Annotated in this window: 60 protein-coding genes, 2 pseudogenes and 1 other annotated feature (2 of these 63 running past the window's edge); of the genes and pseudogenes, 19 read left to right on the forward strand and 43 right to left on the reverse strand. The window is 36.6% G+C overall.

Going from position 1 to position 57671, the window contains the following annotated elements; genetic code table 11:
- The 18 genes from CN326_RS13360 to ilvE all read right to left on the reverse strand — a co-directional run.
- Nucleotides 1–55, reverse strand: the start of a protein-coding gene (locus tag CN326_RS13360) for a phosphoribosyl-ATP diphosphatase (protein ID WP_098309503.1). It extends 269 nt beyond the left edge of the window; 55 of the gene's 324 nt are visible here — the first part of the coding sequence; the start codon lies at nucleotides 53–55; the stop codon falls past the left edge of the window.
- A 12-nt stretch (nucleotides 56–67) separates the two neighbouring features.
- Complete coding sequence (gene hisI / locus CN326_RS13365) at nucleotides 68–373, reverse strand: phosphoribosyl-AMP cyclohydrolase (protein ID WP_098309504.1); 306 nt, start codon at nucleotides 371–373, stop codon at nucleotides 68–70.
- Entirely contained in the window at nucleotides 370–1128 is a 759-nt protein-coding gene (gene hisF, locus CN326_RS13370; protein ID WP_098309505.1) for an imidazole glycerol phosphate synthase subunit HisF, read from the reverse strand. The genes hisI and hisF overlap by 4 nt, the downstream gene beginning before the upstream one ends.
- Nucleotides 1122–1841, reverse strand: a complete 720-nt coding sequence (hisA, locus tag CN326_RS13375) for a 1-(5-phosphoribosyl)-5-[(5-phosphoribosylamino)methylideneamino]imidazole-4-carboxamide isomerase (protein WP_098309506.1) — start codon at nucleotides 1839–1841, stop codon at nucleotides 1122–1124. Before hisA ends, hisF begins: the two co-directional genes overlap by 7 nt.
- Complete coding sequence (gene hisH, locus CN326_RS13380; RefSeq protein WP_098309507.1) at nucleotides 1814–2443, reverse strand: imidazole glycerol phosphate synthase subunit HisH; 630 nt, start codon at nucleotides 2441–2443, stop codon at nucleotides 1814–1816. Before hisH ends, hisA begins: the two co-directional genes overlap by 28 nt.
- Nucleotide 2444: 1 nt before the next feature.
- Nucleotides 2445–3029 (reverse strand): imidazoleglycerol-phosphate dehydratase HisB, encoded by a 585-nt coding sequence (hisB, locus tag CN326_RS13385; RefSeq protein WP_098309508.1) that lies wholly within the window; start codon nucleotides 3027–3029, stop codon nucleotides 2445–2447.
- Nucleotides 3029–4321, reverse strand: coding sequence for a histidinol dehydrogenase (gene hisD, locus CN326_RS13390; RefSeq protein ID WP_098309509.1), 1293 nt, complete (start codon nucleotides 4319–4321; stop codon nucleotides 3029–3031). Before hisD ends, hisB begins: the two co-directional genes overlap by 1 nt.
- 12 nt (nucleotides 4322–4333) lie before the next feature.
- Nucleotides 4334–4969, reverse strand: coding sequence for an ATP phosphoribosyltransferase (hisG, locus tag CN326_RS13395; protein WP_098309510.1), 636 nt, complete (start codon nucleotides 4967–4969; stop codon nucleotides 4334–4336).
- On the reverse strand, nucleotides 4945–6207 hold the full coding sequence (gene hisZ, locus CN326_RS13400; RefSeq protein WP_098309511.1) for an ATP phosphoribosyltransferase regulatory subunit: 1263 nt from the start codon (nucleotides 6205–6207) through the stop codon (nucleotides 4945–4947). Before hisZ ends, hisG begins: the two co-directional genes overlap by 25 nt.
- 697 nt (nucleotides 6208–6904) lie before the next feature.
- Nucleotides 6905–7483 carry a 3-isopropylmalate dehydratase small subunit gene (gene leuD, locus CN326_RS13410; protein ID WP_098309512.1) on the reverse strand — a complete coding sequence of 193 codons (579 nt, stop codon included), beginning with the start codon at nucleotides 7481–7483 and terminating at the stop codon, nucleotides 6905–6907.
- Nucleotides 7461–8855: a 3-isopropylmalate dehydratase large subunit gene (gene leuC / locus CN326_RS13415; protein WP_098309513.1), complete on the reverse strand. Its 1395-nt coding sequence runs from the start codon at nucleotides 8853–8855 to the stop codon at nucleotides 7461–7463. The genes leuD and leuC overlap by 23 nt, the downstream gene beginning before the upstream one ends.
- The gene (leuB, locus tag CN326_RS13420; protein WP_098309514.1) at nucleotides 8855–9919 is read right to left on the reverse strand and encodes a 3-isopropylmalate dehydrogenase; all 1065 of its coding nucleotides are present in this window, start codon (nucleotides 9917–9919) and stop codon (nucleotides 8855–8857) included. The genes leuC and leuB overlap by 1 nt, the downstream gene beginning before the upstream one ends.
- A 14-nt stretch (nucleotides 9920–9933) precedes the next feature.
- Nucleotides 9934–11457, reverse strand: coding sequence for a 2-isopropylmalate synthase (locus CN326_RS13425; protein ID WP_098309515.1), 1524 nt, complete (start codon nucleotides 11455–11457; stop codon nucleotides 9934–9936).
- Between the two features lies 1 nt (nucleotide 11458).
- Complete coding sequence (gene ilvC, locus CN326_RS13430) at nucleotides 11459–12469, reverse strand: ketol-acid reductoisomerase (protein WP_098309516.1); 1011 nt, start codon at nucleotides 12467–12469, stop codon at nucleotides 11459–11461.
- Nucleotides 12470–12496: 27 nt separating this feature from the next.
- On the reverse strand, nucleotides 12497–13012 hold the full coding sequence (gene ilvN / locus CN326_RS13435; protein ID WP_098309517.1) for an acetolactate synthase small subunit: 516 nt from the start codon (nucleotides 13010–13012) through the stop codon (nucleotides 12497–12499).
- Nucleotides 13009–14706, reverse strand: coding sequence for an acetolactate synthase large subunit (ilvB, locus tag CN326_RS13440; protein ID WP_098309518.1), 1698 nt, complete (start codon nucleotides 14704–14706; stop codon nucleotides 13009–13011). Before ilvB ends, ilvN begins: the two co-directional genes overlap by 4 nt.
- 73 nt (nucleotides 14707–14779) lie before the next feature.
- Nucleotides 14780–15007: a binding site (T-box leader), on the reverse strand.
- Nucleotides 15008–15030: 23 nt separating this feature from the next.
- Nucleotides 15031–16698: a dihydroxy-acid dehydratase gene (ilvD, locus tag CN326_RS13445; RefSeq protein ID WP_098309519.1), complete on the reverse strand. Its 1668-nt coding sequence runs from the start codon at nucleotides 16696–16698 to the stop codon at nucleotides 15031–15033.
- Between the two features lie 14 nt (nucleotides 16699–16712).
- A complete protein-coding gene (gene ilvE, locus CN326_RS13450; protein ID WP_098309520.1) occupies nucleotides 16713–17609 on the reverse strand; it encodes a branched-chain-amino-acid transaminase in 897 nt (298 codons plus the stop codon).
- A gap of 408 nt (nucleotides 17610–18017) precedes the next feature.
- On the opposite strand from ilvE, the gene CN326_RS13460 reads away from it, so the two are divergent.
- Nucleotides 18018–18272: a DUF3911 family protein gene (locus CN326_RS13460; RefSeq protein ID WP_098309521.1), complete on the forward strand. Its 255-nt coding sequence runs from the start codon at nucleotides 18018–18020 to the stop codon at nucleotides 18270–18272.
- A gap of 99 nt (nucleotides 18273–18371) precedes the next feature.
- Complete coding sequence (locus tag CN326_RS13465) at nucleotides 18372–18614, forward strand: YkuS family protein (protein WP_098309522.1); 243 nt, start codon at nucleotides 18372–18374, stop codon at nucleotides 18612–18614.
- 623 nt (nucleotides 18615–19237) lie between these two features.
- Here CN326_RS13465 and CN326_RS13470 read toward each other — a convergent pair.
- Both CN326_RS13470 and ytfJ read right to left on the reverse strand, forming a co-directional pair.
- Nucleotides 19238–19327 carry a phosphoribosyl-ATP pyrophosphatase gene (locus tag CN326_RS13470; RefSeq protein WP_098309523.1) on the reverse strand — a complete coding sequence of 30 codons (90 nt, stop codon included), beginning with the start codon at nucleotides 19325–19327 and terminating at the stop codon, nucleotides 19238–19240.
- Between the two features lie 124 nt (nucleotides 19328–19451).
- Nucleotides 19452–19826 (reverse strand): GerW family sporulation protein, encoded by a 375-nt coding sequence (ytfJ, locus tag CN326_RS13475; RefSeq protein ID WP_098309524.1) that lies wholly within the window; start codon nucleotides 19824–19826, stop codon nucleotides 19452–19454.
- 299 nt (nucleotides 19827–20125) lie between these two features.
- On the opposite strand from ytfJ, the gene CN326_RS13480 reads away from it, so the two are divergent.
- A complete protein-coding gene (locus CN326_RS13480) occupies nucleotides 20126–20473 on the forward strand; it encodes an imidazole glycerol phosphate synthase (protein ID WP_098309525.1) in 348 nt (115 codons plus the stop codon).
- A gap of 231 nt (nucleotides 20474–20704) precedes the next feature.
- Here the strand turns inward: CN326_RS13480 and CN326_RS13485 are convergent, their stop codons facing one another.
- The 3 genes from CN326_RS13485 to CN326_RS13495 form a co-directional block, all read right to left on the reverse strand.
- Nucleotides 20705–22048, reverse strand: coding sequence for a TrkH family potassium uptake protein (locus tag CN326_RS13485; protein WP_098309526.1), 1344 nt, complete (start codon nucleotides 22046–22048; stop codon nucleotides 20705–20707).
- 429 nt (nucleotides 22049–22477) lie between these two features.
- Nucleotides 22478–22633 (reverse strand): imidazoleglycerol-phosphate dehydratase, encoded by a 156-nt coding sequence (locus CN326_RS13490; RefSeq protein WP_098309527.1) that lies wholly within the window; start codon nucleotides 22631–22633, stop codon nucleotides 22478–22480.
- A 311-nt stretch (nucleotides 22634–22944) separates the two neighbouring features.
- Nucleotides 22945–23364 carry a MarR family winged helix-turn-helix transcriptional regulator gene (locus CN326_RS13495; RefSeq protein WP_141525048.1) on the reverse strand — a complete coding sequence of 140 codons (420 nt, stop codon included), beginning with the start codon at nucleotides 23362–23364 and terminating at the stop codon, nucleotides 22945–22947.
- A gap of 482 nt (nucleotides 23365–23846) precedes the next feature.
- Between CN326_RS13495 and CN326_RS13500 the strand changes: the two genes are divergently transcribed.
- Nucleotides 23847–24401 carry a thioredoxin family protein gene (locus CN326_RS13500; protein WP_098309528.1) on the forward strand — a complete coding sequence of 185 codons (555 nt, stop codon included), beginning with the start codon at nucleotides 23847–23849 and terminating at the stop codon, nucleotides 24399–24401.
- A gap of 26 nt (nucleotides 24402–24427) precedes the next feature.
- On the opposite strand, the gene bacA is transcribed toward CN326_RS13500, so the two are convergent.
- Entirely contained in the window at nucleotides 24428–25219 is a 792-nt protein-coding gene (bacA, locus tag CN326_RS13505; protein WP_098309529.1) for an undecaprenyl-diphosphate phosphatase, read from the reverse strand.
- 194 nt (nucleotides 25220–25413) lie between these two features.
- Between bacA and CN326_RS13510 the strand changes: the two genes are divergently transcribed.
- The 6 genes from CN326_RS13510 to CN326_RS13535 all read left to right on the forward strand — a co-directional run bounded on the left by CN326_RS13510 (nucleotide 25414) and on the right by CN326_RS13535 (nucleotide 29658).
- Nucleotides 25414–26772: an MATE family efflux transporter gene (locus CN326_RS13510; RefSeq protein ID WP_098309530.1), complete on the forward strand. Its 1359-nt coding sequence runs from the start codon at nucleotides 25414–25416 to the stop codon at nucleotides 26770–26772.
- A 116-nt stretch (nucleotides 26773–26888) separates the two neighbouring features.
- Entirely contained in the window at nucleotides 26889–27407 is a 519-nt protein-coding gene (locus CN326_RS13515) for a L,D-transpeptidase (RefSeq protein ID WP_098309531.1), read from the forward strand.
- 216 nt (nucleotides 27408–27623) lie between these two features.
- Nucleotides 27624–28019 carry a DUF350 domain-containing protein gene (locus CN326_RS13520; RefSeq protein WP_098309532.1) on the forward strand — a complete coding sequence of 132 codons (396 nt, stop codon included), beginning with the start codon at nucleotides 27624–27626 and terminating at the stop codon, nucleotides 28017–28019.
- A 179-nt stretch (nucleotides 28020–28198) separates the two neighbouring features.
- On the forward strand, nucleotides 28199–28375 hold the full coding sequence (locus CN326_RS13525) for a 2-isopropylmalate synthase (RefSeq protein ID WP_098309585.1): 177 nt from the start codon (nucleotides 28199–28201) through the stop codon (nucleotides 28373–28375).
- Between the two features lie 18 nt (nucleotides 28376–28393).
- Nucleotides 28394–28543 (forward strand): hypothetical protein, encoded by a 150-nt coding sequence (locus tag CN326_RS24645; protein WP_098309533.1) that lies wholly within the window; start codon nucleotides 28394–28396, stop codon nucleotides 28541–28543.
- Between the two features lie 194 nt (nucleotides 28544–28737).
- Nucleotides 28738–29658, forward strand: coding sequence for an aminoglycoside phosphotransferase family protein (locus CN326_RS13535; protein WP_098309534.1), 921 nt, complete (start codon nucleotides 28738–28740; stop codon nucleotides 29656–29658).
- Between the two features lie 34 nt (nucleotides 29659–29692).
- Here the strand turns inward: CN326_RS13535 and CN326_RS13540 are convergent, their stop codons facing one another.
- On the reverse strand, nucleotides 29693–30139 hold the full coding sequence (locus tag CN326_RS13540; protein WP_098309535.1) for a flavodoxin: 447 nt from the start codon (nucleotides 30137–30139) through the stop codon (nucleotides 29693–29695).
- Nucleotides 30140–30460: 321 nt separating this feature from the next.
- Nucleotides 30461–31639 (reverse strand): M20 metallopeptidase family protein, encoded by a 1179-nt coding sequence (locus CN326_RS13545; protein WP_098309536.1) that lies wholly within the window; start codon nucleotides 31637–31639, stop codon nucleotides 30461–30463.
- A 319-nt stretch (nucleotides 31640–31958) separates the two neighbouring features.
- On the opposite strand from CN326_RS13545, the gene CN326_RS13550 reads away from it, so the two are divergent.
- The 5 genes from CN326_RS13550 to dltD are packed head-to-tail and all read left to right on the forward strand — an operon-like array spanning nucleotide 31959 to nucleotide 36289.
- Nucleotides 31959–32105 carry a teichoic acid D-Ala incorporation-associated protein DltX gene (locus CN326_RS13550; protein WP_098309537.1) on the forward strand — a complete coding sequence of 49 codons (147 nt, stop codon included), beginning with the start codon at nucleotides 31959–31961 and terminating at the stop codon, nucleotides 32103–32105.
- A gap of 12 nt (nucleotides 32106–32117) precedes the next feature.
- A complete protein-coding gene (gene dltA / locus CN326_RS13555) occupies nucleotides 32118–33632 on the forward strand; it encodes a D-alanine--poly(phosphoribitol) ligase subunit DltA (protein WP_098309538.1) in 1515 nt (504 codons plus the stop codon).
- Nucleotides 33629–34819, forward strand: coding sequence for a D-alanyl-lipoteichoic acid biosynthesis protein DltB (gene dltB, locus CN326_RS13560; RefSeq protein ID WP_098309539.1), 1191 nt, complete (start codon nucleotides 33629–33631; stop codon nucleotides 34817–34819). Before dltA ends, dltB begins: the two co-directional genes overlap by 4 nt.
- A gap of 58 nt (nucleotides 34820–34877) precedes the next feature.
- On the forward strand, nucleotides 34878–35117 hold the full coding sequence (dltC, locus tag CN326_RS13565; protein WP_098309540.1) for a D-alanine--poly(phosphoribitol) ligase subunit DltC: 240 nt from the start codon (nucleotides 34878–34880) through the stop codon (nucleotides 35115–35117).
- Nucleotides 35114–36289: a D-alanyl-lipoteichoic acid biosynthesis protein DltD gene (dltD, locus tag CN326_RS13570; protein ID WP_098309541.1), complete on the forward strand. Its 1176-nt coding sequence runs from the start codon at nucleotides 35114–35116 to the stop codon at nucleotides 36287–36289. The genes dltC and dltD overlap by 4 nt, the downstream gene beginning before the upstream one ends.
- Before the next feature lie 32 nt (nucleotides 36290–36321).
- On the opposite strand, the gene CN326_RS13575 is transcribed toward dltD, so the two are convergent.
- The gene (locus CN326_RS13575; RefSeq protein WP_098309542.1) at nucleotides 36322–37407 is read right to left on the reverse strand and encodes an NAD(P)H-dependent flavin oxidoreductase; all 1086 of its coding nucleotides are present in this window, start codon (nucleotides 37405–37407) and stop codon (nucleotides 36322–36324) included.
- Between the two features lie 118 nt (nucleotides 37408–37525).
- On the opposite strand from CN326_RS13575, the gene CN326_RS13580 reads away from it, so the two are divergent.
- Both CN326_RS13580 and CN326_RS24650 read left to right on the forward strand, forming a co-directional pair.
- Nucleotides 37526–38428, forward strand: coding sequence for a S66 peptidase family protein (locus tag CN326_RS13580; protein WP_098309586.1), 903 nt, complete (start codon nucleotides 37526–37528; stop codon nucleotides 38426–38428).
- Nucleotides 38429–38529: 101 nt separating this feature from the next.
- Entirely contained in the window at nucleotides 38530–38829 is a 300-nt protein-coding gene (locus tag CN326_RS24650; protein WP_176524619.1) for a hypothetical protein, read from the forward strand.
- Between the two features lie 26 nt (nucleotides 38830–38855).
- Here the strand turns inward: CN326_RS24650 and CN326_RS13590 are convergent, their stop codons facing one another.
- Nucleotides 38856–39254, reverse strand: coding sequence for an SseB family protein (locus tag CN326_RS13590; RefSeq protein WP_098309544.1), 399 nt, complete (start codon nucleotides 39252–39254; stop codon nucleotides 38856–38858).
- Between the two features lie 338 nt (nucleotides 39255–39592).
- Between CN326_RS13590 and CN326_RS13595 the strand changes: the two genes are divergently transcribed.
- Entirely contained in the window at nucleotides 39593–39775 is a 183-nt protein-coding gene (locus tag CN326_RS13595; protein ID WP_098309545.1) for a DUF3913 family protein, read from the forward strand.
- A 24-nt stretch (nucleotides 39776–39799) separates the two neighbouring features.
- On the opposite strand, the gene CN326_RS13600 is transcribed toward CN326_RS13595, so the two are convergent.
- The 3 genes and pseudogenes from CN326_RS13600 to pdxR form a co-directional block, all read right to left on the reverse strand.
- Entirely contained in the window at nucleotides 39800–40828 is a 1029-nt protein-coding gene (locus CN326_RS13600; protein WP_098309587.1) for a CPBP family intramembrane glutamic endopeptidase, read from the reverse strand.
- A gap of 158 nt (nucleotides 40829–40986) precedes the next feature.
- Nucleotides 40987–41115 (reverse strand): annotated as a pseudogene (locus CN326_RS25420) (ABC transporter permease); the annotation flags it as partial.
- 150 nt (nucleotides 41116–41265) lie between these two features.
- Nucleotides 41266–42711, reverse strand: coding sequence for a MocR-like pyridoxine biosynthesis transcription factor PdxR (gene pdxR / locus CN326_RS13605; protein WP_098309546.1), 1446 nt, complete (start codon nucleotides 42709–42711; stop codon nucleotides 41266–41268).
- A gap of 252 nt (nucleotides 42712–42963) precedes the next feature.
- Between pdxR and CN326_RS13610 the strand changes: the two genes are divergently transcribed.
- Nucleotides 42964–43875: a DMT family transporter gene (locus CN326_RS13610; RefSeq protein WP_098309547.1), complete on the forward strand. Its 912-nt coding sequence runs from the start codon at nucleotides 42964–42966 to the stop codon at nucleotides 43873–43875.
- A gap of 77 nt (nucleotides 43876–43952) precedes the next feature.
- Here CN326_RS13610 and CN326_RS13615 read toward each other — a convergent pair.
- The 12 genes and pseudogenes from CN326_RS13615 to CN326_RS13670 form a co-directional block, all read right to left on the reverse strand.
- Nucleotides 43953–44072, reverse strand: a pseudogene (locus CN326_RS13615) (class 1b ribonucleoside-diphosphate reductase subunit beta); the annotation flags it as partial.
- 280 nt (nucleotides 44073–44352) lie between these two features.
- Nucleotides 44353–45570: an acyl-CoA dehydrogenase family protein gene (locus tag CN326_RS13620; RefSeq protein ID WP_098309548.1), complete on the reverse strand. Its 1218-nt coding sequence runs from the start codon at nucleotides 45568–45570 to the stop codon at nucleotides 44353–44355.
- 12 nt (nucleotides 45571–45582) lie between these two features.
- Nucleotides 45583–46770: a CaiB/BaiF CoA transferase family protein gene (locus CN326_RS13625; RefSeq protein ID WP_098309549.1), complete on the reverse strand. Its 1188-nt coding sequence runs from the start codon at nucleotides 46768–46770 to the stop codon at nucleotides 45583–45585.
- Nucleotides 46771–46870: 100 nt separating this feature from the next.
- Complete coding sequence (locus CN326_RS13630; RefSeq protein ID WP_098309550.1) at nucleotides 46871–48253, reverse strand: putrescine aminotransferase; 1383 nt, start codon at nucleotides 48251–48253, stop codon at nucleotides 46871–46873.
- Nucleotides 48254–49747: an aldehyde dehydrogenase family protein gene (locus tag CN326_RS13635; RefSeq protein ID WP_098309551.1), complete on the reverse strand. Its 1494-nt coding sequence runs from the start codon at nucleotides 49745–49747 to the stop codon at nucleotides 48254–48256.
- A gap of 213 nt (nucleotides 49748–49960) precedes the next feature.
- Nucleotides 49961–52090 carry a sigma 54-interacting transcriptional regulator gene (locus tag CN326_RS13640; protein ID WP_098309552.1) on the reverse strand — a complete coding sequence of 710 codons (2130 nt, stop codon included), beginning with the start codon at nucleotides 52088–52090 and terminating at the stop codon, nucleotides 49961–49963.
- A 144-nt stretch (nucleotides 52091–52234) separates the two neighbouring features.
- Nucleotides 52235–52483 carry a biotin/lipoyl attachment domain-containing protein gene (locus CN326_RS13645; protein WP_098309553.1) on the reverse strand — a complete coding sequence of 83 codons (249 nt, stop codon included), beginning with the start codon at nucleotides 52481–52483 and terminating at the stop codon, nucleotides 52235–52237.
- A gap of 108 nt (nucleotides 52484–52591) precedes the next feature.
- Nucleotides 52592–52882 carry an SAV0927 family protein gene (locus CN326_RS13650; RefSeq protein ID WP_098309554.1) on the reverse strand — a complete coding sequence of 97 codons (291 nt, stop codon included), beginning with the start codon at nucleotides 52880–52882 and terminating at the stop codon, nucleotides 52592–52594.
- A 24-nt stretch (nucleotides 52883–52906) separates the two neighbouring features.
- The gene (locus tag CN326_RS13655; RefSeq protein WP_483295646.1) at nucleotides 52907–54202 is read right to left on the reverse strand and encodes a Glu/Leu/Phe/Val family dehydrogenase; all 1296 of its coding nucleotides are present in this window, start codon (nucleotides 54200–54202) and stop codon (nucleotides 52907–52909) included.
- Between the two features lie 219 nt (nucleotides 54203–54421).
- Entirely contained in the window at nucleotides 54422–55771 is a 1350-nt protein-coding gene (locus CN326_RS13660) for an APC family permease (protein WP_098309555.1), read from the reverse strand.
- A 510-nt stretch (nucleotides 55772–56281) separates the two neighbouring features.
- Nucleotides 56282–57250, reverse strand: a complete 969-nt coding sequence (nrdF, locus tag CN326_RS13665) for a class 1b ribonucleoside-diphosphate reductase subunit beta (protein ID WP_098309556.1) — start codon at nucleotides 57248–57250, stop codon at nucleotides 56282–56284.
- 198 nt (nucleotides 57251–57448) lie between these two features.
- A protein-coding gene (locus CN326_RS13670; RefSeq protein WP_369680116.1) for a ribonucleotide reductase large subunit crosses the window boundary here: on the reverse strand, nucleotides 57449–57671 show its 3' portion. The gene runs 728 nt beyond the window's last position; only the last 223 of its 951 coding nucleotides appear in the window; the start codon falls outside the window, past its right edge; the stop codon is at nucleotides 57449–57451.

Consider the following 57671-nt stretch of genomic DNA (forward strand, 5'->3'; position numbering starts at 1 on the left):
GATTCTCTTTTCGCTGTTGAATTGTTTCATATAACTGTCGCAACACATCGCTCATTTCCTTATCCCCCTATAACACCTTATTATGAAAACATGACTTTTCTCCTGTATGGCAAGCTACACCTACTTGCTGGACAACTACCATAATAGAGTCTTGATCGCAATCTAAATATAGTGACTTCACGTGTTGAACATGTCCTGATGTTTCTCCCTTATTCCACAAACCTCTTCGTGAACGAGAATAAAACCAGGTCGTTTTTGTGTCTAATGTTTTTTCATACGCTTCTTCATTCATATAAGCTAGCATTAAAACATCTTTTGTACCCTCTTCTATCACAACAGCTGGCAATAGCCCTTTTGAAAAATCCGGCTTCACAATCTCACCTCAATTTGCGCTTCTTGTAACTTTTGTTTCGTTTCTTGAATGGTTGCGGTGCCGTAATGAAAAATAGAAGCCGCTAACGCCGCATTTGCTGATGTTCGCTGAAAAACTTCTGCAATATGTTCAATTGACCCACATCCACCCGAAGCAATTACTGGGATACCAACTGCTTTTGAAACTGTTTCTGTTAAAAGTAAATCATAGCCATCTTTTGTCCCATCTGCATCCATGCTCGTTAAAAGTAATTCCCCAGCACCTAAACTTTCCACGCGTTTTGCCCATTCGATTACATCTATTCCTGTATCAATGCGGCCTCCATTTACATATACATTCCACTTATTTTCTCCGACCTTTCTTGCATCGATTGCAACGACTATACATTGAGAACCGAATTGCTCCGCTCCTTCTTGTATTAACTCTGGTCTTTGCACTGCCGCTGAATTTAATGAAACTTTATCTGCACCAGCTCGAAGTAATGCATACATATCTTGGACAGACGAGATTCCACCTCCAACTGTTAGGGGAATAAATACTTGAGATGCTGTACGTTCTACGACATCAATCATTGTTTTTCGTTCTTCGTACGTTGCCGTAATATCTAAAAACACAAGTTCATCGGCACCTGCCTCATTGTATGCAGCGGCAATTGCAACAGGATCGCCAACATCTTGTAACCCGACAAAATTTACGCCTTTTACAACACGACCATTTTTCACATCTAAACACGGAATAATTCGTTTTGTTAACATATGCCTGTCACCTGCAATGCTTCTTCTAAAATAACTTTTTTATCATATAATGCTTTCCCAATAATAACGCCGTATAAGTTCATATCTTGTAATTTCTCAACATCAGCAAGCGAGCTCACACCGCCGGAAGCAACAATTTGAAGCGAAACCTCATCTTGTAATTTTTGTAATTGTTCAAAATTTGGACCTGTAAGCGTTCCATCTCTAGAAATGTCAGTAAAAATAAGCGTCTGCACACCCACTTTCTCCATTTCCTTTGCCAGTTGTACATAAGACGTTTCAGACACATCTAGCCATCCTCTCGTTGCTACATAACCATTTTTAGCATCAATTCCAACAATAATTTTATCTCCATATAAACGAACTGCCTCTTCAACAAATGAACGATCATATAATGCTGCTGTCCCAAGAATTACTTTCATTACTCCAGCTGCTAAAAGTGTTTCAATTGCAGCAATTGAACGAATCCCGCCTCCCACTTGCACTGGAATTCGCACTGCCTTACAAATGTCTTCAATGACAGAAAGGTTTTCTGAACGTCCTGCAACAGCTCCATCTAAATCGACAATGTGCAGTACACGTGCACCAAGTTGTTCGAATAACAATGCCTGTGCAACTGGGTTTTCATTCATTACTGTTTCTTGTTGAAATTGCCCTTGATACAAACGAACGCAACGACCATTTTTTAAATCGATAGCTGGGAAGATTTCCATGTTTCTATAACCTCCTTAAAATTTCGTAATATTTGAATTCCTATTTCACCACTTTTTTCAGGATGGAACTGAGCCCCAAATACATTTCCTCTTGAAACAATTCCTGGTACGAAAACACCATACTCACTAGCGCCTACTACAACATCATTTGGACATTGCGCATAATAAGAATGAACATAATAGACGAAAGCACCATCCTCTATTTCATTCCATAAAGGATGCTCCTTTTTCTTTTGTAACTTATTCCATCCCATATGAGGAATTTTATATGGTACGTCTAATTTTCTTACCGTTCCTGGAAGCAATCCTAACCCTTTCGTTCTTTCAATCTCTTCACCTTCTTCAAATAAAAGCTGCATCCCCAAACAAATTCCAAACAGTGGTTTTCCTGCAATAGCAACTTGCTTCAAAACAGAAATTAGCCCTTTCTCTTCTAAACAACGCATCGCGCTTGGAAACGCACCAACTCCCGGCAAAATAACGCCGTCGCTATTCAGAAATACTTCTGCTTCATCCGTTACAATATACTCTGCTCCAATATGTCTTAACGCTTGCTCTACACTTCGAATGTTGCCCATTCCATAATCTACAATCGCAATCATATTACAACATTCCTTTCGTGGAATTTACTCCTATAATTTTTTCATTTGTCTCGACGGCATCACGCAGTGCACGTCCAAATGCTTTAAAAAGCGCTTCAATTTTGTGATGCGTGTTACTTCCATATAAAACTCGTGCATGTAAAGTTATATTTGCTGCATGAGCCACCGCACGAAAAAATTCTTCAGCTAGTTCCGTGTCAAAATCACCAAGTTTTGGATTTGTAAATTCACCATCAAACACGAGATAGGACCTTCCACTTATATCAACTGTAACAAATCCTAACGCTTCATCCATCGGTACATAAGCTGTGCCGTAACGATTAATTCCTGCTTTATCACCAAGTGCTTCTTTTAAACAGTTCCCAAGAACAATTCCAACATCTTCTACCGTATGATGAGCATCAATATGCACATCGCCATCAGCTTCAATTTGCAACCCGAAGCGGCCGTGCTTTGCAAATAATGTCAACATATGATCAAAAAAACCAACCCCCGTTTGAATTGAAACTTCTTGATTACCATCTAGTTGCAGTGCTACAGAAATCTTTGTTTCGGTTGTAATTCTCGTTTGTTTTGCAGCGCGCATTACTTTTCCCCTCCTTTAAAACGAATCTCAATTGCTCTTGCATGAGCTTGTAATCCTTCTTTTTCTGCTAGATTGACAATATGCTGTTGCACTTGTCCTAAAGCTTCTTTTGTATAAAATAAAAAGCTCGATTTTTTCATAAAATCATCAACAGACAATGGAGAAAAAAACCTTGCTGTTCCACTCGTTGGTAACACGTGATTCGGACCCGCCATATAATCACCCAGTGGTTCCGGCGCATACGGACCTAAAAAGATAGAACCTGCATGTTGAATATTCGAAAGAGCTGTCATCGGTTCTTTTATGTGCAATTCTAAATGCTCCGGCGCAATTTCATTTGAGAGCTGAAACGCTTGTTCTAATGAATCTACAACAAGAATCGCTCCGTTTCTGTTAATGGATTCACGAGCTATTTCACTTCTCGGAAGGCTCATCAATTGTTTTTCTATTTCTCTATTCACTTCCTGCGCTAATTCTAAACAAGTTGTGATACAAATAGCTGTTGCACGTATATCGTGCTCTGCTTGTGATAATAAATCGGCAGCAATATACGCTGCATTCCCCGTTTCATCAGAAATAACAACAATCTCAGACGGGCCAGCAATCATATCGATATGAACTGAACCAAATACTTCTCGCTTCGCTAATGCAACATATATATTTCCTGGTCCTACAATCTTATCAACACGCGGAATCGATTCTGTTCCATATGCTAGCGCAGCAATTGCTTGTGCTCCCCCTACTGTATATACCTCATCAACTCCAGCAACTTTTGCTGCTGCTAAAATATGTGGATCTACTCCTTCACAATTCGGCGGTGTTACCATGACAATCTTGTTGACGCCCGCAATTTTTGCTGGTAAGACATTCATGAGAACTGATGATGGATATGCTGCCGTTCCTCCTGGTACATATACACCAACAGTTTGCAATGGACGAACTAGCTGTCCGCGAATAATCCCCTCTTTCTCTGTATCAATAAAACCTTGTCTCTTTTGCTTTTCGTGATAGGAAATGATATTATCCTTTGCTTTTTCCAATGCTGCTAAAAATGCCGGTTCAACACTTTTATATGCTAATTCCAGTTCTTCTTCCGAAACTTGAAATTGATTCAACTCTACTTTGTCAAAAGCCTTCGTATACGAAAATAGCGCTTCATCTTTCTGTTCTTTTACACTTTCAACAATTTTCCTCACATCTTGTTGAATCGTTTCTTCTATTGTGTTTGCCTGTTCTCTTAGCTGTTTTACCTTCCATAAAATATTAGAATAATCCTCATATACAATTTCCATATTTACCCTCCTTCATTCCTTTTCTATTAAGACAGTTTCCACTTTATTTATAATATTGAATATTTCGTCTTTTTTCATTTTTAAAGATGCTTTGTTTACAATTAAACGTGCTGAAATGTCGCAAATTTCTTCAAATACTACTAATCCGTTTTCTTTTAATGTTTGTCCCGTTTCTACAATATCAACGATTGCATCTGTTAACCCTAACAAAGGAGCAATCTCAACAGAACCTTCTATTTTAATAATTTCTACATCTTCTCCCTTCTTGCGAAAATATGCAGAAGTAATATTCGGATACTTTGTTGCAATCCTCTTTTTGTTATAACCGTTTGGACTATACGACGAAACGGAAGCAACGCAAAATTTACAACGTCCTACCCCTAAATCAATCATTTCATATACATCGTTTTCATATTCAAGCAAAATATCTTTGCCGACAACACCAATATCAGCTATACCATGTTCTACATACGTTACAACATCAACTGCTTTTACAAGAATGAATGAAATTTGAGAATTATTACTTTGGAATACAAGCTTCCTTCCTTTATCTTTTAGTTCTGAACAATCAATACCGATTCGTTCAAATAACGGAATTACATGTCGTTCCAATCTCCCTTTCGTTAACGCAATTTGAATGTTACGCATGAGGATTCTCCTTTTTTCTGCATGATCCATTTCCCTTTCCAAACATATTCGACTAAAGCATCTCCCGATACATCAATCACAGTTTTCACATCGCGTGCTCTTGCAAATTGAAATGTATCTTGTAAATTTCCCAACATTGACAGTTCTATCTTTATACCATCTTTGCCAAGTAAAATACGTAATTTTTCTGCTTCGGAAATCATATCTAACGAATAATATATGAGAGCATCTATTTGTTTTGGGTATGAATTTTCGTTCCGTTCTTGTAAAGTACGTACAATTTGATTTACTTGTATTGCTAATCCTACTGCAGGGAAAGATTCACCAAAATTTCCAATCAATTCATCATATCTTCCACCGCTAACAATCTCTTCTCCAACATCGGATATATATCCGCGAAAGATTACACCAGTATAATAATTAAGATGTTGGATCATCCCCAAATCAATAGATATATATTGACCATAACCAAGGCGATTGATGTTTTCATATATGTTTTTTATCCTCGCAATTGCTCTTTTCATTTCCTTACTCACAGCAAGTTTTTCAGCTTCTTCAACTACTTCTAATCCACCAAATAAACGAGGTAATTTTTGTAATAATCGTACTGTTTCATCTTGCATATCTAACTGCTTTTCTTGTAAAAAACGGGACAAAGCGGCAAAATTTTTACTCTCAATATATTCTCGCAATGCGTATTCATCTTCTTCTCGCAAAGACAATTTCTTCACAATGGATTTATAGAGTTCCACTTGGCCAATTTCAATTTTAAATGATTGAATGCCAGCTGATTGCAAAGCTGCAATCGCGCTTACAATACACTCAATTTCAGCGCGTATATTATCAATACCAATAATTTCGATTCCAGTTTGTGTAATTTCATTATATTTCCCTGTTAAAGATTCATTTGCTCTGAAAACATTTCCACTATATGTTAATTTCAAAGGAGTTTTCATCTTTTTTGTTCCAATTACACGTGCTAGCGGAATTGTCATATCCGGTCTAAGAACAAGGATGCGTCCCTCAGAATCAAAAAACTTATACATTTTCTCCTCGTCAATAGGACGGTTTTGAAATGCAAACACATCATAAAATTCAATCATAGGTGTCCGTATTTCTTCGTATCCTCTCTCGATAAATGTACGTCTTAATCTTTGTTCAATCTCTTCCATTAATGTACATTCTTGAAACAAAAAATCCTTTGTTCCATTTGGATTGGCTCTTTTCCATTTTTTCATCGTTACACCTCTACTTTCTTGGCACATGTCTACAAAAAATCTACAAAGATAACATATTTAATATGCGTCTCTTATTTGTCCATTATGAATTTCTTGAACTACTCCTACTCACCACTCAGCTATCCCTTGTAACACACTAGAAGTGGGAATTTTCTGACGGAATTTTGATACATTATTTGTTACGAGTTTATCTTCGAAAATACTCATACATTCATAACATAGCGCTAAGAAAACGAAAAAAGAGCTATGTAGATAAAAATACCTACATAGCTCTTTAGAGAATGTAGGTACAATGGAAATAACCCTTGTACCTACACGTTTTTTCACGCTAGGTTCAAGGGTTTATGTATGATGATGTCGTGTAAATGAAATGACTGATTGTAAAGTGAACATTGTCATTACTCCCTTTCTCCTCTTTGTTTGAAGTCAGTATACTACCAATTAAATCAAAAGTAAATAATTTTCTTTCATTTTTTTGAAATAATATACGATTCACTCTCATATAAATACAAGTTTAAAAATTGAAATAATATCTTTCTTTTTAGATAGAAGAGAGCATCTAGCCATGCACAGAAGCGATCAGACCCTCTCCCTCTCCATAAAATGCTATAACAAAGAGAAAAAACAAGTGTAGGCCACTTTTTCTTCTGCATAGCAGCGACTTATATGTTAAAAAAACAAAATGAATATATATACATTAACGACCTATTTTCATCTCGTATTCTGTAATCACACCTTCATATTGAAGCGTAACTCCAATATCATCTAAACCACTGAGCAACTTTTCTTTCCACATCGGTTCAATGGAGAAAGAAAAGCTTTCCTCAGGAGTTATTACTACTTCATTCTCTAAATCTATTTCTATCATCGCCTGGGGCGCTATAGATGCAAGCTGCTTACGAATTTCCTTTCCCATCACAATCGGAAGAATCCCATTTTTTGTACAATTCATATAAAAAATATCGGCAAAACTTCCTGCGATAATAGCGCGAAACCCATAATCAGCAAGAGCCCACGGTGCATGTTCTCTAGAAGAACCGCAACCGAAGTTTTCTCCTGTAATTAGAATCGTAGCACCTTTTCGCTCGGGAGCGTTCAATGGAAACGCAGGATCTTCTTGACGATTATCTAAATAGCGCCATTCATCAAATAAAAACTCTCCAAATCCTGTTCTTTCAATCCGCTTTAAATACTGCTTCGGAATAATTTGATCCGTATCAATATTATCACGCATCAATACTGCAGTCGTACCTTTATGAATATGAAATGGCTCCATCGTAGTTCTCCTTTCTCACATCAACAAAATGACCGTAAATTGCAGCTGCAGCAGCCATAGCTGGACTAACGAGATGCGTTCTTGCTCCTTTTCCTTGTCTTCCTTCAAAATTACGATTTGAAGTAGAAGCACAATGTTCACTTTCTGGCACTTGATCTGGATTCATCCCAAGACACATCGAACACCCTGGTTCCCTCCACTCAAATCCCGCCTCTTCAAATATAAGATGTAATCCTTTTTTCATCGCTGCATCTCTCACTTGCTTTGACCCAGGGACAACAAGAGCCCTTAATCCTTCTTTTACCTTCTTTCCTTTCACAACCGCAGCGGCAATTTCTAAATCAGATAAGCGGGAATTTGTGCAAGAACCGATAAACACGTGGTGAATTGGAATATCCGCTGTACTTTGTCCTGGTTGAAGTCCCATATAAGCATACGCTCTTTCATCATTGATATCATTTGCCTGCGGAAGAACTTCATCAACGCGCAGCCCCATCCCTGGATTTGTTCCCCACGTAATATACGGTGCTAAACTTGCAACATCAACCGTAATAACCATGTCATACACCGCATCTGTATCCGTGTATAATTCACTCCACTTTGTAACTGCCTGTCCAAACTCTTTTGGTGCGTATTGTCGCCCTTTTACATAATCAAACGTCACTTCATCCGGTGCAATAATCCCAGCCTTTGCACCGCCCTCAATCGCCATATTACAAAGCGTCATCCGCTCTTCCATCGTCATTTCTTTTACGGTTTCACCATAAAACTCTATGACATGCCCCGTACCAACGGCTACTCCATATGTAGCAAGTACATGTAAAATAATGTCCTTTGCATATACTCCTTTTGGCAATAATCCTTTCAGTTCAATTCCCATCGCTTTTGGTTTGCGTTGCCATAATGTTTGCGTTGCTAAAACGTGTTCTACTTCACTTGTGCCAATTCCAAATGCTAATGCACCAAATGCTCCATGTGTTGATGTATGACTATCACCACATACAATTGTTTTTCCTGGCTGTGTAAGTCCAAGTTCTGGACCAATAACATGTACAATCCCTTGTTCCTCATCACCCATATCAGCTAACAGTACTCCAAATTCCTGACAATTTTTGCGAAGTGTATCCATTTGCTGTTTCGCAATTTTATCTGTAATATTCCAAACATCTTTTGTTGGAACATTATGGTCCATCGTCGCAAATGTTAAATCAGGCCGTCTAACTGTTCGATTCGCAAGCCGCAAGCCTTCAAACGCTTGCGGCGATGTCACCTCATGAACAAGATGCAGATCAATATATAGTAAATCCAGGCCGTTTTCATTCGTTGCTACAACATGTCGCTCCCAGAGTTTATCTAATAATGTTTTCCCCATTATCTCCCTCTCCCTACCAGTGCCTGTTCTTCCATCGTTTGTAATACATACTTTGTAAACGAAGTTGTCGTTTCATTCCCGCCTAAATCTGCTGTACATTTTCCAGAACGAAGGACTGTAGAAATTGCTTCTTCAATTGCTTCTCCTTCTTTTCTTAATCCAAATGATTGCCCAAGCATCATTGCAACGGAGCGAAGCATTGCGATTGGATTCACTTTGTTTTTCCCAGCAATATCCGGCGCTGATCCATGAATTGGTTCATAAAGAGATGGACCATTCTCCGCATGACTTGCAGACGGTAACATACCTAATGACCCCGCTAATACAGATGCTTCATCACTTAAAATATCGCCAAATAAATTTTCTGTAACGATAACATCAAATCGTCTTGGATTACGAATGAGTTCCATTGCTGCAACATCTACTAATAAATGCTCTAACTCTACTTCTGGATAGCGAATTGCTACTTCTTCTGTTACTTGTCGCCATAGTTTACTAGATTCTAAAACATTTGCTTTGTCGATAGACGTTACTTTTTTACGACGTTTTTTTGCTAATTGAAATGCATATGAAACAATTCGTTCTACCTCACGGCGATGATAAGTAAGTGTATCTGTTGCCACTTCTTCTGTCCGCTCTTTCGGAAATGAGAAATAGATACCGCCTGTTAACTCACGAACAACGACAAAATCAACTTGCTCTGCCGCCTTTAGTGGTGATAAATGCGCTGTTGCCTCTTCAACGGAAACCGGTCGAACATTTGCAAATACCCCTAAGCCTTTTCGAAGTGTAAGAAGTCCTTGTTCAGGACGCTCTTTTGCATGATCCCAATATGGTCCTCCAACCGCACCAAGCAATACTGCATCACTCGCTAAACAAGCTGTTAATGTGCGAGGTGGAAGGGGCTGACCGAATCCATCAATTGCTGCTCCCCCAAACAATTCATCCTGCAAATAAAAATGGTGACCGTATAACCTTTCTACCATCTCTAACACTTGTTTTGCGCTAGCCATAATTTCTGGCCCAACTCCATCACCAGCTAAACAAACGATTCGTTTTTCCATCTTCAAGCACTCCTTTACGATTTTGTAAGTGATCGTAATGTTTTTAATTTCCCTGCTGCATATACGTAAGCACGAGCTGAAGCTTCCAGTACATCTTGCGCTACACCAAAACCTGAAACTTGGTGTCCGTCTTCTTTCAACTCAACATGAACATGAGCTAACGCATCTTGTCCTTGTGTAATCGATTGAATACGATAGTCAGCAAGCTCACATTTTAAATGAAGAATTCTTTGAATCGCATTATAAATTGCTTCAATGCTACCGGCCCCAGTCGCGGCATCCTCCAGCACATTTCCATCAGTATCTTCTAAACAGACGGTTGCACTTTGAATGCTGCTTGATACAAAATGAACTTGCAATTGTTTAATATCGTACTGCTGTTTAGCAAATGCAGTTTCTCCCAATACAAGCGCCTGTAAATCTTCTTCTGTAATTTCTTTCTTTCGATCAGCTAACCGTTTAAAAGCATGGAACGCTAAGTCCCGCTCTTCTTCTGTAAATTCATAGCCTAACTCTTTCATTTTTTCTGTAAAGGCATGGCGGCCAGAATGTTTTCCAAGTACAAATTTATTTTGTTCTTCCCCTACAAGAGAAGGTGAAATAATTTCATAAGTAGATGCTTCTTTTAAAACCCCATCTTGATGAATACCAGATTCATGGGCAAACGCATTTGCACCAACGATTGCTTTATTTTTCGGAACAACCATGCCTGTTAAACGGCTTACAAGTGTACTTGTTGCTTTAATTTCTTTTAATTGCATGGAAGATGACGCCCCGTAATAATCGTTTCGAATATGGAGAGCAACTGCAACTTCTTCGAGAGCAGCATTACCAGCACGTTCTCCAATTCCATTAATCGTTCCTTCTACTTGAAGTGCACCGCCTTCAATCGCTGCTAATGAGTTGGCTACTGCCATGCCAAGATCATCGTGACAATGGCAGGAGAAAATAGCTTTCTCAAAAGATGAAACATGCTCTTTTAAATATCGGAAAAGAGAAAAATATTCCTCTGGATTGGTATATCCTACTGTATCGGGAATGTTAATTACATCCGCTCCAGCGCGAATTGCAACCTCTGCAGCTTCTGCTAAAAAAGAAGGCGTTGTTCGCGTTGCATCTTCTGCAGAAAACTGTACCGTTGAAAATAATGATTTTCCAAGCTTTACAGAACGATGAATTGTATCTAATACTTCATCCTTCGACATACGGAGCTTATATTTCATATGAATATCGCTCGTTGCCAGAAATACATGTAATCGAGGAGATACGCCTCCTTTTAACGCTTCATATGCAGTACGAATATCACTTTCCTTCGCACGGGCCAGACTCATAACAGAAGCATTTTGAATTGTTTCAGCTATACGTTTCACTGACCGAAAATCACCTTCAGAAGCGGACGCAAAGCCCGCCTCCATTACATTAATTCCAAGCCTCTCTAACTGCCGTGCAATTTGTAATTTTTCTTGTTCATTTAAATTTACTCCAGGCGATTGCTCCCCATCGCGAAGCGTCGTATCCATGAACAAAATTTGCTTCATATTACTTAACCTCCATTTTCACTCTCGGCTTTACAAATGGCATCATCTCACGTAATTTACGACCTACCACTTCAATTTGATGCGCATTCTCCTCTGCATTAATTGCATGGAATTTTTGTCTTCCTGCTTTATGTTCAGCAATCCATCCTCTAGCAAACGTTCCATCTTGAATATCTTTTAATACTTCTTGCATCGCTTGTTTCGTATGCTCTGTTACAACGCGCGGCCCTGATACGAAATCCCCCCACTGTGCTGTGTCCGAAACTGAGTAGCGCATATTTTCTAATCCACCTTCATACATAAGATCGACAATAAGCTTTAGTTCATGTAAACATTCAAAATATGCAAGTTCCGGTTGATAGCCAGCTTCTACTAATGTTTCAAAACCCGCTTTCACAAGAGCAGTTGCTCCTCCGCAAAGTACTGCTTGCTCTCCAAATAAATCTGTTTCTGTTTCTTCTTTAAATGTCGTTTGGAGTACACCGGCGCGAGTTGCTCCGATTCCATCTGCATACGATAGTGCCTTTTCATAAGCTGTTCCTGTTGCATCTTGATAAACCGCAAATAATGCTGGTACCGCTGCGCCTTCTACAAATGTTCGGCGTACAAGATGCCCCGGTCCTTTTGGCGCTACAAGAAATACATCCACATCTTCCGGCGGTGTAATTTGATCAAAATGAACGTTAAACCCATGAGCAAACACGAGTGCATTTCCTTCTTGTAAATTCGGTGCAATTTCTGTTTCATAAACTTCCGGCTGTTGTTCATCTGGAAGCAATACCATTACAACATCTGCTAGTTTTGTAGCTTCAGCAACCTTATATACAGAAAATCCATCTTCTTTTGCCTTTTCCCAAGACTTCCCTTGACGAAGACCTACAACAACGTCAAAACCGTTATCACGTAAATTTTGCGCATGAGCATGACCTTGAGACCCATATCCAACAATCGCTACTTTCTTTCCTTTTAATACATTTACTGTTACATCCTTTTCATAATAAACTTTTGCCATTTTCTTTCTCCTCCTATATTTTAAAAATTAATTAATTAACATTACTTGTTGTTTGTCTTGCTTTTTCATACTTCTTGTAAAGGCTGTTACTCCTGTTCTTGCAATTTCTTTTAAACCATATGGACGCAATAATTCAATAAGCGCTTCTACTTTTTCTTGTGCCCCTGTTACTTGAACGACGATGGAATCCTTTCCAACATCTATAACAGCTGCGCGAAACGGTTCAATTAAACTATATAATTCAGATCTAGAAGCAATTGTCGTAGACACTTTAATAAGTGCAAGTTCTCTTGCAATCATTGCTTCTTCTGTAATATCAGATACTTTTAATACATCAATTTGTTTATGAAGTTGCTTAATAAGCTGCTCCACTTGCTGGACATCTTCAACGTGAACAACAAATGTCATTCTTGAAATATGTGATGATTCTGTATGCCCCACTGAAATACTTTCAATATTAAAATGCCTCCTCGTCATCACACCTGTAATACGGTTTAAAACTCCACTTTGATTTCGAACCGTTGCTGTAACAATCCGTTTCACTCTTCCACCCCCTCCATTTGGTGAACACCTTTTCCAGGAGCAACCATAGGCATAACTTTTTCAGATTGTAAAACACGGCAATCAATAAGAACAGGTTCTTGTAAATTCATCGCTTCTCGCAATTGCTCTTTTGCCGTTAGCGGATTTTCAATACGGATCCCTTTAATTCCATAAGCGTGGGCTAACATAGCAAAGTCTGGTTGACAAGAAAGCACAGAATGAGAATAACGCTGATTATAAAACTCATCTTGCCATTGTCTTACCATGCCGAGTGCTTCATTATTTAAAATCAGCACTTTAACGGGAAGGTGATGTTCCTTTAAAACACTTAATTCTTGCAATGTCATTTGAAAACCGGCATCACCTACGATTGCTACAACGAGTTCATTAGGCTCGGCAATTTGTGCTCCAATCGCAGCTGGCAGACCAAACCCCATCGTTCCTAGTCCTCCTGATGTAACCCATTTATCAGGCTGTTTCAATGCATAGTATTGTGCTGTCCACATTTGATGCTGTCCAACATCTGTCGTTATAATTGCATTTCCATTTGTAACTTCATAAAGCATTTGAATTACAGCCTGCGGTTTTAACATTTGTGAATCGTCTTTATAGCAAAATGGGTAACGATTCTTTCTTCTTCGTAAAAGCTGTAGCCATTCTTTATGATTTTGTTTCTCTCCTTTACACTCTAATAACGCTTCTAGAGCATGTTTAGCACTGGCTACAATTGGAATTTCCGTCACAACGTTTTTTCCAATTTCTGCAGGATCAATATCAATATGCGCTACCGTTGCTCCCTTTGCAAAGTAAGCTAAATTTCCAGTCAGACGATCATCAAAACGTGCCCCTATATTTATTAACAAGTCACATTCATACAAAGCCATATTTGCTGCGTAAGAACCATGCATACCACCCATTCCTAAAAACAATGTATCATCGGATGGAAACCCTCCAAGACCAAGTAATGTATGAACGACCGGAAGATGATACATGCGAGCAAATGCGGTTAATTCATTTGCTGCTTTTGCATGCAATACGCCAGCACCCGCTAAAATAAGCGGTTTCTTTGCTACTTCAATTGCTTGTAGCAGTTTGTTAATTTGTAGTTGATTCGGATGATAATTCGGCTGGTACCCAGGTAAATCCATCTCTACATTGCTACATCGCTCTCCCATTTCTACAACCATATTTTTCGGAAGATCAATGACGACTGGACCTGGTCTACCTGTTGCTGCAATATGGAATGCTTCTTTTATAATCCTTGGTAAATCCGAAACATTTCGTACTTGATAGTTGTGCTTTGTGACAGGCATTGTAAGTCCGATGATATCCGCTTCTTGAAAGGCATCACTTCCTATAAGCGTTGTTGAAACTTGCCCAGTAAATACGACAAGCGGTAAGGAATCCATCATCGCATCCGCTAAACCAGTAATCACATTTGTCGCCCCTGGCCCACTTGTAGCAATAACAACACCTGGCTTTCCAGTAATTCTTGCATATCCTTCTGCTGCATGAATTGCTCCTTGTTCATGCCTTGTTAAGATATGAGGAATTTCACAATCGTAAAGCGCATCATATAGCGGCAAAACAGCTCCTCCTGGATAGCCAAAAATGACTTCTACCTTTTCCTTTCTAAGCGCATTTAACAATAACTGTGCACCGGTTGCCATTTTCTCTTCCGTTTTTGAAGACATCGTTTCTACAAACCTCCTTTATGAAATACGCGTATAAATAAAAAAGTCTTTCGCCCACACTCCAGCTATGTGCTGAAGGGACGAAAGACTTCGTGGTACCACCCTTCTTTGCAAGAAAAATTCTTGCCTCAGTGACTCTAATAGAGTCAAGCTAATAACGGAGCTACCGTCCAAACCTAAGCAAGTGCTTCAGCTTGACACTCAAGGGCGATGTTCGTCAACGTGAACCATCGGTTTCCACCAACCACCGACTCTCTGTGAGGCTTCACAATCAACTACTCCTCCCTATCAACGCTTTATCCCTCCGCGAACGGAAGTTTTACTTTATACTTTCATAATTCCTCCTGTATTTGCCGAAGTAACAAGCTTTGCATATCGTGCTAAATATCCAGTTTTTACTTTCGGCTCTGGAGAAATAAATTGTTTTTTCCGTTGTTCTAATGCTTCTTTAGAAATTTCCCAATGAATAATACCATCTTTTAAATTAATAATGATTGGATCACCGTCTGCCACATATGCAATTGGTCCTCCTTCAGCCGCTTCTGGTGATACATGACCAATCGCAATCCCCCTTGTTGCTCCGGAGAAGCGTCCATCGGTAATCAATGCAACCTTTGTTCCCAGTCCTCTTCCAACAATCGCTGATGTTGGAGCTAACATTTCCGGCATACCAGGTCCTCCTTTTGGACCTTCATATCGGATGACAACAACATGCCCTTCTTTCACAACACCACTATCAATCGCAGCAACCGCTTCATCATGAGAATCAAAACAAATCGCTTCACCAACAAATGATGTAACAGATTCATCGATAGCTCCAATTTTTAGGACAGAACCATCTGGTGCTAAATTTCCAAAGAGAATGGAAAGACCACCTGTTTTACGATATGGTCGTTCTTTCGGACGAATTACTTTTTCATCTAAGATTTTTCCTTCTTCTACTGTTTCATAAATGCTTTTCCCTGAAATTGTAATGCGCTCTGGATGAATTGCCCCTGGAATTTGTGAAAGCTCTTTAATAATAGCTGCTACTCCACCTGCTTCATGCACATCATGCATGGAATAATGAGAAGCTGGGCTAATTTTCGCTAAGTATGGAACACGCTTTGCAATATCATTAATACGCTGCAAGTCATATTCAATACCTGCTTCATTCGCGATGGCTAACATATGTAAAACTGTATTTGTCGATCCCCCCATCGCCATATCTAATGCAAAAGCATCATCAATTGCTTCTTTTGTAATAATGTCTCGCGGCTTTATATCACGCTCAATTAAATCCATTAAATGAAAAGCAGCCTGACGAATTAAGTTATGTCGTTCTTCACTTGTTGCAACAACCGTTCCATTTCCAGGAAGCGCAACACCAAGCATTTCCATGATGGTATTCATAGAATTTGCTGTAAACATCCCTGAGCAGGAACCGCACGTTGGGCATGCTGATTTTTCCATATCAATCAGCTGCTCTAAAGTTAATTTCCCCGACTTATGAGCGCCAACTCCTTCAAATACAGATGCTAATGAAAGCGGAGTGCCATCTTTTGATTTCCCTGCTTCCATTGGTCCTCCAGATACAAAAACAGAAGGAACATTCGTCCGAACAGATGCCATCAGCATTCCCGGTGTAATTTTGTCACAATTTGGCATAAACATAACTCCGTCAAACCAATGAGCTTGAATTACTGTTTCTGCTGCATCTGCAATGATTTCTCGACTTGGGAGTGAATATCGCATTCCGATATGTCCCATTGCAATTCCATCATCAACACCAATCGTATTAAATTCAAAAGGAACACCTCCTGCTTCACGAATGGCAGCTTTCGCTACATCAGCAAGATCTCTTAAATGAATATGCCCTGGAACAATATCGATATATGAATTACAAATTGCAATAAATGGTTTATGAAAATCTTCTTCTTTAACGCCTGCTGCATGAAGCAAACTTCGATGCGGCGCTCGGTCAATACCTTGTTTAATCATATTGCTTCGCATCGGTTACTCTCCTATCAACTTACTTTATTTTCTTCATAAATTTTTTCGCCATCTTCTACAACAAGCTTACGAAATTCTTCTAACAAACGATTTGTATGCGCTCCTGGTTTCCCAGCTCCAATTTCTCTGCCATCAACCATTGTTACCGCAATAACTTCAGCTGCTGTACCTGTTAAAAATACCTCATCTGCTACATATACATCATGACGTGTAAATAATTCTTCCCTTACGTCATAGCCAAGCTTCTCACCAATTTCCATAATCGCATTTCGCGTAATTCCTTCTAGTGCTCCAGCAGAACTTGGCGGTGTAATTAACTTATTACCTTTTACAATAAATACGTTATCACCAGAACCTTCTGCAACATACCCTTGTTCATTTAACATTAACGCTTCCTGCACACCGGCAAGTTTCGCTTCAATTCTCACTAAAATATTATTTAAGTAATTTAGTGATTTCACTTGTGGCGTTAATACATCTGGACGATTCCGTCTTGTTGCAACTGTTACAACCGGAATTCCTTTCTCGTAATATTCTGCCGGGAATAACGCTAATTGTTCAGCGATTACAACAACATTTGGCTTTAAACACGAATCAGGATCTAAGCCAAGATTTCCAACTCCGCGTGATACAACTAAACGAATATATCCATTAGATAATTGATTACGTCGAATTGTTTCAACAACAATATTGGTCACTTCTTCCAACGTATATGGAATTTCTAATAAAATGGATTTTGCAGATTCGTACAGACGAATGAGATGCTCTTTTAAGCGGAAAACATTTCCACTATAGACACGAATGCCTTCGAATACCCCATCACCATATAAATATCCATGATCATAGACAGAAACCTTTGCTTCATTTTTTGGAACAAATTCTCCATTTAAGAAAATCCATTGCTCGTTCACTTGAAAGCGCCCCCTATATCCTTGATTTTTTTTATTGGTTCCTAGTTTACGCCCCCTTTTCAAATAAATCAAAGAAATTTTTTGAAAATTTTAAATTTTAAAATTTATGAACAACCCTCTTTATATTGATATATCAACATTGTTAACGTTTACAAAATGTCAAAAAATTTTTTTCGACATTTTTCTTACAAAAAAATATTTGTTTAGGAGAAGGAATTTTGTCAAAAGATGCGAATCTATTGTATTCAATAAACGGACGTTCTATCACATATTTTTAGAAAAAGACTAGTAATAAAGCGAGGTGAAAAAATAAAAAATAAAATTTGAGGATAACACTCATATTTTTTTCTTATTACTCATAATCCTATTTTCAAAAATCATTTTGACAAATTTAAGGGGGCTAATAATATGGCATGTTTACAAATTAAAGGAACAAGACAAGAAGTAATGGAAATGCTTCAGTTATTTGATTTAATGAATACAAAAGGACTGTGTAAATTAGAAGATTATGTAGAATTACTTCCATATGCAGAGCAAAATAGAACAACGCAAAATCCTATGTACATTGCCTCAGTTGATGTACTATCAAATGATTATACGATGCACGATGTACAAAACGATCGTTTTGTAAGCGACATGTTGACTGGGGTTTATAACGACTAACTCTTTCCTACTCCTGCCAAACGTGTGAAACCTCTTTGTTAATTAGTGAATATTCTTCCGAAAAAGGAACATATTACTAGATGGCAGGAGGTGAATGACATGGCGAAAATTGGAGTAGAAGACTCTTTAACGAACGTAAAACAAGCATTAGAACAAAAAGGGCATGAAGTAGTCTCATTGCAATCTGAAAGTGACGTTCAAGGATGTAACTGCTGCGTTGTAACCGGGCTGGATTCTAACGTAGCGGGGATTAGCAACGCTGCGATAAAGGGATCTGTTATCGATGCAAGCGGGTTAACAGCTGAAGAAGTTTGTCAACAAGTTGAAAGTAGAATTCAATAAAGTGAAATTTTAATCAGCGGGGGTCTTCCTCATCCCTGCTGATTAAAAGCCCCACTAATCGGGCTCTTACGGGCTGTTTCATATTACAAGACTTCCTTAACATGTCCGTTTCGTTTAAGATAAAGTGAAACTTCCATCAGTGTTTTTTCATCCCCCACTGATGGTTAGTTGAACCAATCGGGCACATGCCAGCAGTTATCCCCTACCTTTCTTTCTGATTTCTCTCTGCATCTTGAGGTGGGGGTCTTACTGCCCGCAAATAGCGGATAAAATAAAAAGAAGGCTACCTTTTACAAAAAGGCGCCTTCTTTTTTATATTTAATTAACGGGAAAGTAACATATACTGGATGAAAGCCCTGCCTCTCTTTCATCATTGCGGTTCCAACGACCGCTCCTTATACACTAGTACGTGTACAGCTTACAAATACAATTCATCATATACACGATCACTAAAGTTGTTGGCATCATTGCCCGATCTTTAGCAAACTAGAGACTTGTATAAGTAAGGAATAACCAATATATACTAGCTGTAACCGAGACACGAATATAAATTTTACTTCTTTTCGATAAAAATGTCAATACTTTTGTCAAAATAAAAACAGACCACTTAGTAAGCCTGTTTGTTAAAATTGTGCTTTTTCCTTTAATACATATATAACAAATCCGCTCACTAACATACATAAACCGACAACAAAATTCTTGATGTTAATCATTTATACCTCTCCCTTGTTCTTCTTAAATCCTAATTCTTTATATAGTCATTTACTTTATATTCGTATAATTTTTAAACACACTTCATCCACTATATCATAATTTCCTTAAAATGCAAGCGTTCCGCTATCTCTTATTTACTAACCGCTGCACTGCATTAGGTACTGCTTCCAATGCTTTTTCTACAAGATGTGTACCGCTATGTAAGTGCATAACCTGAATTCCTTTTGCCCCAACTACTAAAAACGCAACAGGGTTAATCGAAACCCCTGCACCACTTCCACCACCAAATGGATGTAAGTTCTGCCCCTCTTGTGGTTGCCCACTTCCTTTAAAATCACTTCCACCTGCACCAAAACCAAAAGCAACTTTTGAAACGGTTAAAATAACATTCCCATCAGCTGTTGATACTGGCTTTCCAACAATCGTATTTACATCCACCATTTCTTTTAAGTTTGTCATTGCTGTTTTCATTAAGTTTTCAATTGGATGTTGTGTCATACAAAACCACCTCTTTTTCCTATCAATTCCTTTTTATCGTTTCCAAAAACGCGGAAGACATACCAACTTTTGTAATTTAACTATCTCATGAAATGAAACTTTCATCAGGGGGAGTTTTCTTCATCCCCCACTGCTGGAAAGCTCTTACCAATCGCACTCTTACGACAGTTATCTTCCATGTTTCTTCTTTATTTTCTCAAAATCTTGACGTGAGGATTTTATTGCCCGCGAAATGGAGGATAAAAAAATAAAAGCAGTTCATACTAAACATGAAGCTCTTTATGAAAGGAGATATTATAATGACTGATAAACATGAAGAACGTTATAGAGAAAACGAAGACCATTTTGAAGAAGAATACGCAGCTGAAATTGCACCTAATGGTGTGCCTTACGATGGAAGAGAAGAAGGAACAACAAAAACAGGGGGAGCAACAGCAGGATTTATCGCTCTTGCCCTTGCAGTCTTAGCTTTATTCGTTTTCCCAGTACTCTTTGGACTTCTTGCTGTCCTAATTGGCATATATGCCTATAACCGTGGTGCCACTGTTACAGGTGGAATTGCAGCAGTAATGGGCGGCATAACTGCGATTGTTGCACTAATATTTCGAGCAGCTATTATCAGCTTGCTGTACTCTCTTTTTACGTAATAAAGTGAAACTTCCATCAGTAGAGGAAGGTTTATCTCCTACTGATGGTTAGTTGAACCAATCGAGCTTTTATGGGCAGTTGTTCCCATCTCTCTGCTTTTTTTGAATATTGAGGTGGGATCTTACTGCCCGTTAGTGCGGTATAAAGTGAAACTTCCATCAATTAGGATCTTCCAGACAATTTTTCATCACGGAACATAATAAAAGGTATCTCGCTTTTCGCGAGATACCTTATCCTGTAAACACATCCTCAGATGGATAACGAATTTTTTGTTTTGCTGGCCGTGCAAGTGAAAACACAAGTGTTAATGGTCCAATTAACCCACAAAACATAACAAACATAATCACACATTTCCCAAAAGCTGATAAATCAGCTGTAATTCCCATTGATAATCCAACTGTTCCAAAGGCTGAAACCGTTTCAAACAACAATTCAATAAAGCTAAAGTTTTCAGTAAGCATAAGTACAAATACTGCTACAAAAATTAAAAATTGACTTGCAATTACAATCGACAAAGCTCTCATCACTGTTGACATTTTAATTGTACGACGAAATAAAATAACATCTTCTTTTTTCTTAAAAAATGAAATAACAGATGTAATTAAAATAACAAAAGTCGTAAGCTTAATACCGCCTCCAGTTGAAACACTTCCGGCTCCAATAAACATAAGTACCATCGTAAAAAACAACGTTGATTCATTCATACTTCCATAATCAATTGTATTAAACCCAGCTGTACGAGGGGTAATCCCTTGGAAGAATGATGCCCACAATTTTTCATTTAACGATAAAGAACCTAATGTTTTAACATTACTATACTCTAATATAAAGATGACAGTCATTGAAAAAATAATCAACGCAATTGTACCAACAATCATGATTTTCGAATGCAGTGTTAATTTTCGAAAACTTCGACTGTACCATATATCAATTAGTACTGTAAAACCTAAACCACCTATTACAATTAAAGAACAAATACCAATATTAATGATAGGATCTCCAACATATCTCGTTAAATTATCTGGCCATAAAGCAAATCCTGCATTATTATAAGCAGCTACGACGTGAAACAAGCTGTAATATAGCCCTTTTCCCAATCCGAATTCAGGAACAAAACGAATGGATAAAAATAATACTCCAACGAATTCAATACAAAGCGAGAAGAAAAACACTCGTTTTACTAATTTTACAAGTCCGCCAATATTCGTTTGATTTAATGCTTCTCCAATAAGAAGTCGATGACGTAATCCTATTTTCTTTCCGAGCACCCAAACTATTAAAATAGCAATTGTCATTAACCCTAAACCGCCTGTTTGTATAAGAAGCATGATGACAACTTGTCCAAATATGGTAAATGTACTATTTACATCTACTACACCTAAGCCCGTTACAGTCGCAGCTGATGTTGCTGTGAAAAAAGCATCAACCCAACTAATAGACGTTTTCGTCGCAATCGGTAATTTCAATAATATGCCGCCAACAATAATTAAAGCAAAAAATCCAATCGCTAAAATTTGTGGTGGACTTAATCGTATAAAACGATCATTCAAGTCACGTTTTTCTATCATTTCCATAATACTAACTCCCTTAATCCGTCCTCCATACTCCATACATAGTTGAGCATAATCTTTTTTCTTTTGAATTTCAACTTTTATTTTCGTATAAAAAATAGAAAATTCCTTATTCTTTCACGCCAAATTCACATTGAATTCACATCAATCTTTTATAGTATAACTATCGAAGCTGTTCCTCCCTAATAATGAGACATCCCCTAATGTCTCGAACAGCTTTCTATCCCTAGCTTAAATTGACAGAAATTGTCCCCCCTTCCTAAGCCATCTTGCAATGACAAGATGGCTTTTTTTTATCCCTCTACATGTGGAGCATTAAAATTACGTAGCAAAATCCTAAAAAAAGCAGTTAAGCGAGGAATATTTGCTAGCATACACCCGTTTAGTGAAAACTTTCACTTTATTTAATAATAAAGAAGAAGTGAATATGCTTCACTCCTTCCTTGATTTGCTCCCTTTTTTCGAGCGATATTCTTTCCCTTTATTATCATCACCAGTAACAAACTCTGTGCCGAACTCCTGTTGATATTGCCCTACTTTGGGTGCTCCTTGATTCCCGCTTCCTTTACTACCATTACGACTTGACATACTTCTTTCTTCCCTTCTGTATAATGATATTGTTAGTATGCTCCATTCCATTCTAAATACACATGAAAAGCCTTCGCATTGATTGCGAAGGCTTTTGCATAGTAAGACCGCTCCTTAGTATGGAATTTATCCCGCTATTCGCGGGTAGTAAGACCCCCATCTCAAGATGCAGAGAAAAGCGAAAAAGCTAGATGGGGGATGAAGACCCCCCCACTGATGGAAGTCTCATTTCACTATCTTCAACGCATCATATGATTCCCTAACTTTTCCACCATTTATTTAACAATATGAAATATGAATGCTATTTCTTACTAAATTAGCTTTTGTAAAATAGAAATCATGACTTGCATTTCATCTTCAGACAAAGTAGAAAATCGCTCTTTAAAATATTCCTTCTTTCGCATTTCCATCTCAGCCACTAATTCTTTCCCTTTATCAAGAATCTCCAAATACACAACACGACGGTCTGATGTACAGCGCGAACGCGTTACAAGTTCTTTTTTAATTAATTTTTCTGCAACAGCCGTAATGTGGCTATTCGATACGTTCAGCTCATTCGCAACATGGGAAACCATTTCTTTTTGGACCCGATTTAAAATACGCAACACGATAAATTCATTCCATGGAATATAATCACCGAAAATTTTGCCCATATCATTACGTAATGTACGAAACATAGCAAAAAAATTCGTAGACAGATCTTCCATTAGCAACTCGCGATTATTAGACATTTTGTACAGCACCTCTATTTATTTAATATGATTAAATAAAAACATTATGAACTATATTAACGTACTTTTTGGAATTTGTCATCCATTTTATTGGGAAAATCATGTATCTTTTTTTAGTTACTTGGTAATAGATGATAAAGGTTGCTTTCATAAAATGCTGTAAATTTTATCAGCAAGAAAACAGGGTGCACAGAAGCACCCTGTTTTCATTTTATCCCGCATTAACGGGCAGTAACCCCCCACCTCAAGATGCAGAGAGAAACGAGGAAGATAGGTGGGAGATAACTGCCCGTAAAAGCCCGATTGGTGAGAGCTTTCCATCAGTAGGGAGGATGAAGAAAATCTCCACTGATGGAAGTTTCACTTTATTGTTCTAGCTTTTTACACTCGACAAAATATGGATTACCAATAAAAGTAACTTTACCAGCTTTCCCGTAAAATATTTGGTACAATATGAACAAATAGAGAAAGAGGTGTAGTACATGACATTACTTCAATGGTTTAAAAAAGGCATGTCCTTTGAGGCATATGTAAATGATATGACGGTGAATCAACACGAATTACTACATATTTATAATAATTTCTTAATTCCGAATGAACTTCTTCCTGTTTTAGAGCAACATCAAAACGATCGTTTAAACGTTATCGTTTTAACAGCAGATTGGTGTGGTGATGCCCTTCTTTGCGTACCAATTATGAAACGCATTTGCGAAGTTGCCAATATCGAGATGAGCCTACTCATTCGTGATGATAACTTAGAATTGATGGATCAATATTTAACAAATGGTACCGCACGCGCGATTCCAATTTTCATTTTTATGGACGCAGCAGGAAATGAAAAATATATTTGGGGGCCACGCGCTCCAAAAGTTCAAGAGTTCGTTACTTCTATGCGCGCTACATTACCAGAAAAAGATGATCCACAGTTTGAAGAAAAGCAAAAAGAAATGTATGCTGCATTTCGTAAAACATTAACTTCTGATACTTCCATTTGGGAGCACGTAATGGAAAATATGATTGAAAAAATAGCAAAATAAAAAACTGCCAAATGGCAGTTTTTTTATTATAAAACAAAGAAATAAAACACCGCGGCAATAATAAAACGATAATATGCAAATGGTGTTAATTTCACACGAGATAATAATTTTAAGAATGAAACAATTGCTAACATAGCAACCACAAATGCAGTAATAAATCCAGTTGCAAATAATGGGATATCTGCTGCGCTTAATTCATTCCAACTCTTAATTAAATCAAGACCTGTTGCAGCTACCATCATTGGTACCGCAAGAATAAATGTATATTCAGCAGCTGCTGTATGAGATACACGCGCTAACAAACCGCCACTAATTGTAGACCCTGAACGAGAAAAACCAGGCCATAATGCTAAACATTGAAACATCCCAATCGTAAACGCTTGTTTATACGTAATGTCATCAAGTGTTTTCGCTGTGCTTGGCTTTGAGAATTTCTCAGCAATAATCATTAAGATACCACCAGCAATTAAACTAATAACAACTGGACCTGGTCCAAATAAAACCTCTTTAATTTTGTCATGTAATAAAACACCAAGTAATCCAGCTGGAATCATACCGATAATAATATGTAATAAGTTTAACGATGGCCCTTGCTTTACTCGTCCAATTCCAACTAACGACCATAATCGTTTCCAAAATACAACAACAACCGCTAAAATAGATCCTAATTGAACAACAATTTCAAACGTTTTTGCTTTATCGCCTTCAAATCCAATTAAATGCCCTGTTAAAATCATATGCCCTGTTGATGATACAGGTAAAAACTCCGTTAACCCTTCAACAGCACCCATGATTAATCCAATTAACCAATCAGCCACAACCGTGCCTCCTTAATACCTTATAATACTTTTTTCATACTTTATCATAATACCTCATCTTCACTAAACACGCATCGTTTTTTTCATATTCGTTCAAAATGCACCAATGTTGTTATAGATACATATTACTTTTCTAAATTCCTATTCAATAGTATGATTGAAACGGCCTATTCGTATTTTAGAAAGGAGTATATATGAAAGAAACTACATCGATTTCACAAAAAATTAAGCAATTTATCTTATTATTTTTCCCCATATTTGTTACACAAATGTCATTATTTTCAATGAGTTTTTTCGATACGACGATGTCAGGACATGCAAGTGCCACTGATTTAGCTGGAGTTGCAATTGGAACAAGTATATGGCTTCCAATTAGTACAGGATTAACAGGTATTTTAATGGCAACAACTCCTATTGTTGCTCACCTTATCGGCTCCAAACAAAAAGAAAATGTAGCTTACGTTGTGACACAAGCCGTATACTTAGCAATCTTGGTCAGTGTTATTGTTATAATCATTGGATTTTTTGTGGTTTCACCAATTTTACATGCCATGCATTTAGAGAAACAAGTAGCCCAAATTGCTGCTCAATTTTTAAGCATTATCACATTTGGTATCATTCCGCTATTTGTATATACAGTACTCCGCTGTTTTATTGATGCCTTAGGAAAAACCCGCACAACAATGATTATCACTTTACTATCTTTACCGATTAATATCATTTTGAACTATATATTCATTTTTGGTCATTTCGGTTTCCCAAAACTCGGTGGAGTTGGAGCTGCCATTGCTTCAACATCGACATATTGGTGTATTTTACTTATCACTATTGTCATTATCCGTACGAAAGAGCCTTTCTCTTCTTATGGTGTCTTTCAACGTTTGTATCGCCTCTCTATATCAAGCTGGAAAGAATTATTAAAACTTGGTGTACCAATTGGATTTGCAATCTTTTTTGAAACAAGTATTTTTGCTGCTGTTACATTATTTATGAGTAATTTTGACACAACAACCATTGCTGCTCACCAAGCTGCGATGAACTTCGCATCTCTTTTATATATGACACCACTCAGTTTATCCATGGCAATGACAATTTCTGTCGGGTTTGAAGTCGGTGCTTCCCGATATAAAGATGCCAAGCATTATAGCTTTATTGGTATAGGATTAGCACTAGCTTTCGCACTGTTATATTCTATCTTACTGTTTTTATTTGATGACAATATTGCCTCTATTTATACAAATGATTCTGCAGTACACGACTTAGCGAAACAATTTCTCGTGTTTGCAATTTTATTCCAATTTTCTGATGCCATTGCAACACCAGTACAAGGTGCACTTCGCGGTTATAAAGATGTGAATGTAGCACTTGTTATGACACTAGTTGCATATTGGATAATAGGTCTCCCGCTCGGTTATACACTTGCAACATATACAACTTTGGCTGCAAAAGGTTATTGGATTGGTCTCATTTTAGGACTAGCTTTTGGTGCAATCTTTTTACTCGCTCGTCTATTTCAAGTACAGCAAAAATATATTACATTAAAAAGCCGCTAAATAGCGGTTTTTTATATATCCTTAATATTTTGTATATAAATAAAAAAGTAATAGGATTCTTTATAAAAGAAAGCTATAATAAATTTTGATATTTACATAAAGGAGACTAATTTAATATGAGGAAGATTGCGATTGCACTATTATTATTCTTTTCTTCTATGCTTCCTGTTAAGGCAGCTGATGCAGAGACATATCAGCAAGAACATTTGTTAATTGTCAATGTAGCGACAAATAAGATGGCATATTATGAAAAAGGTAAATTTGTAAAAGAGTTTACAGTTGCTACTGGAAAAAGCAGCACACCAACACCCCTAGGAAAATATAATATTGTCAACAAAATTAAGAATCGTCCCTACTATGCCAAAAATATTCCTGGCGGTGATTCACGCAACCCATTAGGGGATCGATGGCTCGGTCTGAATCTCAAAGGAACAAAAGGAACAACATATGCCATTCACGGAACTAATAATGCAAGCGCCATTGGAAAATGGACAACACTCGGTTGCATTCGCATGTATAATAGTGACGTACATTGGTTATTTGATCGGGTTCCTGTCGAAACAACTGTAATCATCACAAATAAAAAAACAACATATAAAGCAATTGCTGCTACATATGGATTCAAACTCACATAATGTTTTTCGGGAGAAAAGGTTCTTTAAGTAAGAACACCTTTTTTCCTACAAATCATATATATAAATTATAATAATAGTATACAAACATATATAAACAACTATTTTTATAATATCTCCCAAAAATAATTTCCCCACTATTTTTATAGAAGCATTTTTTTCATTTCATGTATAATACGAGGTAAATATTGGATTTTTAACAAAAGAAAGGAGAAAAATGTGAATTTATTCCTAAATTTTTTTATATATGCTGGAACAGGGCTTGCTTTACTATGTATCGGTTTTCTTCTATTTGATTGGACGACAAAAGTAAAGGAATTTCAATTAATTGCAAAAGGAAATGTATCTGCAGCTATGTCAATTGGCGGAAAATTACTTGGCCTTACGTTTATAGTGGGGGCAACCATCGCTCAGTCTGTTTCACTCATCGATATGATCATTTGGAGTGCTATCGGTATCGTAACGCAAATTATTGCTTTTTACATTGCAGAACTTGTTACAATGAGCTTCAGTATTAAGCAAGCAATTGAAGAAGATAATCGTGCTGTCGGACTTATGATTCTCCTATTATCCATATCTATCGGCTGGGTTCTCGCTCAGTGCTTAACATACTAAGAGTATATTTCTTCCTTATAACGTGCAACATATCAATAAAGTGAAACTTCCATCAGTGGAGGTTTAGTTGAACCAATCGGGCACATGCCAGCAGTTATCCCTCATCTATCTTCCTCGCTTCCCTCTGAATCTTGAGGTGGCCGTTAATGCGGGATAAAAAACATAAAGGAGTTGCAACAGTGGACGAAAAGGAAGAACAACAGTCTTATCAAGAAGAGTTTGCACCGGAAATTTCACCCGGTTATCGTCAAGATGTACATAAATCACCTCGTTATTCTAACATGACGTTTTTAGTCGGCATTGTCATTTTTGGAGCTGTACTGCTATTACTTATTACTTTCGTATATTTTAAGTAAAAGAAAGGACGAATTCATATGAATAATAACTCAGCAAGTTCAAGTAAAAGGGTTATAAAAACACAAAAAGGATACGCTGGAGATTCTTTAGACAAACATAGAGCTATCGAAAATACAAATCTTGATTTGAGTAAAAAGGAGATACAGCAGCAAAACGAGAATTTATAAAGTTCAACTTCCATCAGTGCGGGTTCTTCATCCTCCACTGATAGTTATTTGAACCAATCTTTACGTAAAATTGTCTCACCTCTCAATCAACCCTACATCTTGAGGTGAGATTATCCGTTAAATACGGGATAAGAAAAGAAATCCCTAGCTAGGGATTTCTTTTCTATTTATAACTAAACGAAAGAGGCGAAAAAATGACAGACTTAGACTATATACAATATATTCAAAAAACACTCCCGAACTTGCCTATCCATTCCTTTCATCAAGATGAAAGCGGTTGGGATAATGTTGCTATTCTCATAAATGATGAATGGTTATTTCGATTCCCTAGAAAAGTTGAATACGCGAAAAAAATTCCTCGTGAAAAACAATTATATGAAGTACTGTCTCCTATGCTGCAAACACAACAAATAGAAGTACCGAACTATCATATTCTATATGAAAATAAAGCAGATACAATTCCTGTTTGCAGTTACTATAAAATAATTCATGGTAAACCATTTAAACCATCTTACTTACATAACCTCTCAATTAATGAAAAAACGAAAATTGTTACACAACTTGCATCATTTCTTGCTGCTTTTCATACAGTTCCTATTACACTTGCAAAAGAGTGGGGATTTCAGGTTGAGCAAACAACTGAATATTGGAAGAAGCTATATATGAAACTAAAACATTACCTGTTTACTACATTTACAATAGAAGAAACTAAACGATTGAATACACTATTTCAAACATTTTTTGAGCAATTATATACAAGCTCCTCTCCACAAACAGTTATTCATGCTGACTTAACACATAATCATATTTTATTTCATCCTCTCCTGAGGCACATTGCTGGTATCATTGATATAGGAGATGCACAAATTGGTGATCCCGCATTTGATTTTGCTGGATTATACGCTGATTACGGCCATGCCTTTACACTAGAAGTATACGAGGAATATACTGCTTTAACGAATAGAACGGATACAACATTTTTTGAACGGATTATCTCTTTTTATCAATATAGTCCTATACTGCACGACCTTGTATATGGTTTTGAAACAAATGATTCAAAAATGATTGAAAACAATACAAAACGACTGCTACATGTTTTAAGGGGAATACGCTAAACGTCTTCCCTTAATTTCTTTTCTTCAAACGCCATTAAGAAAGGTGGTTTGTATATTCTGTACCAAAACGAAGGCACGCTTCAACATCTTCGTCTTCTGGTGTTAATTCTACTTTTAATCCTTCAAGTACAACGTTAGCTCCGCGCTCCTGTAACTTTTCTATTAAAATATCAACAGCTGCCCCGTATTTCGGATATGCAGAATCACAAGAACCAAACACCGCTGCTTTTTTCCCCGTTAAATCCAACTTATCCATTTCATCATAAAAATCTAAGAAATCATCTGGTAAATCACCATCTCCCCATGTGTATGCACCTAATACAATCCCCTCATAATCTTCTAAAACAGACGCCTCTGGTGATGTCATAATATCGATTACTTCAATCTCTTTTCCAGCCTTGCGAATTGCCCCGGCAATATGATCTGCCATCTCTTCTGTATTTCCACTCATACTTGCAAAAATCATTACTAACTTACTCATTTTACTCTCTCCCCTTATTATGTATCTCATTCTCTTATTTTTTATATTTCCTTTAGTACGGAATGAACGAAAATGATAATTATTATCAATAAAAAAGATAACATTAGATTAATTGATAATAATTATCAAAGTCAATAAATTTTTTTTTTAAAATTAATGAAAAGATACAAGCTTGTCCGTAAGACATACATATATTATAAATGAGCATAGTTCTTTCTTAACCCTCTCTAACGGAAAGAAATAGAAGCAACTGCGATATTTGCAGTTGCCTTTTTTTATCTCGTAATATAATTTCAACTATCCACTGTTTGTTAATTTACTTTATCCTTTTAATAGCTTCATTGCCGCTTGCAAAAATAATTGTGCACCACGAATTAATGCCGTTTCATCCACATCAAATTTCGGATGATGATGTGGATAACAAGTATCTTTATTTACATTTCCCGTCCCTAACTTTACAAAACAACCTGGAGCCTTTTGTAAGTATGCAGAAAAGTCCTCGCCTCCCATAGAAGGGGAAAGTGAGATAATACTTTCTTTTCCAAACAGTTCAATGGCACTATCTTCTACTACCTTTGTTACATAGGAATCATTTATTACCGGATTGTATCCGTAACGATACGTATATGAGTACGTTGCATCATGCGCTGCTGTAATCCCCTTCACAATTTGTTCAATAATTTCTTTAGATTCTTGTCGTAATGTGTTCTCAAAGCAACGCACCGTTCCTACAATCATTGCTGTCTCAGGAATGATATTATCAGCTGTTCCTGCATGAAATTGCGTGACCGATACCACTCGTTGTTCAAACGCATCCGTCCGTCTTGACACAAGATGTTGCAAATTCGTAATAATTTGTGCCCCTATTGCAATCGGATCCACTGTTTGTTTCGGATGAGCAGCATGTCCTCCTCTTCCTTTAACTTCAATTGTAAATACATCCGGTGCTGCCATCATTGGTCCGTAGGAAATTCCTATTTGTCCACTTCCTAGCCCTGACATTACATGAAGACCGATGACATAATCTACTCCATCCATAACTCCCGCTTCCACCATCTCTTGTCCTCCACCAGGGTATTGTTCTTCAGCATGTTGAAACAAAAGACGAATTTCTCCACCCCACTCTTCATCATATTTCACTAAGGCCTCGGCTACACCTAACAAAATTGCCGTATGTGCATCATGACCGCAAGCATGCATAACTCCTGGTACACTAGATGCATACGGCTTCATCGTTTGTTCCTGAATCGGAAGTGCATCTATATCTGCTCGAATCGCAATAATATTGCCTGAACCTTTTCCTTTTCGTCTTGCCATTACACTACATGCTGTTGGTCTTGTTAAGTTAAAATAAGAAAATGAGTGTAATGTATCATATATAAACTGTGCTGTATGCTTCTCCTGAAATGACAATTCAGGGTGCTGATGTAAATAACGTCGCCACATTCGAATATTTTCTTCAGAAAGATATAATAACCAATCTACTTGAGATGATTTCATTCGTTTCAACCCCTTATTCTATTTTTAACAATCTTATTCCATCATAATGACCGTATCCCTTTGTATAACAAGAGTTTATGTGCGATTTTAGTTAAAGGGAATATAACCTTACCTCTTTCAATTGTAATGGAATTACAATTCTATCTAGAATGTAATATAATTGTTAAGTTAGGGATTTTCTTTTTTAACATTTAGTGCTACTATCAGAAAAGAGCCTTTTTGCCTTACACTTCCCTAAAGTGTGGGATTTCTGTGTTTTTCAAAGTGATGTAGGATATGATACTTACATACGGATACTATTTTATAGAGGGGGAAAGACATGAAAATATTAAAAGAAATATGGTCTCAACCACTCACGCAATGGGTTGCAAAAACTTGTTACTACCTTGCGATTTTACTTGCTTTACTATGGTTGTATGGGTTCCAAGATACAAACACAAGTACATTTATTTACAATGAATTTTAGGGTGGGAGCGTTATGAAGTTATTAGAACAAATCGAAAAGTGGGCGGTTGAAACGCCTGACCAAACCGCTTTCGTTTGGCGAGATGCGAAAATTACATACAGACAATTAAAAGAAGATTCTGATGCATTAGCATATTGGATTTCTTCCCAATATGGAGATGATCGTTCACCAATTATGGTATACGGGCATATGCAGCCAGAAATGATAGTCTGTTTCTTAGGATGTGTCAAAGCTGGACATGCGTATATTCCAGTAGACGTGTCAATTCCAACTGATCGTGTGCTGCGCATTGCAGAAAGTTCTGGTGCAAAGCTACTTTTATCTCCAACAGATGTTACAGTGGCTGATTTACCAGTTCAGATTGTTGATGGAAAGAAATTAGAAGATATTCTTCTTACTCATAAAGGAAACATTGCAAATCCTGAATATGCAGTACAGGGTGAAGACAACTTCTACATCATTTACACATCAGGGAGTACAGGAAACCCAAAAGGTGTACAAATTACGTATAATTGTCTTGTAAGTTTCACAAAATGGACAGTTGAAGATTTCAACTTACAAACTGGACAAGTCTTTTTAAACCAAGCGCCATTCTCATTTGACTTATCTGTTATGGACATTTATCCGTCATTAGTAACAGGTGGTACACTATGGGCAATTGATAAAGATATGATTGCACGTCCAAAAGATTTATTTGCTTCTTTAGAACAATCAGATGTACAAGTTTGGACGTCTACACCATCCTTTGCAGAAATGTGTTTAATGGAGCCATCTTTCTCAGAAGGTATGCTTCCAAACATGAAAACATTCTTATTCTGTGGTGAAGTACTGTCTAATGATGTTGCAAGAAAACTGTTAGAGCGCTTCCCAAAAGCTACTATTATGAATACGTATGGACCAACAGAAGCGACTGTTGCTGTAACTGGTATTCATGTAACAAATGAAGTAGTAGACAAATATCAATCTCTTCCAGTCGGTTACTGTAAATCAGATTGCCGTATCATCATTATGAAAGAAGATGGTACTGTTGCAGCTGATGGTGAGAAGGGTGAAATCGTAATCGTTGGTCCGAGTGTAAGTATTGGATACTTAGGAAGCCCTGAATTAACAGAAAAAGCATTCACAGTTATTGACGGCGAACGTGCTTATAAAACTGGTGACGCTGGTTATTTAGAAAATGGACTTCTTTTCTATAATGGTCGTCTTGATTTCCAAATTAAGCTACACGGTTATCGTATGGAATTAGAAGAAATTGAACATCACCTTCGTTCATGTTCGTATGTGGAAGCTGCTGTGGTACTTCCAATTAAAAAAGGTGAAAAATACGACTACTTATTAGCGGTTGTTGTTCCAGGTGAACATTCTTTTGAAAAAGAATTCAAATTAACATCTGCGATAAAAAAGGAACTCAATGAACGATTACCAAATTACATGATTCCACGAAAATTCATGTATCAATCTTCTATTCCAATGACACCCAATGGAAAAGTAGACCGTAAAAAATTATTGAGTGAGGTTACAGCATGATCCCATATGCATCATTTTATTTTTTCGTGATTGTGGGCATTTTGCTTATCCCTACCATCATTGCTGGGTTACAAGGGAAAATGCTGCGCAAATATAATGCAGTTGTAACACTTATTATGTTGGCAATTATCTTTTCTGATAAACCAACACAAGCTGTTGCATTGGCAATATTTGCAATTTGGCAATTTGTTTTAATTAAAGGATATTTAACGTTGCGACAGCGTGATAACAAAACAAGTATCTTTTGCACTGCTGTTATTTTATCGATCTTACCGCTTATCTTAGTAAAAATTACACCTGTTGTACCAGCTTTAAAATCAATCGTATTTTTTGATATACCAGCTATGAAATTAGTCGTATTTCTTGGTATATCATACGTAACATTTAGAGCAGTACAAATGATATTTGAAATTCGCGATGGACTTATTAAAGAAATATCACTATTTAAGTTCTGGGAGTTTCTTCTGTTCTTCCCTGCAATTTCAACAGGTCCAATTGATCGATATCGTCGCTTCCAAAAAGATGTAGAGAACCCACCATCAGCTGATGAGTATAAGGTAATGCTTTATACGGGAATCAATCGTATTTTCCAGGGTTTTCTTTACAAATTTATTATTGCGTACTTAATTAAAAATCATTTTTGGGATGCAGCAATTTCTAAACAAGCTACATTTATTTCATTTATGACTGATATGTACTCTTATAGTTTATATCTATTCTTTGACTTTGCAGGATATAGCGCATTCGTAATTGGTGTAAGTTATATGATGGGTATTAAAACGCCTGAAAACTTTAACAAGCCTTTTTTAAGTCGTAATATTAAGGACTTCTGGAACCGCTGGCACATGAGCTTATCATTTTGGTTCCGCGACTTTATTTATATGCGCTTTGTCTTTTTTGCGACAAAGAAAAAACTAATTAAAAACCGTTATACAATTTCTTATATCGGTGCATTTTTAAACTTTGGAATTATGGGAATTTGGCATGGACTAACGTGGTATTATATTACGTATGGCTTATATCATGCAATTTTGTTTATTGCATTTGATATTTTTGAACGAAAAAACAAAAAACATAAGTTTTGGCCAAATAATAAATTCACACATGCCCTTGGAATTATCATTACATTCCACTTCGTTTGTCTCGGTCTCCTACTCTTCTCAGGTAACCTAGGTAGACACTTTTAGTTAAAAACTTCTTAGGAAGTTACACATCATACATTATGGATATAAAGGAGAATACACAATGGCTGAATTTAAAGATCAAGTATTAGATATTTTAGAAGAAGTATGTGAAAATGATATTGTAAAAGAAAATACAGATGTACAATTATTTGAAGAAGGTATTCTTGATTCTTTCGGTACAGTATCTTTATTAGTAGAATTTCAAGAACGTTTAGGTATTGAAGTGCCTATTTCTGACTTTGATCGTGACGAATGGGCAACGCCAAACATGATTGTTAAGAAACTGGAAGATATGCGATGAAAAAACCAACGTTTGGCCCGATGCTTCTAGCATTTGCTCTTTTTTGCGTGGTGTTACTTATTCCATCACGCTTCCTCTTACCACTTATCGGGGAGCAAAAGGTCAACGATGCCTCAACATCTTTAAACAAAGAAATGTTCCAGGGCATTGCACTGCAACAAAAAGCGCTAGAAGATCCAAAATACCTTCCGATGTACGGTTCATCGGAATTTTCTCGGTTAGATGTATATCATCCATCTAACTACTTTAAAGTGAAAAATGAAGAATTTACTCCGTTTCTTATCGGTCGCGGTGGAACACAAAGTCTTACTCATGTGTTAAATCTAGCATCGTCAATGGATCAGTTAAAAGATCGCAAAATTGTCTTCGTCCTTTCACCGCAATGGTTTGTAAAACAAGGGCTAGACGAAGTTCATTTTGCGCCAAACTTTTCATCTCAGCAAGCGTACCATCTCATCTTTAATGATGAATTAAAGCCTGAGACGAAAAAAGAAATCGCAAACCGCTTATTAAGTTTTGAAATTGTTCGTAAAGATACACTCCTAAAAACTTCTTTAGAAGGAATCGTATATGACGATACAAAACATAAAGTGAAAGCAGCGGCGGCAAAACCATTTGCGTATGTATATCGTAACATTTTAGATCGTAAAGATTTAGTTACATCAATGTTTGATATTAAACCGCGAAAAACACATACAGATGCTGAATTAAAATCCCTTGCATGGAACGATATTCGTAACCATGCAGAAAAAACTGGCGAAGTAGAATCTCAAACGAATCCATTCGGCATTGAAGATCGCTACTATGACCAAAAGATTAAGGATAAATTAAAACGTCTAAAAGGATATCGAGCAAATGAATCATTCGATGAATCGCCAGAATATGACGATTTCCAATTAGTTTTAGACATTTTAAAACAACAGCATGCAAAACCATTATTCATTTCTGTTCCAGTTAATGGTCCATGGTATGATTATGCTGGATTCCCGAAAGAACGACGTGATGTATACTATAAAAAAATAAATGAACAAATTGAAAAAGCTGGATTCCCAGTTGCAGATTTTTCAAGCCATGAATATGATAAGTATTTCTTAAAAGATACTATGCATTTGGGTTGGAAAGGCTGGGTATATGTCGATGAGGCAATTCAGCAATTTTATGAGAGTAACTAAAAAAGAACGCTTGAATTTTCAAGCGTTCTTTTTTATATATAGATTGTACTTTGTAATCTTTCTAATGTCTCTTTCGCTTCTTTAATCACTCGCATTATAACTTGCTGCGCCTCTTCTGTTCTGGCTAAAGCAGAAGCTTGTCCTGCCCAAAGCGACATATATTGGCGGTTATTTTGTATCGCTGCTGCTTGACGAATTTCTGTTGTTAATACATTTTGAATTGGATATACAGGAAATTTTCCTTCTTTACTTTCCAATTGTTCAATAAAAGTATTTCGAATCCCTCTCGCATATTTACCCGAAAATGCACGAGTCATTGTCGTACTTTGGTCTGTACTCATTATAATTGCTTCTTTATGCGCCTCATGGGCTATACTTTCATAACATGTTAAAAATGCTGTACCCATTTGTACCCCTTCTGCACCAAGTGCATAGGCTGCCACTACTCCCCGTCCATCCATAATCCCACCTGCCGCCACAATTGGAATATGCGGAACAGCATCAACAAGCTGTGGAATAAGCGCAGTTGTTCCAATCATAGAATCTTGTTCTTTTCCTACAAATGTTCCACGATGTCCCCCTGCTTCACTTCCTTGCCCAACAATAATATCTACTCCTAAATGAGCCAATATCTTCCCTTCTGCTACATTCGTTGCCGTGCCAATTACTTTTATGCCATTTCTTTTTAATAATTCTATCTCCTCCTGTTCTGGTGTATCAAAAGTAAAACTAAAAACAGGAACATTCTCCTCAATAAGAACTTGTAGCTGCTCTTTGTAACTTTTCGGCAGCTGTAACGTTTGCTTTGCTATTCCCAATTGCAATTTTTCTCGAATGGGCTTTAACAGATTTTGTGCCTCTTCTACTTGTTTTTCGTCAACTTCCATTTCTTTTGTAATAAATAAGTTCACCGCAAACGGATTATCAGTTAACTGACGAATAGTACGTACAGCTAAACGGATTTGTTCAGGGCTCATATATCCTGCACCTAATGTACCTAACCCTCCACTATTAGATACAGCTGCTACTAGCTCTGGGGTTACAATTGTTCCTGCCATCCCAGCTTGAATAATAGGGTATGTAATTTCCAATTTCTCGCATACTCGACTATGGAACATTTTTTCTTCTCCCCTTTCTCTTATACTTTCTTGTCATGCCAAATGATTTCCTTCTTTTCACAAGGATTGAATATCCTATAAGCGAATATAGTGAAAGAAAGGGGGGTGGGGAAATTTGATGCAGTATCCCAAACCATTAAAATACGGAGATACCGTTATGATCATTGCTCCAGCAGGTCCACCATCTATAGAGCATATTCTTCAAGCAAAGCAGAAATTAGAGGAAATAGGATTGGTCGTTATAATTGGACAGAGCGTACAAGAAAAACGAGGCTATTTAGCCGGAGATGATGCGATTCGTGTTCATGACTTACACAAAGCCTTTGCAGATCCATATGTAAAAGCTATTTTTTGCGCAAGAGGTGGATATGGTACTGGTCGCCTTTTATCTTATATTAATTATGCACTAATTCGAGATAATCCAAAAATCTTTTGGGGGTATAGCGATATTACTGCCCTACATATTGCTTTTGGACAATTCTCACAACTCGTTACTTTCCATGGTCCCATGATGGAGGAAGTTGGAAAGGGTCTTGATTCTCTCTCTTTCTCCTTTTTCAAACAACTCTTCCATCCGTACTCTATTATTTTGGAAGGAGTAGAATTTATTCATTCTTTCTCTTGTTCTATCACAGCTCCTCTTGTAGGGGGCAATTTAGCTGTAATTACAAGCACACTCGGTACACCTTACGAAATCGATACAAAAAATAAACTACTTTTATTAGAAGAAATTGCAGAAGAACCGTATCGTATTGATCGCATGTTAAATCAATTACGCTTAGGAAAAAAATTTGAACAGTGTGCTGGCGTTATCTTTGCAAGTTGTCACAACTGTACATCTACAAAGCCATCTTTATCTATTTCTGACATTCTGCATGATCACATTACATCTTATAATATCCCTCTTTTAAGCGGCTTACCAATTGGGCATATAAAGTCAAACATAGGAGTGCCTCTTGGCGTTCCTGCTAAAATAAATGGACAACAAAAAATACTTTCCATATCATCTGGTATTAAGTGAAACTTCCATCAGTGTGGGCTTCTTCATCCTCCACCAATCTTCTTCGGTTTCTCTGAATCTTGAAGGGGGAATCTCATATTTCTCGTTAATGCGAGGGAAATTTGTATAGAAATAATAAAGGAGAAGCTTTTTGCTTCTCCTTTTTCCATTCAGTTATTGTTGTTGTTATTGTTGTTATTTCTGTAATTCCAGTAATTCCAGTGATTCCAGCAACAGTTGTATTTGTTTTTGTTATTATTATTATTGTTGTTATTATTGTTATTATTGTTATTATTATTGTTGTTATTACGGTTTTTCCAATTGTACAAGTTATCCCAGCAGCAGTTGTTGTTATTATTATTGTTATTATTGTCAGCCATCTATGTCCATCCCCCCTTGGTCAAGCTACTAATACTATATGACGCAAAGGAAAAATGGTAACGGTACTTTATAGATAATAATTAAAAATTCTTCTTGAAGCAATATCAGCAATTTCTGGAGGTGTAAATGTTTTATCAAGATCTGTACCAATGTTTAAGACTGCCGTTGCTTCAGCATCAATGTTCTCAAATAATTCTTTTCCACGAATCGTAATAACAGGCACATCTTCAGGCAGTACGGCTTGTAAAAATTCAAGCTGTGTAAAGAATGGTAAAATCCATCTTCCATCACCTTGGAAATAACGTAAATGCACTGTTCCTTGTGAATCTCCTTCTTCAATATCAACTGTCCCTGCAACATAAACGTATGTTGTTAACAATGTTTCGTAAAATTCTTTTTGTTTTTGTTTATCATGATCAGCTAATGCTAATAATGTTTCTAGTTTTTTTTCTGGAATATGTGCCATACGTTGCCACCCCTGTTTTCAAAATTATTGTAATGTAATTATACAAAATATTCTTATTTTTTTCTATAAAATTATTCTTTATTTTCTTACTATAATATTAAAGTGAAACTTTACTACAACCTTTATATAAGCAATTTAAAACTTCTTCAGCTGTAACAAGTGTTGCAGACTTATTGTGACGGTCCAGAAATGTCATTAACACCTAATATTAAACATGGCTTTCCCGAATGAAATTTTTTTTTGTTAAATTCATTCAAAAAATACGTAAAAACCCCTTACAAAAAGAATAAAAATGTATTATCATGTATTAAAATACAAAATAAGAAAGGGGCATCACGGTGAAAATTTGGTTTTACGAAAAAACAAAGACAATGGATGATTTGCTTGGTATCTGGGACAATGTTCCAACTATTCCGAGAATCGGTGAAAAAGTAGAAATTTTAAAGCAAGTACGTACTGTAACAGATATTAAATATATAAAAAACGGAAACAATTTCCACGTAGAAATACTTATTTACTAAAGAGAAAAGCTCTCCGTATTCCCTTTAGGAGAGCCTTCCTCTTTCATCTGCTTTTTTGATCACAATCATATCATCAACTAGTTCCACTTTTACGTAATCACGTTCTTCTAAACACAAATGATTGACAGCCTCATCAGGCAATTCGACAGCCATATAGCGCTCTGTTAATACAACTTGGCTATATGCGGCTTGCTGTGCAATCCAATTAGCTTGTTTTTCCTCTTGAATCACTCGTAGTGATGGCAATCCAACTTCTTTTACTGTGCGCCAATTGTTACGAATAAAGGGAACAAGCCATAATAAACTAATGATAATAATAGCTAAACCAATCCATAAATTACTTTGCGCTTGTAGATCAGCAATTTTCACTGTTTCTTGTGCACTACTACTATCACTAAATTGAATGATGCTAACAACACTATTGTTTAAAGCATGCACAATGATATTGGTCCATAAGCTTTTCGTCTTAATATATAACAGGCACATGATTACGCCAAATAAAAACGCACCAATCACATCTATATGCCCGAATCCAAAAATAAGTGAAGAAACGATAATAGCACGTTTCAGCCCCCATTTATACGCCATTCGATTTAAGAAAAAGCCTCGAAAAATCACTTCCTCCATAATTGGTGCAAATATACAAGCTGAAATTACACTAAAAATCTTTGTAAAAGTAGTGCTCATATTAATAACATTGCCATCATTCAATAAATCAACTAGAAAGTTAGGAATCAGCTGAGCTAATATGTAAAACTGAATAAAAGACATACCAAATGCAAAAATCATTCCCATAGCCGTAGCAATCAAAATTAACGCCCATGGAATTGATGCTGGTTTATCAAAAAAACTTGTAAATACTGCGTTATGTTTTCTCATCTTATAAAATAACCAAAGTAATGGAAAAACAAAGAAAACCAATGTTTCTGAAACAAACTCAAATGAACTACTTTCAGCACCTATTATGCCTAATGGAAGATATGTAGCCACCGCACCTAAAATCATCCATCCAAAAAAACTGCGAAGTCGAATACGCGAAAATGCAAGATTAATAGAAAACACCTCCAACATGATATGTTTATATTATAGTATCAATATGCTGTAATCTCTTCTTTTATTTATCAATTTGTTTTTATCTCATCCGATAACCGCAGAAAATAAATTCCCGTTCTTGAAACGATGCACTTGAAGCAATAAGTAAAACAGCTAGAAGACAATACTACTGTAAGCCGCTTCCTTGGATAAATTAATAATTGTTTAATTGCCCTTTTAGGAAATTCTTCTGTAATTGTGTGAGGTGCTAACCCACTTCCAAAGATTGTTGTAAATGTAACAATCATTTACATATTTTACTCCGCGAACATAATAAAGTCTTCCATTTTTATTTCACGTGGAGCGCATTTTTTATAATAACTACCCCTGTAATAGCCCCCAAATTCATCTTCTAACGATTTAATAAGGTTTTTCATATAAAAAAACAATATATAAAATTATATTAACCTCTTAACAATTTGAGAAATACGGTAAATTCCCTGTTTTATATCTGCCAAAGATGCATAAGAGTAGGAGAATCGCAAATATTGATTGCATACTGAGCTATATATATTTCCTGGATAAAATAATACGCCCTCGTCAAGCGCTGCTTCAAAAAGTTTTTGCATTGATATAGATGGAAGAATTTTTACCCAAATAAAAAAGCCCCCTTTAGGAATATTCCAGGTTGCAATTCCTCGTAAATATTTCTCTAATGCTTCTAACATTGTACGGAGACGAATAGTGAGGTTTACTCTAACCGTTTCAAGATGTTGAGTATATAAACCACTTGACAGCCATTCAGTAGCTGCCCATTGTGATAATGAACTGGACCCATAATCAATTTGCATTTTAATATCAGCTAAACGATCGATAACAGGCTCAGGACCAACAAGCCATCCTATTCTTAATCCAGGGCTCAATGTTTTAGAAAAACTACCAATATATAAAACTTGTCCATGTCTATCATTTGCTTTTAGTGGTAAAGGCGGAGCAGTATCGATCCATAATTCTCGATAAACATCATCTTCTATAATGGGAAGATTCTCTTTTTCACATACTTGCAAAAGCTCTTTTCGTCTCTTCTCTGACATGACAATACCTGTTGGATTATGAAAAGAAGGAATTGTATATATAATTGACTGATTTCGTTGTTTTTTTGCAGCAATATTAGTTGGTATTAATCCTTGATTATCTACTGAAAGACTAGAAAATTTCATTCCTGCTGATTGAAAAATATGTAGAGAATACAAATAGGATGGTTCTTCAAGAAGAATAGTTGATCCTTGTCGTAAAAGTCCAACTGAAATGAGTTGCAGTGCTTGTAAAGCACCTGAAACAATTAAAATGGAGTCAGGAGAACAAGTTATCCCGATTGTACTTAAATATTTGCTTAATTCTTGACGTAATGGTAAAAGCCCTTTCGGCACTTCATATCCTAAAGAGTCAATACGGTTTATACAACGGTGCATAACCGTATTTAAATTTTCTACAGAAAATAATTCAGAAGAAAGCTCCCCTTTCCCTAATTGAATTATATTTAAATCTGAATCTGCTTTATTAATTTCTTGTACGATCGATTGATTCGGCTTATAAAACCCTGTTTTTACAAACTTATTCCAATCAGGAGGAGCAGTATTTGCTAGTAATGTCCATGTATTATTGACTACTTTTGTACTAGCACCCATTTTCCCTTCAATTAAACCTTCCGCTTTTAATTCTTCTAAAGCTGTAACAACTGTACTTCGATTTACTCCAAACCATTTAGCTAGCTCACGTTGTGTCGGAAGTTTGCTTCCTATTGGCCATTCCCCGCTCATAATTTTATTTTTTATATAAACAACAACTTGTTGATATAACGGGAGGTGTGATGATTTACTTAACTTCCTATTTTCCTTCTCCATCAAAATCACCTACAATTGGTTGGTTTTTAAAACAATACAATTGGTTGAAGACATTTTACTAAATCCTTATTAACATAAAGTGAAACTTCCATCAGTGGTGACTTTTTTCATCCCACATTGATGGAAAGCTCTCACCAATCGGGCGCATTCCCCCACCTATCTTCCTCGCTTCTCTCTAAATCTTGAGGTGTGGGTCTTACTGCCCACGAATAGCTGGATAATAATCAATTAACATGATAAGGATGTGAAAATATGAAGAAACAATGGGATTTTCGAATCATAGCTACTTATGGATCTACAATTTTTCTTTGGGCTTCCGCTTTTCCAGCCATACGAGTCGGATTAGAATCCTATAATCCTGAGCATTTAGTTTTGCTTCGCCTATTAATCGCTTCGCTAGCACTTATCTTCTTCGCTATATTGACTCGCATGCAACTACCAGAATGGAGGGATATCCCTATTATTCTCGTATTAGGTTTGCTAGGATTTACTGTTTACCATGTAGCCCTAAGTGCCGGAGAGGCAACTATTAACGCAGGTACCGCAAGCCTACTCGTTTCTACCTCTCCCATTTTTTCATCCATATTAGCTGCTTTATTTCTGCATGAACGATTTGGGCTTCGTGGTTGGATTGGATCTATTATTAGCTTTTGTGGTGTCGCTATTCTTTCATTAGGAAAAGATGGTCATTTTACGCTCAATAGCGAGGTTTTGTTAATTCTTCTAGCATCCTTTTCAGAAAGCATATACTTTGTATTTCAAAATCGATATTTAAATAAATACGGGTTTCTTGCATTTACTTCCTATACAATTTGGTCTGGTACATTTTTCATGCTTTTCTTTCTCCCAGGGTTAGGAGAAAGAATTATGCATTCATCTATAGAAACAACACTTAGTGTTGTCTATTTAGGTCTCTTTCCTACTATGATTCCTTATTTTGCTCTAGCTTATATCATATCACGTATAGGGACATCCGAAGCAACAACTTCTTTATACTTAACACCCGCTCTAGCAATTATTATTTCTTGGATATGGATTGGAGAAATTCCCACTGTTTTATCAATAATAGGAGGGATAATAACTATATTCGGCGTTATTATAACAAATATAAAAGTTGATAAAAAAGAAACCCAAATAATGAAATTTGATAAAAATATTATGTAAACTATACATTTTACTTACTAAATGAAGAACAAGGCTATCTCCTTCTTTGAGACAACCTTGTTCTTCAACTTACTATATTAAAACTCAAAAATAATATCATCAGATAATTTTTCAACACTCGTTGCTTTTACAGAGAAGAAATCATGATTTTTCGTATCTGTACGTAAACCGTTTAATACGATTGAGTTAATTTCTTCTTAACTTTATCCCGCTATTCGCGGGCAATAATACTCCCACCTCAAAATTCGGTGAAAGCATTGTTCAGCTCTAGCGGCTAGAATCTCCGGTCGTTTCGCCCCCTCAGACGAGGCAAAAAGCACCTCTCCGCCTTAGGCTCCAACGTCCTGCGATTCTGAGCGAGCCGCTTCCGCTTTTCTAAAGAAGTTAGGTGGGAGATAAACTGCCCGTAAAAGCCCGATTGGTGAGGGCTAATAATCAGTGGGGGATGAAGAAACTCCCACTGATTAAAGTTTCACTTTATTTCGTTACCATTTCTGCTTCATTTTCTTCAAAAGGCCACTTCGGTAACATGTTACGAAGCTCCTTATCAGAACGATATCCAAGTGCGTATTCCGCTTGCATAATCGTATGAATTTCACGTGTTCCTTCGTAAATAACTGGAGCTTTTGCATTTCGTAAATATCGTTCTACTGGGAATTCATTCGAATATCCATAGGCACCGTGCACCTGCACTGCATCATTTGCAGCTTCAAATGCAGCATCACAAGCAATCCATTTTGCTAAAGATGTTTCCTGTGTGTTACGTTTCCCTTCATTTTTTAACCATCCTGCTTTGTAGACCAATAAACGTGATATTTCAAGATTCGCAGACATTTTCGCAATCATTTGCTGTACAAGCTGATGTTTTCCAATTTCTTTTCCAAATGTTTTACGCTCTTCACAATACTTTACACTCGCTTCTAAACTTGCTTGAATGAGCCCACACGCCCCTGCCGCTACTGTAAAACGGCCATTGTCTAATGATGCCATTGCAATTTTAAATCCTTCTCCCTCTTCTCCAAGAAGATTTTCCACCGGCACTTTCACATCATCTAGAAATACCTCTCCTGTATTGCCCGCTCTAATACCAAGCTTTCCTTTTATCGCTTTTGTCGATACCCCAGGAAATGTTCGTTCTACGATAAAACAAGAAATACCGCGGTGCTTTAATTCTGGATTTGTTTTTGCAAAAATTAAGAAGTGGTCTGCAACATCACATAAAGAAATCCATGTTTTAGATCCATTTAATACGTAGTAATCGCCTTGTTTTACCGCTGTTGTTTGCATAGCAACAACATCTGATCCTGCATTTGGTTCAGTTAAACCGAACGCCCCAATTTTTTCACCTTTCGCTTGTGGAACAAGGTACTTTTGTTTTTGTTCTTCTGTTCCCCATTGAAGAAGTGTCATGCTATTTAATCCCGTATGTACAGATACAGCTGTACGGAAAGCTGTGTCACCACGTTCTAATTCTTCACAAACAATAGCGAGCGTATTATAATCCATACCAACACCGCCATATTGCTCTGGAATACAAACGCCCATAAACTGTAACTCAGCTAAACGCTTCAAGATCTTTTCTTCAAAATGTCCTTTTTCATCCCATTCTTTAATGTATGGAATAATTTCATTATCTACAAATGATCTCACTACTTTTCTGACACTTTGTTGTTCTTCTGTTAAAGAAAAATTCATCTGTACTGCCTCCTATATCCATTGGTTTTTTTTCATTTCCGTAATGCTTTCCTGCGAATACCCCAGGTTTTTCAAAATCTGTTCTGTATGTTCCCCGTGAAGTGGCGGATGTTTCTGCATCCGCACTGGTGTCTTTGCAAGTTTTAATGGTGAACCTACAAGTGTAAGATTTTCAATAGTTGGATGTTCCATATGAATTGTCATATCTCTCGAAACTGCCTGCTCTGTTTCTAATGCTTCCTTCACGTTGAGAATTGGTCCATTTGGAATCCCTGCTTCATCCAAAAGTTGTTTCCAGTCCTCTTTCTTTTTCTTTTTCATTTCTTTTGCAATAATATCTACAAGTTCTTCCCTATGCAAAAGACGATTTGCATTTGTTTTATAGCGATCTAAACGAGATAAATCTTGTCTACCAAGTAACAAACAAAACTTATGAAACTGTTCATCATTTCCAACTGCAACAACAAGATCTCCATCCTCCGCCTGAAATACTTGATACGGAACAATATTCGGATGCTGGTTTCCAAGTCTCTCTGGCAATTCTCCTGTACACAAATAATTGCTTGCTACATTTACTAATGCCGCTAATTGTGAATCAAATAAAGAAATATCAATTTCTTGCCCTTCTCCTGTTCTATTTCGGTGCTGCAAAGCGGCTAAAATCCCAATACACGTAAAAAGACCTGTCAGCACATCTGCAATCGCAACTCCTACTTTTGCAGGCTCTTCATCCTTTCCTCCTGTTATACTCATAAGCCCACTCATAGCTTGAATCATATAATCATAACCAGGAAGATGTGAAGCAGGACCATTTTGGCCAAAACCGCTAATAGAAGCTAGAATAATATCTTCCTTCACCTCTTGTAACACTTCATAACCAAGTCCCATTCTCTCAAGTGTTCCAGGCTTGAAATTTTGTACAACGATATCAGCATGAGAAACAAGTTTTTTCAAAACATCCTTTCCCATTTGTGATTTTAAATTTAATGTAAGCGACTCTTTATTACGATTCGCACAAAGAAAGTAAGCGCTTTCTCCTCCTACGAAAGGCGGTCCCCATCCTCTCGTATCATCGCCATTTCCAGTATTCTCAATTTTTATTACCTCCGCTCCCAAATCACCGAGAATCATCGTACAAAAAGGACCGGCAAGAACCCGAGATAAATCAATAATTTTGATTCCGTGTAATGCTCCCTCCAACCCCTTCTCCTCCTATAGTAAAAACCAGTAAAACCAATTAGAGCGAACATAAGCATGGTGGTTTTACTGGTTTGTTTTTACACATTATTGTATGGAATGATTATTGTACTTTTACTTGTGCTAACACTGATTCGAAAGTATTGATTACCATATCTACTTCTTCATAACTAATTGTAAGAGACGGTTCAATACGAATTGTTTTTGAATTAATTAACGTTCCTGCAACAAGGATGCCTCGGTCAAACATTGCCTTCGATACCTCATAACCAATTTCATCTTTATGGAATTCGATACCAATCATTAAACCTTGACCACGAATTTCAAATACTTTGTCTTCGTGTCCTTCCGCAGCCCTTTTCAGCCCGTTTAAGAAATACTCCCCAACTTCCGCAGCTCGTTCTGGTAATTTGTCTTCCAATAATACATGGATTGTTGCAATTGCAGCAGCACATGCAAGTGGATTTCCACCAAATGTTGTTGTATGCATGAATGGGTTCTCAAACCAACTTTTAAATACTTTTTCTTTAGCAACAATTGCACCTGCTGGCATTACACCACCGCCAAATGCCTTCGCAAGACAAATAATATCTGGTACTACATCATATAATTCTGCAGCAAACATTTTCCCTGTACGTCCCATTCCAGTTTGCACTTCATCAAAAATGAGTAGTGATCCAAATTCATCACAGAGTTCTCTTACTTGTTTTAAATAATTTTCTGGAGGTAAAATAATACCGCCTTCTCCTTGAATTGGTTCTAAAATAACAGCTGCAACATCTTCCCCTACTAATGCACATGTTTCAAATGTTTTTCTCATCATCTCGATATCGCCAAATGGAACGTGACGGAAACCTGGAATTAATGGTAAAAATGGTTTACGGAACATTCCTTTTGCTGTTCCAGATAAAGATCCAAGACTCTTACCGTGGAAGGCACGTGTTGTTGAAATGAAAGTTGTTCGTTCACTATACATTTTTGCTAGTTTTAATGCCGCCTCCACACTTTCTGTACCACTATTCGTAAAGAAAGCATATTTCAAATCACCAGGTGTAATATCTGCTAAAATCTTTGCAAGAATCGCACGAAGTGGATCTAGTAAATCCTGACTATGCAATGCTTGACGCTTTAATTGATCCGTTACAGCTTTTACCACTTTCGGATTACGGTGTCCAACATTATAAATTCCGAATCCACCTAAACAATCAATATATTTTTTACCATTGATATCCATAAAACAAGATCCTTCATCAGACCATTCTACTGCTGCAAATTGCCCATCTTTTGTTACTGTTTTTCTATATGCAAGAAAACCAGGATTGACATGCTCTCTAAATCCATCTACTGTTTCTTTTTGAATCCAGTTAGCCTCTTCTTCGGAGACCTTTTCTTTTTCAATTAATTGCAGTACTTTCGTAATATAATCATTTACATTTGAATTGTTTACATCCTGCTCATTGAATTTACTTTCTACATTCGTCACCATTTATTTCACTCCTATAGTCTTTTTATTTGCAAACCAACCAATTGGTTCTACTTCTAGATTTATATTAATCTGCTTAATTTCTTGGAATTCTTCTAAACCAAACGTTCCTAAACTACGACCGATACCACTTTGCTTATATCCGCCCCAAGGCGCCTCGTTGTATGTTGGATGATAACTATTAATCCACGTAATCCCTGCGCGAAGCTTGCGGATTACGCGCATCGCTTTTGCGCCATCAACTGTAAATACACCTCCAGCTAAACCGTAATCTGTACCGTTTGCTAGCTCAATTGCTTCCTGTTCATCCTTAAACTTTTGGATAACTACAACAGGACCAAAAATTTCTTCCTGCACAATACGCATATCAGGTTTTACATTGACAAAGACTGTTGGTTCAATAAAGAAACCATCACCTTTTCCATCCGTTGTAATACGATTTCCTCCGCAAGCAATTTCTGCTCCTTCGTCTTTCCCAATCTCAATATATCGTAATACTTTTTCCATATGCTCTTGACTTACAAGTGGTCCCATCTCTGATTCTGGGTTATCACCAGGTCCAACATTAATTTGCTTTGCACGTTCTACGAAACGAGTAACAAATTTATCGTAAACGCTTTCTTGTACAAGAATTCTTGATCCTGCTGAACACACTTGTCCAGTACCCGCATAAATACCAAACAACGCATAATCGACCGCTGTTTCAAAATCTGCATCTGCAAAAATAATATTTGGAGATTTTCCGCCAAGTTCTAGCGAAATCTTTTTCATATTATCTGCCGCTGTTCTCATAATGTGCTTTCCAGTTTTCGTTCCACCTGTAAAAGAAACCATATCCACTTTACCGCTCGCCGCAATTTCATTTCCTACTGTTGGTCCGGCACCCATTACCATATTTGCAACACCTTTTGGTAATTCTATTTCCTCAAAAATTTCAAATAACTTCGTTGCAGTGATTGGTGTAACCTCAGACGGTTTAAATACAATCGTATTTCCAGCCGCTAAAGCAGGTGCAATTTTCCATACACTCATTAATAACGGATAATTCCAAGGAACAATTAATCCACAAACACCAACTGGTTCTCTGACTACCATAGCTTGCATTGGATCAGCTACATGATATGTTTGTCCATCTGGTTTTGTAATAAGCCCAGCATAATAACGGAAGCAAGCTGCCGCATCCCCAATATCACCTTCTGCCTCGCGATGTGTTTTTCCATTATCCATTGTTTCAAGACGTGTAAGTTCTTCCTTATTTTTATCAATTTCATCTGCTATTTTAAATAAATAAGATGCTCTTTCAGCCGCGGATGTTTCTGACCAAATTCCGCTATCAAAAGTCGCTCTTGCCACTTCTATTGCTTCTTTTGCATCCTCGATCGTTCCTTCAGGCGCATATGCGATAACCTTGCCATTCGCAGGGTTAATAATAGGTCGTTTCTCTTGATTACTAGACTCTCTCCATTCACCATTTAGATACATTTTTAAATCTAGCATTTTATATAATCCCCCTTTGTCGATCGTTCATATATTATATAAGCAATAATTGTGCCAACATTTAAAATACCAAGTAATCATACAAAAACTGACTATTTCTTCAAATAAAACATATGAACTTATGCGTTTTTGCATAAGTTATTACATTTTGCATAATTACAACAAAAATAACAAAGAGAAAGGAGTAGTTCATGTAAACTTCCCCTTTCTCTTTTAGAAATATGAAATTGTATCAACTGCTATTTCCTTTTCATTCATGATTTTTTGATATTTACGACTAACCGAAGATTGACTAATTCCAAGAGCTTTTGCGGCCTTCGTCGTTGTTTTATACTGCTTCATCGCAAGTAAGATTAATTGCTCTTCTACAGAATGTAATGCTTCTTGTAATGGTAAGACCCTTGTAATAACTGGCTTTGATTTTTTAAAGTCATAACCAAGGGTTAAAAATTTGCTAACAAATTCAGCTTCAATAACTGGCTCATCTGCTGATACTACTAAACGTTCAATCATATTTTGTAATTCTCGTACATTTCCAGGCCATGAATAAAATTCTAGTAAATTCATTGCATCTGGAGTTAAATGGTAGTTTTTATTATATTTTTCATTTAATTGTTGTAAGAAATGAAATGCGAGTACTGGAACATCTTCCATTCGTTCCCTTAACGGGGGAACATGCAGTGGAATTACATTTAAGCGATAAAATAAATCTTCACGGAACGTACCAGCTTCCACCATTTTTTCGAGACTTTTATTTGTGGCCGCAATAATTTGAACGTTTATTTTCGTAGGTACTGTGCTTCCGATTGGAATTACTTCTTGCTCCTGTAACACCCTAAGTAATTTCACTTGCAAATGTAAAGGCATTTCTCCAATCTCATCCAAAAATAAAATTCCTTGATCCGCTCGCTTAAAATATCCTTCCTTTCCATTTTTATCAGCACCGGTAAAAGCACCTTTCGTATATCCGAACAGTTCACTTTCCAATAATGATTCTGGAATTGCACCGCAATTTAATTTTAAAAACGGCTTTGAAGATCGATTTCCCAGTTGATGAATTGCTTGGGCAATTACTTCTTTTCCAACACCCGATTCTCCAGAAATAAGAACATTAGAAGAAAAATCAGCTATTTTTTTAGCTTGATTAATAATTTGTTCCATTTTCGGACTACAATAAATAAGTTTCTTAAGAAAACGATCTTTATTTTTATAGTTGTCCAATTCCTTCTTATATTGTTCAGATATCTTTTTCATCTCATGTAATTCCGTCTTTAATCTCGTTGCCTCTGTAATGTCCCTTGATGCAATAATAATACGATGCAGTTCACCGGTTTCACTAAACACAGGGTTTCCAACCGCTAATATTTTTCTGCCACTTTTTGTTTCTTGTACAATCGATACCTTTTTCTTTTGTTCGAGTACCAAACGAGTAACAGATGGACTAAATAAACCTTTTCGCTCTAAATCTAAAAGATTTTCCCCTAAAAGATCCTTTAAATCTCCTCCCCAGAAATCATTGATAATGGTTTCACTATAACGAATTAATTCTCCTTTAGGATTAACTACTAATATTTCATCATAAATACTAGATAAGATTGCGTTTAAATCTTTATTTAAATCCTTTATATATTCAATTTCCATGGCCATTTCCTCAACCATTGGTAAATCTTGTACAATAATAACCAGTCCTTCAATACTTTGATCGAGACTAGGAATCGGACTGTAATCAACTAATACTCCCATCTCATTTGTTATTTGTAACTGATTTAAAATCGTTTTTCCCGTTGCATATACATTGTTAATATGTTCCCCACTAAAAATCTGTTCTGCTGGTACATTCAGTACTTTTTCAGAAGTAGACTTAATCATCTTTAAACCAGATTCATTACAATTTACAATTTTCTTTTCCCGGTCTACCACAAAAATCCCCATAGGAATAGACATTAAAATGATTTTTAGTATATCTACACTTTTATTTTCTTGCTTAAATAATTCTGCAAAAACATCCTCTCTTCTTATATATCCTTTTAACTCTCCTATTTCATTTTTCACAATTGCAATAGGCGCCCCAATAATTTGAAAGAGAGCTGTTAAGGAAATAATTTTGCTAAGGTGACAGATTGTATCTAGTGAAACAGCATTTGAAAGTAATACTTGGGCAGTTAATCCCTCATTTCTTGATAGCAGATCCTTCACATGGACGTATGCAAATAATTGATCTTCCCTTTTTAAAAACAGAAAAGGTTCTGTTATATTTTTAACATCTATATTCCATTCCTTTTCAGGTTGATCAATAGGTAGAGAAACAATCTGTCTAATTTTTTTATGAGCAATGGAAAACATTCCGCTACCCCTCCTTTGAACTACTTAACTTGTATTGTATCACTAAAAACAGATTTTTTTAATTAATCCGATAATAAACTTTTTTCCTTTAAATTTATTAAAAAAAGGAAGATGAATGCTTCCATCTTCCTTTTTGTTCTCTAATTAATCACTACCACTAATTAAAATATCTTCTTGAATATAAGCTAATACCATCCCTGGAATTACCTTATCTCCTGCTTCTACTTCTAAAGATTGTACTTCTCCACTACATCCCATTTTAATTACTTCCAGCTGCCCATTCATATCTTTAATAGCAAACAGTTGTTCCCATTCGTAAATTCGGGAGTCCTTATCAATAGACACTTTTTCAACCGTTCCATAGCACGGGCTCGTAACGATCTCATAATACAAAATGAATCATTCCCTTCTTTTATTCTATTAATATTGTTCTGCCAATGTTTGTGACTGAGGAATCATATGGAAAAAACCCCTAAAATATCATTCCCTTCTTTTATTCTATTAATATTGTTCTGCCAATGTTTGTGACTGAAGAACCATATGGAAAAAATTTCGAAAATCTTCTACATCTTCTCCTTCAATCCCTAACTTAGGTGCCCAATATTGTTCCTGTTCAATATCTTCTTGACTTAATAAAATCATTCTTCCATTCTGAATAGAAGTAACCATTGCTTTTCCCAAAAATTGCTGTGAATACGTAACGGCTATATCATATCGATGACAATTCGACACGATACAATAATAACCGATTGGTTGTCTTTCAATTTCTTCTAATAAAATATCAAGCTTCATTTTATTCCTCCCTTTGTTAAAAGGTTAAAAATGCAACCAACCTCTTAGGCGCGATGCCTCCACAATCTTACGAACTCCCTCTATATAAGCAGCAATTTTCATATTTACTCCAAAATGTTTTGAAGTATTGAATACATCAGAAAAGCTAGATGTGATTTTCTCCTTTAAGCATTGGTCGACATATTGCTCTGTCCAATAATACCCTTGGTTATTTTGACACCATTCAAAATAAGAAACAATAACACCTCCAGAGTTTGCTAGAATATCTGGAACAACCAAAATGTCTCTCTCTTCTAACATTGTGATCGCCTCTTTTGTTGTTGGACCATTTGCGGCCTCAATTACAATCTTACATCCAAGCCTTTCTGCATTATGTTTCGTAATCACTCCTCCAATTGCTGCTGGAATGAGTACATCACATTCTTTTTCTAACAACTCTTGGTTAGAGATTGTTTTACTAAAGAGGTTTGATACTACTCCAAACGAATCTCGATTTTCTAGTAAATAAGGAACATCCAAACCATCTGGGTTGTAAATGCCACCTAAAGCATCAGATACTCCTACCACTTTCACACCAATATCATATAAATATTTTGCTAAATGACTTCCAACGTTTCCAAACCCTTGAATGATTACTCGCATATTTTGAAGTGAAATATGTTTCAGCTCACTCACTAGCTGAAGTGTATACAATACCCCTTTAGAAGTAGCTGTTTCTCGCCCTTGTGATCCTCCTAGCATCAATGGTTTTCCAGTTATAAAGCCTGGGGAATCAAATTCTCTAATATGATCATATTCATCTAGCATCCAAGCCATAATTTGAGCATTTGTATACATATCAGGGGCTGGAATATCTTTAGTAGGCCCAACAATTTGGCTCACTGCTCTTACATAACCGCGACTAAGTAACTCTAGTTCTCTAGAACTCATCTCCTGCGGATTACAAATAATCCCGCCCTTTGCCCCTCCATATGGAAGGCCCGTTACTCCACATTTCAAACTCATCCAACCAGCAAGCGCTTTTACTTCCTCAGCTGTAACATCTGGATGAAACCGAATACCACCTTTTGTTGGCCCTGCTGCATCGTTATGCTGGGCACGATACCCTTGAAATACTTTTGTGCTTCCATCATCCATTCGAACAGGAATGCTTACTTCTAAAAAGCGCATCGGCTTTTTAAGAAATTCGAATACTTCCTCTGGATAACGTAAAATCTGGAGTGCCTCTTTTAATATAGACTGAAATTCCTCTAAAGGATTTTCAATCTCAACTTTCTCCTGCATAGATTGAGTTATATTTTTTTCTGACTGAATTGCCACGATAACACCTCATTTATATATTTTTACTAGTTTTATAAAGCAATAAGCGTGCCAAGTAAAAATATAATGTTTATATTCCCTTTTCATCCTTCCCTCTGGAACTGATTTACAAATTTTCTCTTGTTCCTTATGAATTGTTGAATGACTTATGCAATATTGCATGATTTTAAAATCCCCAAAATAAAAAACATCGGAAAAATTCCGATGTTTTTTGTTATTCTATATTTCCTGTACTTCTTCAAAATGCATTTGCGGCGGAGCTGCCCGAAACATGTTCGTAATATATAAAAGGTAACCGATTCCAACTGCAGCCCAGCTAAGTCCAAGAATAAGCGAATGAATATTGAGGTTAAACCATAACACAGCTACTGTACCTGCTCCTAAAATAGGAAGAACTAAGAAATTTAAAAAGTCTTTTACTGTTTTATATCTTTTTTGCTTTATAACATAGTAAGCAATTACAGATAAATTAACAAATGTAAATGCAATAAGCGCTCCGAAGTTAATAAGAGATGCTGCTGTTTCTAAATCGATAAATATAGCGGAAAGTGAAATAATTCCCACAATAATAATGTTATATACGGGAGTTCGCAAGCGAGGATGAATGTATCCGAATATCTTCTGCGGGATTACATTATCTCGCCCCATTACGTATAATAATCGCGACACACTTGTATGAGAAGCTAAACCTGATGCCAATGTTCCCATAAATGTTCCTACTAAAAAGAATGTTTGAAATAATTTTCCTCCAACGAATAGCGCAATTTCCGGTGCCGCTGATTCTTGATCTTTAAATACGGATGCATCTGGGAAAAAGGATTGTGTGAAGTACGTAGTAACAATAAATAAAATTCCGCCAATTAAAGCGGTAAGAAAAATAGCCCGAGGAATTGTCTTCTTCGCGTTTGGTGTTTCTTCTGAAAATGTAGTTACAGCATCGAAACCTAAAAATGAAAAACAAAGAATTGTGGCCCCTGCAACTAACGGCGATATTTGTATATCTGATTGAAAAAACGGCTGAATGGAAAAAACTTCTCCAGTTCCTTCTCCTGCTATCAATCCTTTTATAACAAGAACTACAAACACAACCATTACTAATATTTGAAACACTACTAAGAATGTATTGAAATTGGCAGTAACATTTATACTAATAATATTTATCAGTGTAATCAGTAGGACAAATCCAACGACCCATAACCAAGAAGGAACACTTGGAAAAAGTGCGGACATATAAATCCTCGTTAATAGCGCGTTTACCATTGGTAAAAACAAATAATCCAATAACGCTGACCATCCAACAAGAAATCCAAGCCTTGTACTAATTGTCTTCTGTGTATAAGTATAAGCAGATCCCGCAGTAGGAAAAACCTTTACCATTTTGCCGTAGCTTGCAGCTGTAAATAACATTCCTGCTAATGCAATAAGATAAGCTCCTGGAACATGCCCGCCCGTTTTTTCAGAAACGATTCCAAATGTATCAAACCCCACCATCGGCGTCATATACCCGACACCTAGCATGACAATTGACCAAAGTCCTAATGAACGTTTTAAACCAACTACTTTTCCCACCTATCATTCCTCCTACTTTCTCTATCTAATTTCCATGTAAAGTTTGATAATTAAACAGAAAACGCTTTCAATAAACCGTGTATGTTATATATCGCATTCCAAAACCCCTCCTTTTATTTTTTAAATATTCATGCAATTTTCGAGCCAAAATTTTCTTGTTCAAAAAATTGAGAGGATAAGCCAATTTTCACGCTTCAAAGATACAACAGGTGAGATTGTTTTCTTTAAATTTTTTGTTGGTTTTTTATTCATTTTGACATAACTTATTCAGTCTCTCATACCACTACATACACGTGAAGTAAAACTTTAATCAGTCGAAAAATAACAAATTTATCAAGAAATAAAGTGAAACTTCCGTCAGTGGGGGCTTCATCCCCCCACCTATCTTCTTTGCTTCTCTCTGAATCTTGAGGTGGGGGTCTTACTGCCCGCGAATAGCAGGATAATAACATTATGTAAAGCCAAAAAAGCTGCCTTTATATGAAAGACAGCTTTTTTCAATCCTATCTATTAAAAATCAAATACGAAATCATCATCTGATAATTTTTCAACATTTGTTGCTTTTACATAACCGTTCCCTTTTACAGAGAAGAAATCATGATTTTTCGTATCAGTACGTAAACCATTTAACACAATTGGATTAATTTCTTCTTCTTCAAAATGCGGTTCTAATCCTAAGTTCATTAGCCCTTTATTCGCATTGTAACGAACAAAACGATTCACATCTTCCACAAGACCAATAGATGTATAAATTACTTCTGTGTATGCTGTTTCAATTTCATACAGTTCCACTAATAAATCCATCGTTTCTTTTTGCACTTCTTGTTGTTCTTCAGCAGAAAGCTCTGCAAAAACTTGCTGTGCTAAAATACCGACGAATACGCCGTGAATGGACTCGTCTCTGATTATCAAGTTGATAATTTCACCACTCGCTGTTAATTTTCCTTGTCCAGCTAAGTAAAGCGGATAAAAGAATCCACTATAGAACAAGTAGCTTTCTAAAAACACACTTGCTACCATTGCCATGTATAGCTCTTTTTTCGTTACATTTGGCTTTAACAAGCGGTGGTAATATCTTGTTATAATACCTGCTTTTTTCTCAAGTAATGGATGCGTATCTACCCATTCAAAAATTTCATCAATTTCTTCTTCACTTGCTAATGTCGTAAAAATGTGACTGTAACTTTTCGCATGCACTTCTTCCATAGCACCCATGAACGCAAGTACACTTTTTGCCTGTAAGTTCTCAAGATGCACAAGAATAAGAGGCATCCCCTCGCCGCCTTGTTTTGTATCAAGAAGCGTTAAACCACCTAGCACGCGCTTATACGCCTGTTGTTCTTCTTTTGATAACTGCACCCATGTATTTTTGTCAGAAGAAACAGCGATCTCCTCTTCTGTCCAAAACTGAGCGATGTTTTGCTTCCAAAACATTAAACTAAAATCGTCTTCTTTTTTGTTCCAGTTTACCGCGCGCATTGAATCGCCCCTTCTTTATATTGTTACATCGTCCTAACGTACGGTAAAACTTCCATTTCATAATGAAAATCTAACCGCGCGTTAGAACGTAAATTTAATAACTAAGCATGAGCAGGGTGTTTCTGCCCCTGCTCATGATGATACTCTATAGTAAATACTACTTGTACAATTTGTTTCTTCTCTTTCAAAAGCAACTCATCATACAGTGCAAGCTACACACTCTTCAACGCTTAACTTACGTGTTCTTGTATAATACAGGCTCTTCAGTCCTTTTTTATGAGCATAAATATAGTAACGTGCTAATTCACGAGTAGAAATATCGCTATTTACATAAAGAATTGTACTAATCCCTTGGTCAATATGCTCTTGAATTTCTGCGATTAAATCAATCAATTTAAACTGATTCATATCGTAAGAAGAT

It is taken from the genome of Bacillus sp. AFS018417, from assembly GCF_002560985.1.
In the GTDB taxonomy this organism is placed as follows: Bacteria; Bacillota; Bacilli; order Bacillales; family Bacillaceae_G; genus Bacillus_A; species Bacillus_A rhizoplanae.

What these genes read in the sequence shown, in the direction of transcription:
- hisF (WP_098309505.1), bottom strand. Translation starts at nt 1,128, where the DNA reads ATGTTAACAAAACGAATTATTCCGTGTTTAGATGTGAAAAATGGTCGT.
- hisA (WP_098309506.1), bottom strand. Translation starts at nt 1,841, where the DNA reads ATGGAAATCTTCCCAGCTATCGATTTAAAAAATGGTCGTTGCGTTCGT.
- hisH (WP_098309507.1), bottom strand. Translation starts at nt 2,443, where the DNA reads ATGATTGCGATTGTAGATTATGGAATGGGCAACATTCGAAGTGTAGAG.
- hisB (WP_098309508.1), bottom strand. Translation starts at nt 3,029, where the DNA reads ATGCGCGCTGCAAAACAAACGAGAATTACAACCGAAACAAAGATTTCT.
- hisD (WP_098309509.1), bottom strand. Translation starts at nt 4,321, where the DNA reads ATGGAAATTGTATATGAGGATTATTCTAATATTTTATGGAAGGTAAAA.
- hisG (WP_098309510.1), bottom strand. Translation starts at nt 4,969, where the DNA reads ATGCGTAACATTCAAATTGCGTTAACGAAAGGGAGATTGGAACGACAT.
- hisZ (WP_098309511.1), bottom strand. Translation starts at nt 6,207, where the DNA reads ATGAAAAAATGGAAAAGAGCCAATCCAAATGGAACAAAGGATTTTTTG.
- leuD (WP_098309512.1), bottom strand. Translation starts at nt 7,483, where the DNA reads ATGGAGCCATTTCATATTCATAAAGGTACGACTGCAGTATTGATGCGT.
- leuC (WP_098309513.1), bottom strand. Translation starts at nt 8,855, where the DNA reads ATGGGGAAAACATTATTAGATAAACTCTGGGAGCGACATGTTGTAGCA.
- leuB (WP_098309514.1), bottom strand. Translation starts at nt 9,919, where the DNA reads ATGGAAAAACGAATCGTTTGTTTAGCTGGTGATGGAGTTGGGCCAGAA.
- CN326_RS13425 (WP_098309515.1), bottom strand. Translation starts at nt 11,457, where the DNA reads ATGAAGCAAATTTTGTTCATGGATACGACGCTTCGCGATGGGGAGCAA.
- ilvC (WP_098309516.1), bottom strand. Translation starts at nt 12,469, where the DNA reads ATGGCAAAAGTTTATTATGAAAAGGATGTAACAGTAAATGTATTAAAA.
- ilvB (WP_098309518.1), bottom strand. Translation starts at nt 14,706, where the DNA reads ATGTCTTCAAAAACGGAAGAGAAAATGGCAACCGGTGCACAGTTATTG.
- ilvD (WP_098309519.1), bottom strand. Translation starts at nt 16,698, where the DNA reads ATGCGAAGCAATATGATTAAACAAGGTATTGACCGAGCGCCGCATCGA.
- CN326_RS13460 (WP_098309521.1), top strand. Translation starts at nt 18,018, where the DNA reads ATGGCATGTTTACAAATTAAAGGAACAAGACAAGAAGTAATGGAAATG.
- CN326_RS13465 (WP_098309522.1), top strand. Translation starts at nt 18,372, where the DNA reads ATGGCGAAAATTGGAGTAGAAGACTCTTTAACGAACGTAAAACAAGCA.
- CN326_RS13470 (WP_098309523.1), bottom strand. Translation starts at nt 19,327, where the DNA reads ATGATTAACATCAAGAATTTTGTTGTCGGTTTATGTATGTTAGTGAGC.
- ytfJ (WP_098309524.1), bottom strand. Translation starts at nt 19,826, where the DNA reads ATGACACAACATCCAATTGAAAACTTAATGAAAACAGCAATGACAAAC.
- CN326_RS13480 (WP_098309525.1), top strand. Translation starts at nt 20,126, where the DNA reads ATGACTGATAAACATGAAGAACGTTATAGAGAAAACGAAGACCATTTT.
- CN326_RS13485 (WP_098309526.1), bottom strand. Translation starts at nt 22,048, where the DNA reads ATGGAAATGATAGAAAAACGTGACTTGAATGATCGTTTTATACGATTA.
- CN326_RS13490 (WP_098309527.1), bottom strand. Translation starts at nt 22,633, where the DNA reads ATGTCAAGTCGTAATGGTAGTAAAGGAAGCGGGAATCAAGGAGCACCC.
- CN326_RS13495 (WP_141525048.1), bottom strand. Translation starts at nt 23,364, where the DNA reads ATGTCTAATAATCGCGAGTTGCTAATGGAAGATCTGTCTACGAATTTT.
- CN326_RS13500 (WP_098309528.1), top strand. Translation starts at nt 23,847, where the DNA reads ATGACATTACTTCAATGGTTTAAAAAAGGCATGTCCTTTGAGGCATAT.
- CN326_RS13510 (WP_098309530.1), top strand. Translation starts at nt 25,414, where the DNA reads ATGAAAGAAACTACATCGATTTCACAAAAAATTAAGCAATTTATCTTA.
- CN326_RS13515 (WP_098309531.1), top strand. Translation starts at nt 26,889, where the DNA reads ATGAGGAAGATTGCGATTGCACTATTATTATTCTTTTCTTCTATGCTT.
- CN326_RS24645 (WP_098309533.1), top strand. Translation starts at nt 28,394, where the DNA reads ATGAATAATAACTCAGCAAGTTCAAGTAAAAGGGTTATAAAAACACAA.
- CN326_RS13535 (WP_098309534.1), top strand. Translation starts at nt 28,738, where the DNA reads ATGACAGACTTAGACTATATACAATATATTCAAAAAACACTCCCGAAC.
- CN326_RS13540 (WP_098309535.1), bottom strand. Translation starts at nt 30,139, where the DNA reads ATGAGTAAGTTAGTAATGATTTTTGCAAGTATGAGTGGAAATACAGAA.
- CN326_RS13545 (WP_098309536.1), bottom strand. Translation starts at nt 31,639, where the DNA reads ATGAAATCATCTCAAGTAGATTGGTTATTATATCTTTCTGAAGAAAAT.
- CN326_RS13550 (WP_098309537.1), top strand. Translation starts at nt 31,959, where the DNA reads ATGAAAATATTAAAAGAAATATGGTCTCAACCACTCACGCAATGGGTT.
- dltA (WP_098309538.1), top strand. Translation starts at nt 32,118, where the DNA reads ATGAAGTTATTAGAACAAATCGAAAAGTGGGCGGTTGAAACGCCTGAC.
- dltB (WP_098309539.1), top strand. Translation starts at nt 33,629, where the DNA reads ATGATCCCATATGCATCATTTTATTTTTTCGTGATTGTGGGCATTTTG.
- dltC (WP_098309540.1), top strand. Translation starts at nt 34,878, where the DNA reads ATGGCTGAATTTAAAGATCAAGTATTAGATATTTTAGAAGAAGTATGT.
- dltD (WP_098309541.1), top strand. Translation starts at nt 35,114, where the DNA reads ATGAAAAAACCAACGTTTGGCCCGATGCTTCTAGCATTTGCTCTTTTT.
- CN326_RS13575 (WP_098309542.1), bottom strand. Translation starts at nt 37,407, where the DNA reads ATGTTCCATAGTCGAGTATGCGAGAAATTGGAAATTACATACCCTATT.
- CN326_RS13580 (WP_098309586.1), top strand. Translation starts at nt 37,526, where the DNA reads ATGCAGTATCCCAAACCATTAAAATACGGAGATACCGTTATGATCATT.
- CN326_RS13590 (WP_098309544.1), bottom strand. Translation starts at nt 39,254, where the DNA reads ATGGCACATATTCCAGAAAAAAAACTAGAAACATTATTAGCATTAGCT.
- pdxR (WP_098309546.1), bottom strand. Translation starts at nt 42,711, where the DNA reads ATGGAGAAGGAAAATAGGAAGTTAAGTAAATCATCACACCTCCCGTTA.
- CN326_RS13610 (WP_098309547.1), top strand. Translation starts at nt 42,964, where the DNA reads ATGAAGAAACAATGGGATTTTCGAATCATAGCTACTTATGGATCTACA.
- CN326_RS13620 (WP_098309548.1), bottom strand. Translation starts at nt 45,570, where the DNA reads ATGAATTTTTCTTTAACAGAAGAACAACAAAGTGTCAGAAAAGTAGTG.
- CN326_RS13630 (WP_098309550.1), bottom strand. Translation starts at nt 48,253, where the DNA reads ATGGTGACGAATGTAGAAAGTAAATTCAATGAGCAGGATGTAAACAAT.
- CN326_RS13635 (WP_098309551.1), bottom strand. Translation starts at nt 49,747, where the DNA reads ATGCTAGATTTAAAAATGTATCTAAATGGTGAATGGAGAGAGTCTAGT.
- CN326_RS13640 (WP_098309552.1), bottom strand. Translation starts at nt 52,090, where the DNA reads ATGTTTTCCATTGCTCATAAAAAAATTAGACAGATTGTTTCTCTACCT.
- CN326_RS13650 (WP_098309554.1), bottom strand. Translation starts at nt 52,882, where the DNA reads ATGAAGCTTGATATTTTATTAGAAGAAATTGAAAGACAACCAATCGGT.
- nrdF (WP_098309556.1), bottom strand. Translation starts at nt 57,250, where the DNA reads ATGCGCGCGGTAAACTGGAACAAAAAAGAAGACGATTTTAGTTTAATG.